Genomic DNA, 55,921 nt, shown 5'->3' on the forward strand with positions numbered 1-55,921 from the left:
CGTGACAACCATTTCACTTTCAAACCCAGACGGGTCAGGCCAATGGCAACATTACTGTCGGCACCCGCGATACGTTTGCCGAAATGCTCGACGTCGGCCAGGTCACCGGGTTCTTCAGCCACGAACATTGTCATCGTCTCGCCAAAGGCCAGCACGTCGTAATCAGGCATGGTGCATCTCCTGCTGAGTGGTACCAAGACGGCCCAATGCCTCGACATGACGTTGGGTCTCGCGAACCACGTCGCCCTGCAGGGGAAATTCGATGGCGCGTGGCAGTCCTGTCTTGAAATGAGTAAATAGCCGCGCCCAGCGTTTCAGGTCCTCGGCTTCAGGGGGCATCGCATGAAGATGGCCGTTGCGCTCGCGAACAGCCTTGCAGTGGATGTACTCCACGTAGCACCCTAGTAATAGTGCGGCCGTTTCTGGTTGCTCGTTCTGCCAGTGCCAGTTGCCGACATCGAAGGTCATGCCGATAGGCAGTTTCATTCGCTGCACAACATCAAAAAACGTTTGTAAGGCCTTGAGTCGACCCCCTTGCGGAGTCTGGTCATTTTCAATCAGCAGGCGCACAGAGCTGGCTTCCAGCATGTGACCCAATGCTTCCATGTCACAGTAGGGTGTGAAGTGGCCAAGGGAGATCTTGAGCGTATGCGCTCCAAGGCGGGCGGCGCGTACCATCGCAGGCTGTAACTCACGGGTGGGTTGATGCTCGCCTTGTGACCATAGCTCGATGGGGACCGAGTAGACGCATTCCAGTCCCTGTGCAGCTATGCTGTTACCCAGGGCAGATAGCTCAGGTCGCATGTCATCGAACAGTTCGTCACGTATCTCGACGGTACTGGCGCCGGCTCCTGCTATCAGCGGAAGGAAATTTTCCTGACCGCGAGCGCGTACGGCATCAGCACCAAAGGCAGAAGTAGTCACTACGACATCAGGTTTCATAACGCCTCCTGAAACCGGTTTCATTGAAGGTCGAGCACAGTGTGCCGCCCCCACATTGTTGTTTTAACGTCGCGCCGGGGTAGAGCCGCGTACCACCAGTTCGGCCGGTAATGCCAGCGTCCGTGAGCTCGACACATCGCCTCGCAGGCGTTCCAGCAGATACTCCAATGCGGCTACGCCCAGCGCATGGGTTGGTTGAGCAATGGCGGTAATGCCGTCGCCTACCAATGGATACCAGTCAAGATCGTCCAGGGCGATTAGTCCAACCGATTCAAACGTTCTGTAACCTAATTCCCTGAGGCCTTTTGTCACAGCGAGCGCGGCAATGCCGTTCGCCGCCATGATGGCTTTGGGACCATGATTGGTATCGGAGAGAAAATGCGCGAGCTGCTCAAGTAGCGCAGCGCTGAAACCGGCGGAGGAGCTGACGCGCCCTCGCACACCCGCGCGGGGCGACAGGTAGTGAATGAAGGTTCGGGCGCGCTCTTCTCGTGAACTGGTTCCGTCCAGATCTTCGGTCACCATGAGCAGGTCGCGGTAGCCCCGCTCAAGCAAATGCTCAAGACCCAACCGAATGGCCTGTGTGTTATCCAGCCCAACGAGATCAGCATCCAGACCATCCAGCTTGCGATCAAGCAATACCATGGGCAGTTCTCGATGCAGTTGCTGAAGCTCTCGGGGATGGTGACCCAGCGTGTTGACGATCAAGCCTTCCACGTTATAGGACTGAAGCGCATTCAGGTGGCGCTCTTCCTGGAGGTCATCTCGATCAGTGTTACATACGATGAGAGAATAGCCATGCCGACGGCAGGCCGTCTCGACGCCATGCATGACGGCAACGGAATAGGGATTGAGCATGTCGGCTACCAGCATACCGATAAGCCGGCTGCGGCCGCGCTTGAGACCTCGCGCCATTTGATTAGGCTGAAAGCCAAGCTTTTCGATCGCCCGTTCGATGCGCAAGGCCAGCGCATCCGATAATAGCTGCCGATCCCCGCTGATGTAGCGAGAAACGCTCGCCTTGGAAACGCCTGCTTCCTGAGCGACCTGATTGATAGTGGCACGCGGCGGACGCATGCTTTGAAGAGGCATATCCAATGGGCCTGCTCCCTAATATTGTGGAGTTCTTGTCTATGGAACGACAGGCTTTGAAACCGGTTTCAGAAAACCATTTGTCCTTTGGCTTGGCAAGAGTACGCCTGGCTTGAACCGACGAGCGGCAGTCCTCATATAGAAAGCTCATAACCTTGTACAATAAAGGTTTCGCCTCGCCATCTTCTCAGGGCCACACAATGACTATCGATGAGTTATCAGCTGAGCTGGGCAAACGGTTATCGGCATTGAAGGCACAGGTCGTAACTGCCGAGTCCTGCACCGGCGGCGGTATTGCCGAAGCCATTACCCGCGTAGCGGGCAGCTCTGCCTGGTTCGAAGCGGGATTTGTGACGTATTCCAATGCTCAGAAGACGGCCCAGCTGGATGTGCCGGATCACTTGTTCATGGAGGTGGGCGCTGTCAGTCAGGCGGTTGTCGAGGCCATGGTACGTGGAGCGCAGGCACGCAGCGGGGCCCGGTTCGCTGTTGCGGTCAGTGGTATCGCAGGCCCGGGTGGCGGCTCCCTGGAAAAGCCTGTGGGAACGGTCTGGCTGGCGTGGGGAAACGGCTCTGACATCTACAGCGAGAAACGTCTTTTTCCTGGCGACAGAGCTGCTGTCAGGGCTCAAACCGTTGTGGCTGCACTGGAAGGATTATTGCGAATTTCGACATGAGAAAATCGCATCGAAAGGTAGCCAGCGAGCCCTACTTATGCTTTAATACTGTTCACATATACAGTGCTTTCCACGGCCGTCTGGCCTACCTTCTTGCGAGAGGATTTTAATGGACGACAACAAAAAGCGCGCCCTGGCCGCGGCCCTGGGTCAAATTGAGCGTCAGTTTGGCAAAGGCGCAGTCATGCGCATGGGTGATCATGAGCGTCAGGCAATTCCGGCCATTTCCACCGGTTCGCTCGGCCTCGATATCGCCCTGGGGATCGGCGGTCTGCCCAAGGGCCGTATCGTAGAAATCTACGGTCCGGAATCGTCGGGTAAAACTACGCTGACTCTGTCCGTCATTGCTGAGGCGCAAAAGCAGGGCGCAACCTGTGCCTTCGTTGACGCAGAGCATGCGCTGGATCCGGATTATGCCAGCAAGCTGGGCGTCAATGTTGACGACCTGCTGGTTTCCCAGCCGGATACCGGTGAACAGGCGCTGGAAATCACCGACATGCTGGTGCGCTCCAATGCTGTAGACGTGATCATCGTCGACTCCGTAGCTGCCCTGGTGCCCAAGGCGGAAATCGAAGGCGAAATGGGTGACATGCACGTAGGTCTGCAGGCGCGTCTGATGTCTCAGGCGCTGCGCAAGATCACCGGCAATATCAAGACCGCCAACTGCCTGGTTATTTTCATCAACCAGATCCGTATGAAGATCGGGGTGATGTTTGGCAACCCGGAAACTACAACTGGCGGTAACGCGTTGAAGTTCTACTCCTCGGTCCGTCTGGATATCCGCCGTACCGGTGCGGTGAAGGAAGGGGACGAGGTGGTAGGTAGCGAGACCCGCGTTAAAGTCGTCAAGAACAAGGTGTCTCCACCATTCCGTCAGGCTGAATTCCAGATCCTGTACGGCAAGGGCATCTACCGTAACGGTGAGATTATTGACCTGGGCGTACAGCTGGGTCTGGTTGAAAAGTCAGGTGCCTGGTATAGCTACCAAGGAACCAAGATTGGCCAGGGTAAGGCTAACGCGGCCAAGTTCCTGGAAGAGAACCTTGAAGTACGTAATGCGCTCGACAAGAGCATTCGCGAAAAGCTTCTAAGCCAGGCCCCCGTTAAAGGGGCGGCCACTGAAGAAGCCGAAGCGGGCGCTGACGCTGACTTCTAAGGTTCTGCCTGATAAAAGCCCTCGCTGTGCGAGGGCTTTTTTATTTCAGCCTGATAATTTTACGGGGCGTTTGAATGCCTATTGAACTCGATACCCCAGCGGCTGTTCGCTTGGCAGCCATGGATCTACTGGCCCGCCGAGAGCATGGCCGACAAGAGCTGGTTCGCAAGTTGCGTAAGCGGGGGGCACCGGATGAACTGATCAACGCAGCCCTGGATCGCCTGGCCGAAGAGGGGCTGCTGAGCGAGACACGTTATCTGGGTAGCTATATCGCAAGTCGTGCCCGGGCGGGTTATGGACCTGTTCGTATCCGTGAGGAATTGGCCCAGCGCGGTCTTGCCCGTGCTGATATCGAACAGGCGTTATCGGAGTGTGAGGAAGACTGGTCAGCTCATTTACGTGATGTCTGGCAACGCAAATTCAAAGGCAAGCGCCCCGCTGACGCTAAGGAACGCGCACAGCAGGGACGTTTCTTGAGCTACCGCGGTTTCTCCATCGACAGCGTCAGCCGATTGCTGCGTGGCGCGCCAGATGACTGATAGGTCGGGCCCGGCTAACGCCTCTCGATCAGCGTAGCCAATGTTGTGGATCGTTCAGTGAATCCACCAACTCGCGCAGGCGCCCATAATCGCGGCCATTGAAGTTGAAGGAAAGCTGGCTCAGGTGAGCAAATTCCGGTTCGTCGATGTTGGTTTTGCCCGAGGCTTGCTGAGTGAAGTGCCCGCTCTTGCACAGGTCCGCAAAGTGCGTATCGATATGCGCCAGCGCTTCGGATGTTAGGGCATGGTTCAGACGCATCACGAATTGACCGTTCAGCCAGCGTGTCGAATGAAAGTTGCTGTAGAACCGGCTGATGATCTCTGCTGCCTCTTCCGCAGTATGCACCAGCGTTGCCAGTTTCAGGTCTTTGGGCAGGATATAACGCTCATCCGCCAGGTTCTTTTTCAGAAAACTGACCGCATCCTTCCAGAACGTACCCTCAGGTGTATCCAGTAGCACGACGGGTACGAGAGGGCTTTTACCGGTTTGTATCAGCGTAAGGACTTCAAAGGTTTCGTCCAGGGTGCCAAATCCGCCAGGGCAGAGTACAAGTGCATCGGCTTCCTTGAGAAAAAACAGTTTACGTACGTAGAAGAAGTGAAAGGACAGCAGGTGATCGGTGCCGTCCATGGTTTGGTTGGCCCGTTGTTCAAAAGGCAGGGTAATGTTGAAGCCCAGGCTATTGTCCAAGCCGGCACCTTCGTGAGCTGCCGCCATGATGCCGCCACCTGCTCCAGTGATGACCATCATGTCCCGCTGAGCGAGGGCTGAGCCGAGTGTGCGGGCCAACACATAGAGTTCATGATCCACGGCCGTACGGGCTGATCCGAAAACCGTTACCTTGCGGCGCCGCTTGTATTGCTCAAGATGGCGAAAGGCATTTTCCATCTCCCGCATGGTTTGCATCATGATCTTGGCATCCCAGCGGTTGCGGTCTGCCTGGGCCATGCGAACCACGGTCAACAGCATGTCGCGATACAGAGACAGATTGGGACTGTTGGCCGGAACGGTATGAGCCAGCAGCTCATCGAGCTTTTGGGAAAGGTCTTCGGCACTGACCTGTACATGACGAGACAGATAGTCGTCTTGTGCGTCTGGGTTCATCTGCATACTCCTGGTAGCCACTGCTGTGTAATCAAGCTGCCATTTTAGGCAGCGATTACCTTGCCTTTAGCATAGTCGTGGCGCGGAGTAAGAAAGGCAAATGCCTGTCTTGAATGGCCATGCCAGGCGCGGCATGGCAAAGGAAGCTTACTTGCTCAGACCGCAATCGGCTGCTTCGAAGCGCTCGTTCGCAACCGGGCGATTGCTCTGGTATTCGGTAAAGCTGTACACCAACATGGCGCCACGGGCTAACAACTGGCGGTAGCCGGTGTTGCGGCAGACACTGGCGGCCAGCTGGGTGCGTACCGTCGCCGGGTTGGCTTCCATCTGATGCGCATGGCTGGCACGTACACTCAAATGATTGATGAGCTGGCGCCCTTCAACGGTATAGCCACGGTCAAGAATGTCTTCATTGATAGCGCGCGGAGTCCCCACGCTGCTTTCTTTCGCGACCTTTTGCAGCATCTGCGACAGTTCTTGTTCTTTCAGCGAGGCCGCCTGGGCCGCTGCAGGAAGGATGAAGCAAAGGGCGAGGGCAGTATAACGCAGCATTGAACTCTCCAACGTAGATCAGGCTCGCTTCGACCGCAGGGCAGCCGTGATGTTCGCAAGCAAAGGCTAATTGCGGTACGCAAAGGGTACTCCTGTGGTCGGCGCTTTCAAAATGCCAGATGTGTTCTGGACAGCCTTTGTTAAACTTGCCCACGTAAATCACGCAGTACTTCTTATGCCTTATATCCGCTCTGCCAATTCTTCTTCCAATCCGCCAAATGCCGTAGCCCGGCTGCGTCATGATCGTCTGGCGCGCAGCAGCAAACCTTTTGTTGCCCGTGGATCCCGCGTTCAACGCTGTGAGGGTTGTCGCCTTGCGTTGCCTCACTGTTTCTGCGAGTGGCGACCTGCGGTCGAATGCGCGGCAGGCACGTGCCTGATCATGCACGATGTAGAGCCGCTCAAGCCAAGCAATACCGGATGGCTGATTGCCGATGTGGTCAGTGACAGTTTTGCCTTTGGCTGGTCGAGAACGGATGTAGATGACGCACTACTGGCCGTGCTGAGCGATCCTCAATGGCAACCCTATCTTGTATTTCCGGCCGAATATTCAGCGCCTGAACGAGTCGTGCAAACGGTAGAGCCAGTCCAGGGCAAGCGACCCTTATTCGTCCTGCTGGATGCTACCTGGACTGAAGCACGAAAGATGTTTCGTAAGAGCCCTTATCTGGATAGCCTGCCGGTGCTAAGTCTGAGCCCTGAAGAGCTTTCCCGCTATCGCCTGCGACGCTCCACACGAGGCGAGCACCTCTGTACGGCAGAAGTGGCTGCGCTTTGTCTGGAGCTGGCGGGTGAGAATAGGGCGGCGGCGGCGCTTGATGCGTATCTGGATGTGTTCAGCGAGCGTTATCTCAATGCCAAACAGAATCGCCAGACGGATCCGCTCAGCCTGGCTCATCAACGGTTGCAGCCCTTCGTTGCCGCATTCTCCTGATTAGTTGGTCACCTTGGGCTCGACCACCGCCTTTCTGGGCCAGAGCTGCGCAACCAGCATGCCGGTAAACATGAGCGCGCAGCCCAGATAACCGCGGGCGGTAAGCGACTCGTCCAGCAGCCAGGCGCCAAAAAAGGCCGCAAAGACGGCTTCGAGTGAAAAAATGATTGCCGCATGGGAGGCAATGGCGTCGCGCTGTGCAACGACCTGCAACGTATAACCGATGCCGGCGGCAATGATACCGCCATACAGCAGCGCGGGAGCGGCCTGAATAATGTTCTGAGCTTGAATCGGCTCAAACAGCAATGCCAGCGTCAGGCTGACCGCTGCACAGAATGCGAACTGAAGGATGGACAGTAGCATCGGATCATGGCGGCTCGCAAAATGCCCTACCACCAGCACATGCGCTCCCCAGGCAAAGGCGCCGGCCAGTTGCAGCCAATCGCCGGAAGCTACCTTAAAATTCTCGCCTATGCTAAGCAGGCACATGCCTGCCACCGCCAGGCAGGCACCTAGCCAGGTGCCTCTGCCGGTGCGCTCGCCAAACAGCAAACCCAGAATGGGGACTACAATCACATAGAGTCCGGTGATGAAACCGGAGTTGGTCACGGATGTGAATAGCAGGCCCACTTGCTGGAAGTTGATGCCAATGGAAAGCAGCAGACCCATCAGGCAGCCGCCGACCACTACGCGACGGTCGAGGCTAATCGGTGTTCTGGCGCGGCGATGCAGCACCAGCAGGACTGGAATCAGTGTCAGTGCACCCAATGCAAAGCGAAGTCCCGTAAAGAGGAACGGACCGATGGAGTCCATGCCGGTGCGCTGTGCAATAAAGGCGCTCCCCCAGATCATGGCTGTGATCAGCATGAGAACATCGGCACGCAGGGCTTGGGTACGCATGACAGGCTCGCTTGGCAAAAGCCGCCACTCTGCCGGATGGCTGTGACTTTGGGAACCCTGTGATTATGGTCGCAAAGTGCCTTGACCCGTCGTCGGACGCTCGGCATTCTGAACCGCTGAAATTACAGAATCATAATAAGGACCAATTTACCGATGGCCGCCTATCAGATCCTCATCGCGGATGATCATCCGCTGTTCCGTAGCGCCCTGCAGCAAGCCTTGACGCTTGGCTTGGGGCAGCAGGCACAGCTGGTGGAAGCGGCAAGTATCGCCGAACTCGAGGCTCAGCTGGCGCACAAGACTGACTGGGATCTGGTCCTGCTCGACCTCAACATGCCGGGCGCCTATGGTTTTTCCGGACTGGTGCTGCTGCGCGGGCAATACCCACAGATTCCTGTTGTCATGGTCTCTGCTCAGGAAGACGCCGCTGTAGTGCAGCGCGCTCGGGAGTTCGGTGCCAGTGGTTTCATACCTAAATCCAGCGATCTGGAAACAATCCAGCAAGCCGTACGCCTTGTGCTGGATGGTGATACCTGGTGGCCGGCCCAAGGAGAGGGCACTGCTAACCTCAGCGAAGAAGCCAAGGCCGCGAAGGCCGGATTATCCAGCCTGACGCCCCAGCAGTTCAGGGTGCTGACCATGGTATGCGATGGTCTTTTGAACAAGCAGATTGCCTATGAACTCAGCGTGTCGGAAGCCACAGTAAAAGCGCATGTAACGGCGATCTTCCGTAAATTGGGTGTGAGAACCCGAACACAGGCTGCCCTGTTGCTGCAACAGCTCGAATCAACTCCAGGCTGATGAGTTTTCACGCTTTTTCGACACGCTACCGGCTAGTCTTCTATTGAGTCGCTGCATGGAGCCTGGTGTGATATCTCCCTATAAAGGCAAGACCGGCCTTAAACGTGTCGTCAAGGCTACGGGCTATTCCCTGGCCGGTCTGAAGGTGGCTTTCAAAGGGGAGGCTGCCTTTCGCTCGCTGGTGCTGATGAGCTGCATCCTGATCCCGCTGGCCTTTTGGCTGGATGTATCGCGAGGCGAGCGGGCAATCATGGTGGGTGTCTGCCTGCTTTCGCTGATTGTTGAGCTGTTCAATGCCGCTATCGAAGCCGTGGTGGACCGGGTCTCGCTGGAATGGCATGAGTTGTCCAAGAACGCCAAGGACTTGGGCAGTGCGGCTCAATTCGTGGCAATGTGGATGATTGCAGCCGTCTGGTCGATCATTCTGCTGGGGTAGCACGCTCCTTAAAGGGGGCCAGCAAGATCTGGTCGCTACGTGCAATACCCTCGGTCAGCTTGCGACACAGTGCCAGGAATTCGGTCATGGCTGCCGTCTGGTATTTCTGGCGGTGCCAGATAAAACAGAACTGACGACGCAAATCCAGGCTGGGAGTTTCGATTGGGACAAGACTGCCGCGCTCGAAGGCATCGCGCAGGGCAAGCCTCGAGATGCAACCGATGCCCAGACCTGATTCCACTGCCCGAATAATGGCCTCTGTATGCTCCAGCTCCAGGCGAATATTCAGGGGCGCTGCATGATGACGCATGGCCTGATCGAACGTCAGGCGAGTACCGGAGCCTTGCTCCCGAAGAATCCAGGCCTGATCAATTAACTCTTCCAGACCTACCGTTGGATGGTTGGCTAAAGGATGTTGCGGAGCACAGAAGATTACCAGCTCATCTTCAATCCAAGGGTGGACTTCAATATCCGCGTCCTGGCAATCCCCCTCAATCAGTCCCAGATCAATGTCATGGTTAGCCACGCGCTGTACGATATGCGCTGTATTATGAACATGCAGGCGCACCCGGCAATCGGGATGACGTTGCATGAAATCACCCAGCAGGAGCGTAGCCAGATAGTTGCCAATAGTGAGCGTGGCGCCGACCTCCAGTGAGCCGAATCCGGTCTTGCCCCGTAGCAGGTTCTCGATCTCGTCGCTGCGGTCGAGCAAGGCAACTGCCTTGGGCAATAACTGGCGGCCCAAGGCATTGAGGGTCAGCCGTTTGCCTGCACGGTCAAAGAGTTTGCAGTCGAACTGACGCTCTAGCTCTCCCAAGGCCGTGCTGGTTGCCGATTGTGAGAGCGCAAGCGTCTCTGCCGCGCGGGAAACACTTTCCAGGCGGGCGACGCCGACGAAAACTTCGAGTTGACGCAACGTGAATCTCATATCTGCTCACTGGATAACCGATATCCGAATTATTCATTTTACGGATATTCTTACGTTATATAAAATGCCGCGCAAATGCGCTTGGTCGCGTCCTTTTTGTCAAACCTGATCCAGAGCGGTCACACGTGCAGGTAGTCCCGCCTCCGCGAGACAGAGCCGGGCATCAGCGTCTTTGGGCAGGTGATTAGGAGTTTTTCATGAGTAATCTGTACACCGAGCGCGTCCTGAGCGTTCACCACTGGAACGATACACTGTTCAGCTTCAAGACGACCCGTAATCCGGGGCTGCGTTTCGAGAACGGCCAGTTCGTCATGATCGGACTGGAAACCGAAGGCGGCCGTCCGCTGATGCGCGCCTACAGTATCGCCAGCCCCAACTATGAAGAGCACCTGGAATTTTTCAGCATCAAGGTTCCGGATGGTCCGCTGACCTCCCGCCTGCAGCACCTGAAGGAAGGCGATAACCTCATGGTTAGTCGCAAGCCTACCGGTACGCTGATTCTGAGCGACCTGAAGCCTGGCAAGCACCTTTATCTGCTATCCACCGGCACCGGCATGGCGCCGTTCCTGAGCACCATTCAGGATCCGGAAACCTATGAGCGTTTCGAGAAGGTGATTCTGGTTCACGGTGTACGTTATGTAAATGAACTGGCCTATGCCGACTTCATCACCAACGTACTGCCTGAGCATGAATACTTTGGCGATATGGTTCGCGAAAAGCTGATCTATTATCCGCTGGTGACGCGTGAAGAATTCCGCAACATGGGTCGTCAGACCGACCTGATGCGCAGCGGCAAGTTGTTTGAAGATATCGGCCTGCCTCCGATCAATCCTCAGGACGACCGTGCGATGATTTGCGGCAGCCCTAGCATGCTGGACGAAACCAGCGAAGTGCTGAACGAGTTTGGTCTGACCATCTCTCCACGTATGGGTGATCCGGGTGACTACCTGATCGAGCGCGCGTTCGTCGAGAAGTAAGCGTTACCCGCGTTATCGAAACCCGCCCTGGAGGCGGGTTTTTTGTGTCTACGGTAAGGGCTGATCAGGCGCAGAAAAGCTGTTTGACCCAGACTCAGTCATTATCTGCACGCTCGATATCCAGAATACGGATGACATTGGGCTCCGGATAATGCCAATGGACGTCTACATCCCATAGGCGTACACCATAACGGCGGTCAGGCGGCGGGATTTGATAGGCCGGGCGAGGGTCCTGAGTCAGGCATTGCTCAATCAGAGCGGCCAATGGCTCGTTCAGACGCTTTCCATGCTGCTCCGCCTGCACGCGGGCCTCGTGCGTCCAGAGGACCGGAATCCCATCGGGAGGTGCACTGGCTATGGTATTAAAGGCAGTTTGAATTGCATCGGCGTAGGGCACGTAAGGCTTGATGTCCAGCACCGGGGTACCGTCCAGTAGATCGATACCTGACAGCATGAGCCGGCCCGGCTCGATAGCGTCCAGTGTTACCACAGATTGCCCAATACCATTGGGACGGTGAGTGGCACGCGTCGCAAAGACACCCAGGGAACGGTTCCCGCCCAGGCGGGGAGGACGTACTTTAAGACGCGGTTTCTCTTCCAATGTCTGGTGAAAGAGGAACAGCAGCCAGACATGACTGACGTGTTCCAGCCCCTGTACAGCATCCGGGTGGTCGAACGGCGGCACAAACTCCAATACACCTCGGGCAGCCGGAGCCAAATGGGGCTGGCGAGGGATGGCGAACTTCTCCTTGAAACAAGAGCGGATATGGCCGATAGGGGAAACGCTATAAGTCATGGGGAGCGTCATAAGGGAGACAGGCTGGCTATTTTAGCCTGTCTGGCTCAAGTATGACTCTCACGCATAGCCTTTGAAGTATTCAGCTGGTTACGGCGAACACCACGGATGTTCATGAATGCCAGCCCCAGTTGCAAAACGATCAAGGCATACGCCTGTGTATGCAGGCCCCAGGTGATCCATAATCCATTGCTGGCAAGAAAGCACCAGAACCCAAGGTTTCGGCGGTTTTCACGTTGGGAAGCAACCAGCCACGCCGCGATCAGGGTCACGGCCATGGCTGGCCATTGCAATAAATCGATGTAATCCATGAAACATTCCTGCTGACAGACCTTATGCAGAGCGCTCTATCGGCAGGTGAGTTCCAACAGCGTGTCGGCGGTCATCCATCAATGGTGTCGAATCAGTCGCAGGCCGTTTGCAACCACAAGCAGGCTGGTACCCATATCGGCGAAGACAGCCATCCAGAGCGTGGCCTCGCCCATGATTGTCAACGCTAAGAATATCGCCTTGATTCCCAAGGCTAGTGCAATATTCTGCATGAGAATGCGGTGCGTGCTACGGGAGAGGCGAATGAAGTCCGGCAGTTTGCGCAGGTCGTCATCCATCAGCGCCACGTCTGCCGTTTCGATAGCCGTATCGGTACCGGCGGCGCCCATTGCAAAACCGATGTTAGCCCGAGCCAGAGCAGGGGCGTCGTTGATGCCATCGCCAACCATACCGATCACAGCACCGCTCCGTTGCTTTTTCTCCAAAACCGCAAGCTTCTCCTCGGGCAGTAACGAGCCATGCGCTTCATCGATACCTACCTGACCGGCAATACGGTCTACGCTGTGAGGATTATCGCCACTGAGCACCAGGGTTTTTATGCCTAACGCATGAAGTGCTGCGACAGCGCTCTGGCTGGTTTCCTTGACTTGATCAGCAATGATGAACAGCGCCAGTACCTCCTGTTGGCTGGCAAGCGCCACCACACTTTGACCTGTCTGCTCGAGCGATTCGATACGGTGCCGTAGATTCTCGGAGGCCAGCCCTTCGCGCTCCAACAGGCGGCGATTACCCAGAAAGTAGAGCTGATCCTCTATACGGCCTTGCACGCCTTGTCCTGCCCGGGCTGAGAAATCCCGTACGTCTTTTAAGGCAATACCTTCTTGCAACAGAGCATGGCTCAAAGCCTGTGAAGCGGGATGGTCTGAGCGCGAGGACAAACTGGCCGCCCATTCCAACGCCTGACTCTTCTGTCCGGTGAGTACGATGCGGTCGACCAACTGCGGCTTACCCTCAGTAAGCGTGCCGGTCTTGTCGAGGGCAATCCACTCAAGCTGGCGGCCTTGCTCAAGAAATGTCCCACCTTTCACCAAGATGCCACGTCGTGCGGCAGCCGAAAGCCCGCTGACAATTGTGACCGGTGTTGAGATGACCAAGGCGCATGGGCAGGCAATAACAAGCAATACCAGCCCTTTATAGAGCCACTCCAGCCAACCTCCCCAACCCAGCAGGGGAGGCAACAGGGCAACCGCAACGGCAATGAGAACAACCGCTGGCGTATACAGGCGGGAAAAGCGATCTACAAATCGTTGGGTAGGTGCGCGGGCGCCTTGAGCCTGCTCTACGGCATGGATAATGCGAGCCAGGGTACTTTCGTTGGCTCGATGGGTAACACTATACTCCAGGCTGCCCTCACCATTGATGGTGCCGGCAAACACGGTATCGCCGGGAGCCTTGTCGACCGGCAGGCTTTCGCCTGTAATAGGCGCCTGGTTGACACCTGACTGACCGGATTCCACCTCTCCATCCAATGCAATTCGCTCCCCCGGTCTTACCCGAATGAGCGCGCCGGGTTGGACCTGTTTGGCTGGCAGTGTTGCCCAAGTACCATCCGCCTGTCGTACGGTCGCGTTTTCTGGTGTCAATGCCAGTAATCCCTGGATGGCATTGCGGGCACGGTCCAGTGAGCGTGCCTCGATCACTTCAGCGATGGCAAACAGTACGCTGACCATGGCCGCTTCAGGCCAGTGGCCAATTAACAGGGCGCCGGTGACCGCAATGCTCATCAATGCATTGATGTTAAGAGTGCGCTGCCTGATAGCGATCCAACCTTTGCGATACGCCGGTAGACCAGCCAGGGCAATGGCGGCTAATGCCAGGAATGCTACAGCGAACTCAGGCACAGTACCCAACCACTCACCGACTTCGGCTGCCAGGGCGGTAGCCAAGCCCAGGCCCAGCGGCCACCAGGGTTTTGCCGCTGGTACTGCAGGGGCTTGCTCATCACCTTTCAGTTCAACAGCCTGCATGCCCAGTCGATTGATCTGGGTTTTTAGCGGTTCTGCATCGGGGTAGCGATGGCGAACGCGTAGGCTGCGCTGAATCAGGTTGAATTCCAGTGCTTCGACCGCCTTCAGCTTGGCGAATGCATCACGGATCAGCTTCTCTTCAGTCGGGCAATCCATGGCATCGATACGCAGGCTTGTCCACTTGGAGTGATCAAGCACCTCGGGCTCGGTAACGCCTGGTAGAGGATTGGACTCAAGCGAAATCTTTGTGTGACTGTCGCAGCAGGTCTTTACCTGAGGCTCACAGCAGGACGATGGTTTGGGTCCGCAACAGGATGAATCATGCGCCATGACAACCTCCATTGACGTTAGGGTTGTCATTGCACACCCTGTAGCTACTACAGGGTCAAGGAGGCGTTATGAAAATAGGTGAATTGGCCAGCCGAACGGGATGTTCCGTGGAAACCATTCGGTATTACGAGCGTGAGGGACTGCTGCCAGCGCCTGTTCGCAGCGCGGGAAACTACCGTCAATACAGCGAGGCCCATCTGGAGCGATTGACCTTTGTTCGGCATTGCCGCTCTTTGGACATGACACAGGACGAGATCCGTTCCCTGTTACAATTGCGGGATCAGCCTGAGCCGGACTGCTGTCGGGTCAATGATCTGATCGAGGACCATATTCATCATGTGGAGGTGCGCATTCGAGAGTTGACCGAACTGCGCAGACAGCTCATGGCGTTGCGTCAGCAATGCTCAGGCAAGGTATCCAGCGATGTATGCGGCATCATTCGGGAGCTGCAACAACCCGCCGGACCTTCAGCGATCGAGGAGGCCTGTAGCCATGCGGGGCATGACCATGTGCCAGGAGTGCACAGACGATAGGGTAGGCCGGTCGGCATAGGGCACCCATAAAAAAGCCCTGCAATCGCAGGGCTTTTCGGGGTTATGGCTGCGTTACAGCGTCTCGGCCCATAGGTCGTATTCGTCTGCGTCGGTTACGCGTACCCATACCTTGTCGCCTGGCTTCAGGTCGTGTTCGCTATTGACGTACACATTGCCGTCGATCTCTGGGGCATCGGCATAGGAGCGGCCAATGGCGCCTTGTTCGTCGACTTCGTCGATCAATACTTCAATATCCTTTCCAACCTTCAATTGCAGGCGAGTCGCAGAAATGGCCTGCTGATGCGCCATGAAGCGTTCCCAGCGATCCTGCTTCACGTCATCCGGTACGGCACCTTCCAACTCATTGGCCGGTGCGCCTTCCACAGGGGAATACTGGAAACAGCCCACACGATCCAACTGAGCTTCAGTCAGCCAATCCAGCAGATACTGAAAATCTTCTTCCGTCTCACCAGGGAAGCCCACAATGAATGTGGAGCGAATGGTCAGTTCCGGGCAGATCTCACGCCACTTCTTGATACGGGCCAGGGTGCGGTCCTCGAAGGCAGGACGCTTCATGGCCTTGAGAACTTTGGGGCTGGCATGCTGGAAGGGGATATCCAGGTAGGGCAGGATCTTGCCCTCGGCCATCAGCGGAATGATGTCGTCCACGTTCGGGTAGGGGTAGACGTAGTGCATACGTACCCAGACGCCCATGCTGCTCAACGCCTCGCATAGTTCCAGCATGCGAGTCTTGACCGGCTGGCCATTCCAAAAGCCGGTACGGTATTTGAGGTCGACGCCATATGCACTGGTGTCCTGGGAGATGACCAACAGCTCCTTGACTCCGGCCTTGACCAAACGCTGAGCCTCATCGAGCACATCGCCGATCGGGCGGCTGACCAAATCGCCACGCATGGACGGGATGATGCAAAAGCTGCAGCGATGGTTGCAGCCTTCGGAAATCTTGAGATAGGCGTAGTGGCGGGGGGTGAGCTTGATGCCCTGCGGCGGTACCAGATCGACCAACGGATTATGCTCGCGCTTTGGCGGCACTACCTCATGGACCGCGGTCACCACCTGCTCATACTGCTGCGGACCCGTTACCGCCAGTACGCTCGGATGTACATCACGAATCGCAGATTCTTCCACCCCCATGCAGCCGGTCACGATGACCCGGCCATTTTCAGCCAGGGCTTCGCCGATCACTTCCAGAGACTCGGCCTTGGCGCTGTCAATGAAACCACAGGTATTGACCACCACCACGTCGGCGTCCTCGTACGTGGGAACAACCTCGTAACCTTCCATGCGAAGCTGGGTCAGGATGCGTTCGGAGTCGACCAGAGCTTTAGGGCAGCCGAGGCTGACAAAGCCGACTTTAGGCGTAGCGGGGGTGGACATGGCTAACCTCAGGAGGTGCGCAGAACGCGCTGATGATCAAAAAACGCGCGATTTTAGCGGTGCGCGCTTGGACTGAGAAGAGGCATTTGGCGCTTTTACTCGGATTAATCTGCGCTTCGTCAGTTATCGGGTTTGGCTTGCCCGAGGCTGAACCGCTAGACAGGCATAACTAGTGATAGGGTATTTATTATGTTATAAAGTAACAATTACGAGGTAATTTATATGTCATCGAATTCTTCCCTTACGTTCAAGCCGTCCTTTCTGACCCAGTCTGCCTGGGCCCGTTTAGGGGTGTCGATCGTGCTGCTTCTACTGCTATGGGCTGCTATCCACTGGGCGGTATCCATCCCATGAGTGCCTGTATTTCATTAAATGACTTAACGGTTGCCTACGAGCGTCATCCCGCCGTACATCATGTGTCGGGTTGCTTTGAAGCGGGCAGCCTGACCGCTATTGTGGGCCCTAATGGCGCAGGCAAGTCGACTCTGATCAAGGCCATGGTCGGCATGCTGCGACCAGTAGGGGGCGGCGTCGACCGAAAGGCCTTGTCTGCCTCGGCCATCGGCTATCTGCCCCAAGCGGCTGAAATTGACCGAACCTTTCCGCTGACGGTTCTCGACACGGTTGCCATGGGCGCCTGGAGACGCATCGGCATATTCGGTGGAATGAGCCGGGGCCAGCTGCAGCAAGCCCATAAGGCGCTGATTGCCGTCGGGCTGGAAGGTTTTGGGCACCGCCTGATCGGTTCCCTGTCGGCAGGCCAGTTCCAGCGCGTACTGTTCGCACGGCTCCTGCTGCAGGATGCGTCAGTCATCCTTCTGGATGAGCCGTTCAATGCCATCGATGCACGCACGACCCGCGATCTGCTTGATCTGGTTCGGCGCTGGTATGGTGAGGGGCGCACCGTCATCGCTGTTCTGCATGATCTTGAGCAGGTAAAGCAGCATTTTCCCAGTACATTACTGTTGGCTCGCGAAACCATTGCCTGGGGGGATACCCGAACGGTGCTGACCCAGGAGAATCTGCGGCGTGCCCGGAATATGGCTGAGGACTGGGATGAACAGGCCGACGTCTGTGATGAGAGGCGCCGCGCATGATGTTGTATCACGCCCTGTTCGAGCCGTTTGTCGAGTTCGGATTCATGCGTCGCGCCTTGGTCGCCTGCATGGCGCTAGGGCTGGGCTCAGGTCCGGTCGGTGTATTGCTCATGCTCAGGCGCATGAGTCTGGTAGGGGACGCCATGAGTCATGCGGTCCTGCCGGGGGCTGCCATCGGCTTTCTGGTCGCTGGGCTTTCCTTGCCAGCCATGGGTCTGGGTGGGTTGGTAGCCGGCTTGGCCGTGGCCCTGTTGTCTGGGTTAGTCAGTCGTTTTACTTCGCAGCGTGAAGATGCCAGTTTTGCGAGTTTCTACCTGACTTCTCTCGCCGCGGGTGTCTTGATCGTCTCGCTAAGAGGCTCGAATATCGACCTGTTGCACGTCCTGTTCGGTACGATCCTGGCAATTGATGATGCAGCGCTCTATCTCGTGGGCGGCATTGCCTCTGTGACGCTTCTCCTGCTGGCCGTTATCTATCGTCCGCTGGTGCTTGAGTGTTTCGATCCTGGATTCCTGCGGGCCGTAGGTGGCAAGGGCTCGCTTTATCACTTCCTGTTTCTGCTGCTGGTCGTGCTCAACCTGGTCGCAGGCTTTCAGGCGCTTGGAACACTTATGGCGGTCGGCCTGATGATGTTGCCTGCCACCGTAGCGCGCTTCTGGGCTCGCTCGTTGCCTGGACTGATGCTGGTAGCGAGTCTGGTTGCCATACTGTCCGGCTTTATCGGCTTGGTTGTTTCGTACCACCTGGGCGTGGCCTCGGGTCCGTCCATTGTTCTGACGGCCAGTACGCTTTACATCTTCTCGTTGATCTTCAGCCCTCTGGGCGTCGTTCGCCGTTTCTTCCCTAAACCCCACCTATCCCGTTGAAAGGAGTCATGTCATGCGTCTCACGTTGTGGAGCGGGGCTGCTGCCTTGCTGTTGTCAGCGCTTTCCACTTTTGCCCAAGCCAAGCCGGTAGAAGCCGTTGCGTCATTCACGATCCTGGCCGATATGGTTCACCAGGTAGGAGGCGAGCGGGTTCATGTCATTTCATTGATCGGGCCCAACGGCGATCCTCATGCGTATGAGCCGACGCCTGACGATGCCAAAGCGCTCAAGACCGCCGATGTGGTATTTATCAATGGACTTCATCTAGAAGGCTGGATGGATCGCCTGATTCAGGCGTCAGGGTATAACGGTACCCCTGTCGAGCTGTCGGACGGTATCAAGACTCGTATGCGGCAGAAGAACGGCAAGACCGTAGTGGATCCCCACAGCTGGAACAGCGCTGCCAGTGGTGTTGTTTATGTTCAAAACATCATCAAGGCCCTCAAGCGCATAGACCCCGAAGGCGCTGATCAATACGAAGCCAATGGTCAGCGCTATATCGATCAGCTAAAGGCGCTGGATGCGTATACCAAGCAGCAGATCGAAGCCGTGCCGAAGGCGCAGCGTAAGGTGCTTACCTCCCATAACGCGTTTGGCTATTTCGGTGATGAATACGGTGTGACATTCCTGTCTCCCCTGGATCTTTCTACCGAATCTGAAGCGTCTGCCCAAAAAGTGGCCAATCTGATCCGTCAGATCAAGGAGGAGCACATCACGGCTTATTTCATTGAGAACTCGAACGATCCGCGTCTGGTGCAGCAGATTGCCCAGGCAACCGGGGCTCGTGCCGGTGGCGAGTTATATGTCGAGTCGCTGTCCAAGGCGGACGGGCCTGCGCCTACCTACCTGAAAATGTTCCGTTACAACGTCGATAAGATGGTTGCAGCCATGAAAGGAGAGTGACTGGTTTCTTTTCATTCAGCCACGTAACAAGGCGTGGCAGATGGAACTCCTGAATCACAAGAACCGTCCTTTTAGGACGGCTCTTGCTTGAATCCGGAGAAAACAATGACGACTCGCCGCCGCTTCATGCAATATTCCCTGTGCGCCTCGTCGGCGCTGCTCTTGGAAGCCATTTTGCCTCGTCTTGTGCTTGCACAGGCTGGCATGCTGAGGCGGCAGATTCCCTCTACCGGCGAGCAACTCCCTGTCATTGGCCTTGGAACCGCCGATTCCTTCAATGTCGAAAGCACTCCACAAGCCTTAAAGCCGTTGGCTGACGTGCTTGACCGTCTATTTCAGGCGGGAGGCACTGTTATCGATACGGCGCCGAGTTACGAGAAATCCCAGGGTGTCATTGGTACGTTGCTGGCGCAGCAGGGACGTGCTGAAAAGGCGTTTCTGGCTACCAAGGTAGAAGGGCGCGAGAGCAGTATCGAAGAGATCCAGCAGGAAATGGCGGACCTCAAGGGCGCTCCTATTGATCTGCTGCAAGTGCATAGCATGATCAATTACAAGACGCTGCTCCCGTTGCTACGAGAGATGAAGCAGCAGAAAATGATTCGATATGTAGGGATTACCCATCACTCAGAAATGGCTCAGGATCAGATGATGGACCTGGTCGCTTCGGAGCCGATGGACTTCATTCAGATCAATCTCAATCCCCAAGATACCAAAGCCGAAGAAAAGCTGTTGCCTCTGTGTCAGGACAAGGGCGTAGCGGTCATGATCAATCGCCCGTTCCTGGACGGCCGTCTATTCAACCAGATAGCAGGCAAGCAGCTTCCGGCATTCGCGTCCGATATCGGATGTACCTCCTGGGCGCAGTTGATGATCAAGTACTCAATTTCGCATCCTGCAGTTACCTGCATCATTCCGGCGACCTCAAACCCGGCCCATATGGCAGAAAACGCACTGGCCGGAACCGGTGAGCTGCCCGATGAGTCCATGCGCAAGCGCATCGCGGAATATTTCCAGTAAAGTGTTAGGTAATCGCTGGACGCTTTTAAGCAGGATCCAATACGCCGGGTAGGGTAATGACCATGCCGTGGTTGCGTTGTGCACACATATTCTTGGCAATCCGTACTTGATCCTGCCGCCACATCGGAGCAGGATGCGCCCGTTTCGATAAACCCGGAGTCTTGCATGAGTCAAGCTGCTTCCCAGGCCCATGGTGAAAAGGGAGCCTCGGCCATAGGTATGGCCATCGCGGCCGCGGGTATCGTCTATGGCGATATTGGTACCAGCCCGCTGTATACCCTCAAGGAGGTGTTTTCTCCTACGTATGGCCTGGTGCCTACCCACGATAGCGTCCTGGGTATCCTGTCCCTGATCTTCTGGTCGTTGATCTGGGTCGTGACGATCAAGTATGTCTTTTTCGTTCTGAGGGCGGATAACCAGGGCGAGGGCGGCATCATGGCCTTGACTGCATTGGCAAGGCGGGCGTCCGCACCGTTTCCAAAATTGCAAATGGTGTTGGTGCTGTTGGGGTTATTTGGTGCCTCGCTGTTTTACGGCGAAAGCATGATTACACCGGCCATTTCGGTACTGTCTGCTGTAGAAGGCCTGGAAGTAGCCTTTTCCGGGCTTGATCATATTGTGGTGCCAGCGGCAATCGTTATCCTGGTCGGACTCTTCATGCTACAGCGGGGCGGTACTGCCAAGATTGGCAAGCTGTTCGGTCCGGTTATGGTCCTCTGGTTCACCGTGCTAGGCGCATTGGGTATTTATGGCATTCTGCAGGCGCCTGAAGTCCTCAAGGCTTTGAACCCATGGTGGGCATTCAACTTTTTCATCGTACACCCCGGACTTGGCATCGCTATTCTGGGCGCTGTTGTGCTGGCGCTGACAGGGGCTGAGGCGCTGTATGCCGACATGGGCCATTTCGGCCGCAAACCTGTCGCGCGCGCCTGGCTCTTCCTGGTGCTGCCCGGATTGGTGCTCAATTACTACGGGCAAGGTGCCCTGGTTCTGATCGACCCAGAATCCGTACGCAATCCTTTCTACCTGCTCGCACCTGAATGGGCGTTGATCCCAATGGTCGTCCTGGCGACTTTTGCCACAGTCATTGCCTCACAGGCAGTCATCTCAGGTGCGTTCTCCATTACCCGTCAGGCAATCCAGCTGGGGTATGTACCGCGTATGCAAATCCTGCATACCTCAAGTCATGAGCAGGGCCAAATTTATATTCCTGCCATGAACTGGGCGCTTCTGACAGGTGTTATCCTGTTGATCATTGGATTCGAGTCCTCTGGCAACCTGGCCGAGGCCTACGGCATTGCCGTCACGGGAACGATGCTGATCACGACCTGCCTGGTGTCTTCAGTAGCGCTGCTGCTATGGAAATGGCCTCGCTGGTTCGCCATTCCGATGCTCATTGGATTCTTCATTGTCGACTCGCTGTATTTTGCAGCCAACGTTCCAAAAATCGTGGCAGGCGGTGCATTTCCTGTCATTGCGGGCATCATCCTGTTCACGTTGATGACCACATGGAAGCGTGGTCGGCAGATTCTGGCTGAGCGGCTGGATGAAGGGGCACTGCCGCTACCGATCTTTATCGGCAGCATCCGTTCCAATCCACCTTTCAGGGCCAAGGGGACAGCCGTCTTTTTAACCGCTCGACAAGACGCTGTTCCACACGCCTTGCTCCATAACATGCTGCACAACCAGGTATTGCATGAGCAGGTAGTGCTGCTGACCGTAATCTATGAGGATACGCCGCGGGTTCCCGTCAGCCGCCGTTTCGAGGTGGACAGTTACGGGGACGGGTTCTACCGTGTTCTCTTGCATTATGGCTTTATGGACGAGCCCGACGTGCCGGCTGCGCTCGCATTGTGCCACCTGGAGGACCTCGACTTCACGCCCATGCGGACGACGTACTTCCTTAGCCGTGAAACGGTCATTGCGTCGAACAATCGCTTGGGAATGGCTCGCTGGCGAGAGAATTTGTTTGCCTTCCTTATGAAGAATGCCAGCGGCAGCCTGCGTTTCTTCAATCTGCCGGTTAACCGGGTAATCGAGCTGGGTACTCAGATCGAGATCTAGCGGCCAAGTCTGCAGATGTAAAAAAGCCGCCTTGGGGCGGCTTTTTTATTGGGATCAGTTGAATACAGGTGGAGGCAGGGCATCCGGGTCGGTAATGAACGGCATCTCCCATGGGTCCAGCGATTGACCCTGCTGGGAAAGCTCTTGCCGAACATTCTCGATAAAGCCTTTAAGCTGCAGCGGATCGCTGTACTGTGCAGCAGTCACTTCAGGGACTGCCAAGACCTCCTCTCCTTCTTGCCCGATTACGCTGAAGCCAAAGCTGTCAGCCTGGGGGTTGGCTGAAATAACACAGCCCAGCGGAGTAAAAGCATCTACAACCAGTTTTTCAGCAGCATCCAGCGAAAGGGGAGTGGTCATGGGCGTCCTCGTTCAAAGGTTGAGAGCCGGTAGACTATTGATCGCACGCGTTCTTTCCAGCCATTCGTCTCCAGCCGCGGAGGTGATCCATCGGCTGGGCGTCCTGGTTACGGTGTGCGTGTACGAGCCTCGATGGCGTTTATCATGTGGCGTGCAAGCTTGTCGTAGTCATTATCGAAATGGTGACCACCGGGTAACTCAAGCTTTTCGAAATTGGCTCCAGGCTGCGTGCAACCGCTCTCGTCCTTTTCTTCCGCACCGTAAATGCAGTAGATCTTGCTGGCAGGCACCTTGACCATCTCCGGTCCGGTTTGCATCTCGTCACCAGCCTTGCCCAGCCAGCCCTCAACCTGGATTTCAAAATCACCGCTACGGGCAAAGGCCAGCAGCACCATGGCCGATACCTGTTCCTGATCTGTTGCAGGTAAACGGTTATAGACCGCCGGAAGCAGATCCGCGCCAAATGAGTAGCCGGCCAGGACGAAGCGTTTCGCGCCCCAACGCTCACGGTATGTCTGCATCAGATGGGACAAGTCTGTCGCCACCTGTTCCGGGCTTTTGTGTTCCCAGAAATAGCGCAAGGTATCGATACCTACAACTGGCCACCCGTTTTCTGCCATGGTCTGTGCCGAATCACGGTCAAGATCACGCCAGCCACCATCGCCGGAATAAAAAAACGTCACTGTATCCTTGTGCGCGGCCGGCTCTTCAGCCGGGACCTCTACAACAGGGACATCGCCACCCTGACCGAGCAGCTGACGTTGAAGCTGGGTACGCAAAAGCGTAACCAGTGGTGTGCCGTAATCACTGATAGTGGTAGCGGCATTATCCTGGCCGCGGACAAAGCGAGCAGTCTCATCGCCTGGGTTATCGTTCCAGGCGAGATGCCATTTACCGTGTTCGGCTTTCTGTGGCAGCGGATCAGAGCAGTCGGGCTCGTCGAGCTTTGTACCGACCGACAGGGCGCTGACCTTGTCATCCTGTTGCCCGGCCAGCCAGCGCCAGGCCAATGATCCACCCGCATCGATGCCTGCCACCATGGTAGGCGCTCCGCCAAGATGGCTGATGGCGTCTTCCAGGCTGGCGCGTTGCGCGGCACATGCCTTGCTCTCGGGCAGCTCATACTGGACCAGCATGGACTTGGTGTTTTTGGCCAGGGTTAGCAGGTCAGCATCGGATAACTGCTGTTCAGCGGGGTTTGCAACAACGACTCGGGTCAGTGGCTTGCCGGCAGGCCTTGCGACGGTTACGACGCTCTGATCATCCTGTACGTGTACCTCAAGGCTGGCGGTACTGGGCCAGCGATGAAACCACCACCACAGTGCCGCTGCGGCAATGACAATTATCAACAGAAGAAAAAGCAACCCGCGTTTACGTCTAGTCATCAACGTTTTACCAGTCCTGTAATACCGCCTGCAATCAACGCAGCGGTGTCAGCCAAGGCGACCAAGGGATCAAGTCCTGCTGGAACGGCCAGATAGCGAGGCTCCCATTCCGGATCGAACTTATCTTTGAACCGTCTCAACCCCTGAAAGTTATAGAACTGCTCGCCACGTCGGAACACCATGGCCCCTAGACGCTGGGTCAGAGGAGCACCACGGCGTGGATGCAGTCCCGCCAATGGCACCATCCCCAAGCTGAAGCGTTCCAGGCCTCGCTCCTTGAAGTGCAGGATAAGGCCGAGCATGAGGAACTCCATGGTCAGTTTGGGCGCATCAGCTGCCACTCGCATCAGGTCGATACTGGCCAGCTCTGGCCGATCGGTTTCCAGAAGATTAGCAAACGCTACCGCTTTTCCCTGAAACCGAACGACAGCAATGCGGAAGTGCTGCAAATACTCCGGGTCGAAACGACCAAGTGAAAAACCCTTCTCGCGGACATGTTTACTCTCCAGCCAGATATCGGAGATAGCTTTTAGCTCTTCGAGAGGTGCCTGACCCGGCTCATGGAACTCGATGAGCAGTCCATCCCGCTGGCCTCGGTTCCAGGTGTAGCGCAGGTCTTTCTTACCCTTGCTGTCCAGATCGAATGTTTTGAGATTGACGCGGGCTTCCTCACCCAACTTCAGTGCGGTGAGACCGATGTCCATGTAGAAAGGCAGATTCTCGGCACGAACCTGATAGAACACAGGTCGTGCATGGTGCATGTCGCACAGATCGCGGAATTTCCAGATCAACTCGGCTCGTGTCTGAGCGGAGCCGATGGGATCAAACAGGGCGATCATGCTACGGCCACGACGGCCATACATCAGGAAAGCATTTTCCGTTTCATGAAACAGCAAGGCCTTGTCGCCTGTCATGGCCAAGCCGCCATCAGGCTGCTCAGATGCTTTGACGGCGTCCAATGCCTTTTGTAGGTCTTCTGTGGTAGGCAGCGTAATTTCTGGCGGTGCAGCCCGCAAGAGCCAGCCGAGTGACAGGGCCAGTAGTAGCACCACGCTGCCCATGGCTGCTCGTGCACCTCGCGGGGCGCCTTCCTCTAGCGTAAATTGCCACCAGAGCTGGTTGTCGTAGGACGCATCCTGGTAAACAAACAGGAGCAACCAGATAGATGCCGCCACGACGCACAGGCTTGCAACGACGTACAGGGGTGAAAAGGGCAGTTCCAGTAAGCGGCTCCGGCGGTAGAAGGAGCGGCGGAACGTAGCCAGGAGGGCAGCCGTAATCGCCAGGATCGATGCCTCCTCCCAATCAAAGCCCTTTAGCAAAGAAAGCAGGGAGCCTACCAGCAACAGCACCAGGGTGAGTACCCAGGCGGCCGAGAGCCGCCGCCGCAGGCCTTGAGCCAAGAGTAGGCACACAACTCCGATCAGACTGGCTCCCAGATGCGAGGCTTCAATAAGACGCTGTGGCAGCAGGAATCCGATACCCTTCAGGCGCGTATCGATCTCTGGCGTAACGCCTGAAAAGAGCAGTACGACCCCTGAGAAAAATACCAGGACTGACAGAACGGGGGCTGCAAGGCCAGAGGCAACGCGGATGGCCGAGCTGCCAGATAGAAAGCGCTTTCCCTCGGTCAGCAGCAGGACAAGGCAAGCGATGACCAGGGGAAGCAATACATAAATGATCCGGTACAGCAGCAGGGCCGCTGCCAGGGGAGCTGTCCCGATCTTGTCCGAAAAAGCGGCTAGCAAAACGGCTTCAAATACCCCAACGCCGCCCGGAACATGGCTAAGCACACCTGCTGCGAGTGCCAGCAGATACACCAGCATGAATGCACCCAGCGGTGGTGCCTCGGGCAGTAATAGATACAGCACTGTGGCGGCAGCCATGACGTCCAGGGCTGTGATCACCAACTGCAGGGCGCTTAGCTTGAAGGTGGGTAAGCGCAGGGTCTTACGGCCCAAGCGGAACAGGCGACTATCAGGCGAAGGCTGCTCGTCCAGGGCTCGCTTGCGAAGGAATACAATGCCTATGGCATAGATCGAGAGAATGGCAATTGCAATGCCAGCTACCAGAGTAGGTGAAAGACGCAGGGCTGTGGAAGCCGAAGGCAAATCACTTAATGCTGCAACCGCAGCCAGAGGGGGCAATGCCGTTCCCAGCGACAGGCTGGCAAAGAAAGTCATCTGCGCCACTTCAATAGCGCTCAGGCCTTGGCGGGCATAGAGACGATAACGAACCGAGCCGCCAGACAGCATGGACAGGCCAACTGCATTACCAATGGCGAAGGCGGTAAGTCCACCCAGCGCCAGGGTCTTGCCTGGTAGATGAACGCCGGCGAAGCGACTGGCAGACCATTCGTAGCCAAGCAGAATGAGAAAGCCCACAGCCGTTGCCGCGACGGCCCCCATAACAACGTGCGAGGGGATACCCAGCAGTGCAGTGTGGAGAGAGGGTAGATCAATACTGCTGACAAGATGCCAGCACACAAGCAGGGCGACGCCAAACAGGAGCAGTGTCAGGCCCAGCTCAAGAGGTTCTTTATAGGCCGTAATGCGCTCTAGCAGGCGCCAGGGCAATGCTTGCGGAGGAGAAGAAGGTGAAGATGAAGACGAAGAATCGGATGAAGAAACAGCAGATTTGTTTACAGGATCATTGGCGCTCATGAAAGCCCCTCAGGGAAACTGCGCGTCAGATTAGTCACATACAGACTTTTGCCAAGCCCTATGTATCAAAAAAATGGAAACTCTTTGAATATTGAAGGCTAAAAGGAATAAAAATTCGACACAAACAAAAAAGCCACTCGATTGAGTGGCTTTTTAAATTTGGTTGCGGGGGCAGGATTTGAACCTACGACCTTCGGGTTATGAGCCCGACGAGCTACCAGACTGCTCCACCCCGCTTCTGATGTGGCCAGTATACGGGTTTAAAAAATGATGTCAACAAAAAATTCAATGCTGACAATGATTTGCTGAAAGCCTTATCACGAGGACTTATGAATGCACCTTTATAGGTAGTGCATTGCCTAAAGAGGGTATCCCTTCATCGGAGTGCCGAAATGAAACCGCAATGGCTGATAAATACCTCCATGGCACTGGCTTTACTGTCACCGCTAGCCATGGCCCAAACGGCTGAATCAGGCCGTACCCCTCAGGACACCGAGCATGATCCACAGCATGTCGAAATTATTTCACCAGAGGCGCAGGAGGCCGAGCAAAGTCAGCGAGGCGTCGAGCTGCCGGAGAACAGGGTTAACCAAGGCGCTATCCGAAGCGATCCACTTGCGCGAGAACGGCAAAAAATCGACAACGATATGGAGCTGGATCGCAAGCAGCCGTTGAACAACTGAAATAAGGCTTGTCTCCCATTGCCTGGACCATGGCGATAAACGGTGAGCCGGTAAGGATTTTTTGCATTGCCAAGGTGGTCATTTGAATAGGCTCTGGTTATTCCAGTGTCTCCCTGGCGGTTTCAACGTCGCTGTCGGCCGCCAGGGCTTACCCTCCCTTTAAAGCGCAGGCGCATCCGGCTCTCTTTTTACCCTTAAAGTTATCACGACAACGGTCGATAAGATTTGGTCATTCATGCCATTTCAATGGCTTGCCAAATATGTTGTCCAGAGGCTGCGCTATGCTCCAACGTTTGAAATTTAGCCATAAGATATTGGCGACGGCCTCTATTGTGCTGATCGCCGCCTTTTCATTATTCATGGTCTATAACGATTACCTGCAGCGAAAGACGATTACGCAGGACCTGTCGTCCCGCCTGGACGAGCTGGGCACCAGTGCATCAGCAAATATCGTTAACTGGCTCAATGGGCGAATCACTCTACTTGAAGGTGAGGCCCAGGCTATCCAGAACAATGCCTCTCCTGAAGGAGTGTTCTCCATCCTTGAGCAGAAGGCTTATCTCTCCAGCTTCGAATTCACCTATCTGGGACACGCCGATGGTCAATTTTCCATCCGTCCTTACGATGAAATGCCTGCCGGTTATGATCCCCGTACCCGTGATTGGTATGTTGCCGCTCAGTCGCAGGGCCGCTCCTTGTTGACGGAGCCTTATGTTGATGTGGGTAATGGAAAGCTGGTCATGACGCTGGCTACGCCTGTCATGAAGAACGGCGCCTTGGCGGGTGTTCTGGCTGGCGATCTGAGTCTGCAGACGATGGTGGGTATCGTCAATTCGCTCGACCTGGGCGGTATCGGTCATGCGATTCTGGTGAATAGCGAAGGCAAGGTACTGGTCAGCCCCAGAAAAGAGGAGGTGATGAAAAACCTCGCTGAGCTGTTTCCCGCCGGTGCGCCTGCACTGGATGGCGCGCTCAAGCGGGTCGAGCTGGACGGCAAGCCTCAGCTTATGGTCTTCAAGCCGGTCACCGGTCTGCCATCGGTCAACTGGTACCTGGGCCTGATGGTTGATGAAGAGAAAGCCTACGCCCCGCTCAAGGAGTTCAGAACCTCGGCCGTGCTGGCCATGGTGATTGGCGTTGTGCTGATCATGCTGCTCCTGGGTGTGCTGATTCGTGTGCTGATGCGTCCGCTCACGACTATGAGCCAGGCGATGCAGGACATCGCACAAGGAGAGGGCGACCTGACCCGGCGTCTGGCCATCAATAGCCAGGACGAGTTTGGTGTGCTGGCCGCTGCCTTCAACCGCTTTGTCGAGCGTATCCATGGCTCGATCAGCGAAGTATCGGCCAGTACCCGCCAGCTCAACGAGGTCTCCCGTCAGGTGTTGGCGGCCTCCAACTCCTCGCTGCACAACTCGGACAATCAGGCCGGACGTACCGGAAGCGTGGCGGCAGCCATCAACCAGTTGGGGGCCGCCACACAGGAGATCGCCCGCAACGCTGCCGATGCGTCCGTACAGGCTACCAGTGCCCGGCAGCAGGCCGAGGAGGGTCGCCGCGTACTGGGCCAGACCCTGACGGCAATGGAAACCCTGTCCGCCAACATCAGCGCCTCCTGCGGCCGTATCGATGAGTTGAACCAAAAGACCACCCGCATCGGACATATCCTGGAAGTGATCCAGGGCATTTCCGAGCAGACCAACCTGCTGGCGCTCAACGCTGCGATCGAAGCTGCACGGGCAGGCGATGCCGGGCGTGGTTTTGCGGTGGTAGCGGACGAGGTGCGTGGTCTGGCACATCGTACCCAGAGTTCGGCCCGAGAGATCCAGAGCATGATTCAGGAGCTGCAAACCGGGGCGAGCGAAGCGGTTTCCACCATGACCGAAAGTCAGCGCTTCAGCGAGGACAGCATGACCATCGCGCAAAAAGCCAACGAGCGGTTGGGCTCGGTAGCCGAGCGCATTACCGATATCGATGGCATGACCCAGTCGGTGGCGGCCGCTACGGAAGAGCAGAGCGCGGTGGTGGAGTCGCTTAATGTCGACATTACCGAGATCAACTCGCTCAACCAGCAGGGCGTGGAAAACCTGAACGCGACCCTGGGCGCTTGCCATGCCCTGGAGCAACAGGCCAATCGCCTCGATCAGCTCGTTTCAAGTTTCAGAATCTAACGATAGAGAGGCGGGCAGGTTTCCTTGCCTGTCTCTCGTTATTGCGACGCCTCGGCTATCGGGGCGCTGCTATTTATATGTGCCGATTCAAACCGTTCATGGTCTTAGCTTTCAAGACGCTCTATGCCGCTACATTCATCTATTCGAGAGGCTGACCATGTACCTGATCCAATTGCTGCTGCCCCTTTATGACAACGATGGCCGCGATCTCCCTAAAACGCTATTTAGTGAGGTGCGCAATGAGCTTGTTGAAAAGTTTGGCGGGTTGACGGCATTCAGCCAGGCTCCGGCGAAAGGACTATGGCAGGAAGACGAAAGCCATACGGTACGGGATGAATTGATCATTTATGAGGTGATGGCCGACGCGCTGGAACAGGTGTGGTGGCAGCAGTACCGGGCCTCGCTCGAGACCCGGCTTCGTCAGGAGACGGTGGTAGTCAGGGCCCACACTATCAGCCTATTGTAAAGTTTATTTATCCAGCTTTTTCTCGACTTCATCCAGCTTACGGTTCAACTCACCGACCTGGCTGTCCAGCTCCTTGTTCGATACCGGAGTGATGACCTTGTCGATGGTATGAGTGCCAGGCTCAGGACTTTCCAGATCGCTTACCGCCTCTTCGGGTAGCTTGCGCTGTGCATGAGCTTCGTCGCGTTTAGCGACCTGATCATGGTCATGGGACTTGTCGAGTTTATCCGTACGATCAGTCATGGCGGCTCCTGGTTATCGTAATGTTCTAGAATTCCGAGTGTCGCGAGGCCGCTAAAGTTTCGGAGAACTGCTGGGTGGGTAAGGGCGTATAGCGCATAATACAGGCGCAGCGGTGTTAGCGAACCTGTCGAGCATGAGGGTATGACGCAGAGAAAAATCATCCATATCGATTGCGACTGTTTTTATGCCGCCGTCGAGATGCGTGACGACCCTCGCCTGGTAGGCCGGCCAATCGCCGTGGGTGGTACTCCCGATCGGCGAGGCGTGGTCGCAACCTGCAATTATGAGGCGCGCGCATACGGGGTGCGTTCGGCAATGGCCTCCCATCAAGCCCAGCGGCTGTGCCCCGACATTATCTTTGTGCGCCCGCGCTTTGATGTCTACAAGGCGGTATCGCGTCAGATCCATACGATATTTCGTGATTTTACCGACTTGATCGAACCGCTTTCCCTGGATGAGGCCTATCTCGATGTTTCGGACAGTCCGCATTTTTCCGGCAGTGCAACCCGAATTGCGCAGGAGATTCGCCGACGTGTGTGGGAAGAACTTCATATCACTGTTTCAGCTGGTGTGGCGCCAAACAAGTTTCTGGCCAAGATTGCGAGCGACTGGCGCAAGCCGAACGGGCTGTTTGTTATTACCCCACCGGAAGTGGCCGCGTTTGTGGCTACTCTGCCTGTTGCCCGGTTGCATGGCGTAGGCAAGGTGACGGCTGAAAAGCTGACGCGCCTGGGAATCGAGCGGTGCGAGCAGTTGCTCGAGTGGGGACGCCTTGCATTGATCAAGGAGTTTGGTCTGTTTGGCGAGCGGCTGTGGAATCTGGCTCAGGGAATTGACGAACGATCGGTCCAGGTGGATAGCCGACGTCAGTCGGTCAGTGTTGAAAACACCTTCGAGTATGACCTGCCTGATCTGGCCGCCTGTACGGCCCAGCTGCCCGCTTTGCTTGAAGAGCTGGCCGGGCGGCTTGGCCGACTGGATACCCATTACCGGCCGGAAAAACCTTTCGTCAAGGTCAAGTTTCACGACTTTACCCAAACCACCCTTGAGCAGGCCGGGGCTGGGCGGGATATCGATAGTTATCGACGGCTTCTGACCCAGGCCTTCATGCGGGGAGGCAAGCCGGTTCGCCTGTTGGGCGTAGGGGTAAGACTGATCGATTTGCGGGAGGGCGCCCGCCAATTGTCACTCTTTGAAGAGTAACCCGGGCGCCAGATACCGCTCGGTCAACGTGGACGCATCGACCGGACGGGAGAACAGGTAACCCTGGTAGAGATCGCATCCCAGGCTATCCAGGAGCGCCAGTTGTTCATTGGTTTCCACCCCTTCGGCAACGACTTTCAGATCCATCAGGCGCGCCAGGGCGATCAAGGTCTTGATCAGCGTTTCCTGGCGCTCGCTGCCAGGAACGTCGGCCAGGAAGGAGCGGTCAATCTTCAAGCTCGAAATAGGCAAGTGGGTCAGGCGGCTGAGTGACGAATAGCCAGTGCCAAAGTCATCCATGGTGAGTCGATAGCCGCTGGTTTCGAGGGTCTTGAGGTTGGTCAGCGTGGTTTCGTTTTCATGAAGCAGGCTGCTTTCAGTTATTTCGATTTCCAGGTCATGAGGGGTCAGCCCGTATCGTTGCAGGCAGCCGGAAAACTTTTCGGCCAGACCTTCCGTTGCGACTTCCTGAGCGGACAGATTGACTGCCACCAGTGGTGCGGTACCCAGGTCGCGTTTCCAGCGTGCAATCTGGGCACATGCCATATCACGAACATAGGCGTCCAGCGTATGGATCAGTCCACTTTCCTCGGCTATGGCGACAAACTGATCGGGTGGAACGGGACGGCCGTTGGGGTCCGTCCAGCGTACCAGTGCTTCCACACTGTGAAGGTTGCCTTGAGCATCGACCCGAGGTTGATAGTGAAGAAAAAGGGCGCGGGTTTCGATGGCCTTTCTCAGTTCCAGCAACAGCTCGGTTCGCTCGAACGTGCGCTGCGCCAGGGTGGAGTCATAGGTGGGTAGCAGCGTATCGCCATGGGGATTCTTGAGCGCATGACTGCTACGCTCGATCAATTGCAGCGCATTGGTCGCATCCTGAGGATAGAACGCGGTTCCAAGATCAGGCGCCACATCAATAACATGTCGGTCGATCTGCAAATGCGGAGGTAGGCTGCTCTTGAGTTCATGTAGCCGATCAAGGCCGATTTCGATGCTGTCCAGCTCGGTGAGAACCACCAGAAACGTGGCGCCCTTGAGGCGAGCTACCAGATTCTTTCGTGGCAAGCGACTCAGGTGGTGCGCAAAGGCTTGCAGGTACTGATCGCCGACGTCCAGGCCATACTTGGTATTGATGTAGGTCAGGTGAGGAAGGCGAATGGTCAGCGCGGCCAGTGGCTTCGAGCCCGCCTGGCCAATTGCCTGCTCCAGTCGCTTGATGGCGCCGCTGCGGTTCAGTACGCCTACCAGCGGGTCCAGAATGCTCAGGCGCTCGGAGTTACGCAGTTCGCTTTGCAAAGCATGCAGATGGGTAATGTCACGCAGTTTTACCAGTACATTCTGATTGGATGTCGGCTGGCTGATACGAAGATTGAGCCAGCGAGGTTTAGTTCTACCCTGGACCTGCCATTCCTGCAGGGAGTCGTCCGGAACCAGTTTGACCGGCTCACCTTGTTCGTTGCGTACTAGATTGCCCAAATAAACCTGACTCTCGATTACCCGCGCTGGTAGCCCCAGCAGGGCAGCCGCTTCGTCATTGAGCTTGAGGATCAGTCCATCGCTTCGGCAGAGCAGAAAGGCACCCAGGTGGGAAAACACCTCATTGTAAAGTTGCTGGCTGTATTGCAGCGCCTGATTGAGCTGATGCTGGCGTCGCTGCGCATTGGCCAAGGTAGTTATGAGACGAGCAATGGCAAGCGGAATACACACGTTGAACAGCATGAACAGAAGCAAATGCAGGTAGTTGCGCGTGTAGCTCAACGACAGGTTGATGCCAAACAGATGAGGTATGGGGGTGTCGCTCAACAAGAGGTAAAGAGGCAGCAGATTGGCGACGCACAGCACCAGATAAACGCGCCAGTTGAAAAAGATCAGCGCCAGCAGCGGTGTGGCATAAATGATGAGGATGCCAGCCTTGGCCTGCTTGTAGTCGACGAAGAACAGGCTACACAGACCGAGTGCATATAGGACGAAGATCAAGACCGTACCGCTAAGCCGATAGGAGCGTGATCTGAAAGCGAAGAGGCTAAAGAAGGCGCCAAGAAAGACGGCTTCTATTATCAGAACGTAAGGGCGACCAGCCTCTAGTGCCTGATAGGCACAGTGGATGAAAATAAGGGCAACCAGCACGATACTGCTGAGCGCCAGTACACGCAGCGTGCTGGTTTTCCAGATAAAGTCAGGTGTTGGGGTTTGTCTGGATTCATCCAACAATAAAAAACGTCGGAGCCGATGAATCACTATAGATAGCCTGTCTGACAGTTAAGCGGCGGCGAATATCGCATACCGTATTTAAGGTGTCACGATAATGGCGCCACGGAATGGACGCCGTTTATCGAAAAGATAGCTGTCTACTATATAGTGTTTACAAGGAAGTGAAACCTTGCACACTGAGTTGGCCTATTGGCATCACTCCGTTAAATAGGTGTTTTGGACATGGTCGAAAGCTGCACGATAGCGGCATCAAGTTCGTCCAGAATGGGCGATGAAGTAGGGGCGCCTTGTTTGAGCAGTGTCTCGCTCTGGTAGCACGCGGCTCGTAACTGAGGAACTCCACAGTAGCGGGTTGCGCCATGCAGGCGGTGGATCCGCTCGATTAGGCCGATGCGGTCACCATTCTCTCGGGCCGAGCGGATGGCTTGCCGGTCAGCTGCCAGCGAGGCGAGCAGCATGGACAACAGGTCACTGGCGAGATCGGCCTTGCCTGCGGCCAGCCGCAGCCCTTCGTCTTCATCCAATATGGCCAGATTGGCAATGTCCGCTCCGGAAGAGGACAGCGGGCTCATCTCCTGAGTATCGTTTTGCTGAAGGCGCAGACCAGTCCATTTGAGCACCACCTGGGCGAGCTGCCGATCACTGATGGGCTTGGTTAAGTAATCATCCATGCCTGCCTGAAGCAGGGCCCGCTTCTCGTTGGACATGGCGTGGGCAGTCAATGCCACGATAGGTACCGGCGGATGTTCGCTTTCCACCTCCCAGGCGCGAATCGCTTCAGTGGCCTGTCGGCCATTCATGCCAGGCATCTGTACGTCCATGAAGATAAGGTCGTAGCGCTCCCTCTGCGCCGCCTCGACAGCGGCATAACCACTGTCGACACCCGTGACCTCAGCGCCAAGGTCGGTAAGAAGCGTTTCGACCAGCAGCAGGTTGGCGGGGTTATCGTCAACACAGAGCAGGCGAGGTGCGCGGTCAATTCGGGTATGGGCAGTATTTTCAGGACGAGTCGGCCGCTGATTGAGCAACTCACCGACGGCGCGTTCCAGTTTACGGCTGCAGGCAGGCTTGGCCTGCAATTGGCAATGCACATCTGGTAAAGCTGCATGGAACACGGACTGATCGGTCGTGGGGCAGAAGATCAACGAATTACAGTCCAGCCGCTCCAGCTGCCAGACGCGCTCAGTCAGTAGATCAGGTGGCAGGATGCTGGAGCTTACCCCTAGCACGGCCAGCGTGATGGCGGCCTCGCTTTTCCGCTGCCTGGAAACGGCTTCCGTCAGCTGCTCAAGCGTCTCGAACTCGACCACCTCCAAACCGCAATCCTCCAGCTGATGGCGTAGCGATTGGCGTGTCAGCTCGTGTGGTTCCACAAGGCCTACGCGGCGGCCGGCAAAGGCCAGTCGGCGATGGGTTTCCAGCGGATTGCGCGATTTGGGCAAGTTTATGGTGATCCAGAACTCGGATCCTTCCTCGGGCTCGCTCTCCAGTCCAATTTCGCCGCCCATTTGCTCGACGAGACGTTTGGAGATGACCAGACCCAGGCCGGTGCCCCCCGCCTGTCGGGAGAGTGAATTGTCTGCCTGGGTAAAGGCCTGGAAAAGCATGTCCCGATCTTGCTCGGAGAGACCAATGCCTGAGTCCTGAACACTGATCCGTAGCTGGGCATGGTCATCGTCTTCATCTTCCACCATGGCGCGGACAGCAATAGTGCCTTCGTGAGTGAACTTGATGGCGTTGCTGACTAGGTTGGTCAACACTTGGCGCAGGCGCTGGGGGTCACCTACCAGATGGACCGGAGTGTCACGGTAGATCAGGCTGACCAGTTCCAGCTGCTTTTCATGTGCAGCTGGCGCCAGAATGGTCATGGTGTCCTGAATCATATCGCGCAGATTGAAGGGAATACTTTCCAGAACCAGCTTGCCGGCTTCGATCTTGGAGAAGTCCAGGATCTCATTGATGATGCCCAGCAGGCTTTCAGCAGAGTTCTGAATAGTGCCGAGATAATCTTGCTGCCGGGGCGTCAGCTCGCTTTTTTGTAGCAGATTGGTAAAGCCGATGATGCCATTGAGGGGCGTTCTGATCTCATGACTCATGTTGGCCAGGAATTCGGACTTGATCCGGCTGGCTTCCAGGGCTTCCTTGCGGGCGAGATCCAGCTCGATGTTCTGAATTTCGATGGTTTCCAGGTTTTGCCGCACATCTTCCGTGGCCTGGTCGATGTTGTTCTGCATTTCCTCCTGGGCGTTCTGCATGGCTTCGGCCATACGGTTGATCCCGTCGGCCAAGGTATCCAGCTCGTAACTGCCAAGGTCTTTGGGCAGGCGGGTTTCCAGCTGACCGTCCTTGAGATGACCCACGCCATCGCTGATGATGCGCAGGGGATGATTGATGCTGCGACCGATACGGACAGCTACCACGGCTGTCAGGCAGAGACCGAAGATGATCAAAAGGAGGCTGATCACCAGATTGCGGTAGCCGCGCAGGAGGGTGGCATGGTGAGACAGCTCGATATCGATCCAGCCCAGCAGGTGCGAGCTGGGCATGTTGACCTCACCGGTAATGAGCTTGAGATGCCGGGCCTGAACGGGTAGATGGAAGTGTGTGACATCCAGACCGCTGCGCAGGCTGGCGGTCTCGCCATCGTCGTTACGAATGGCGATTGTCATACGAGGGCCGGCATGGGCCAGGATTTTCTGGTCGGCACTGATGAACTCAACAGCCCGTACATCGGCCTGATCAAGTACATCCTGGGCAATGCGCTGGAGCAGGACCCGGTCATCCCGAAGCAGGGCAGGCGCGGCCAGCGGTCCAAGCTGTTCGGCGATCAGTTGGCCGCGCTCTTCCAGCACCGTCCGCATGTCGGATAGCTGAACCCAGCTGAAGTAACCGCCCAGCACCATCGCCATGACACACGTCGGTAGCAGGCTCAGCAGCAGGATGCGGCCCTTGATTCCCAACTCGTTCAGCACTTACCCGTCTCCAGAGCAACAATGGGGAAAGTGTAAAACACTTGTTTCGATTGCCGGGACGATTTTGTGGCGGATGGTCGCTAAACGGTTCTCCGCGGGAGTAAACAGGCCGAAAATGCTGGAGTCGTGGTGTCAACTCACGGCCAGAGGCTGCGGAAAAGACGACCTGATATCGCCTTTATTCATCCCGCGCATCATGGGATTAGGGAACGCCCCTCATTTGCCGGTATCATAGAGGCCTATTCAAAGGCAGCGGAACCGAGCGAATTCCATGAGCGTGCAGTATCCGACCATTGCCGACTGCGTCGGCAATACACCGCTGGTGCGTTTGCAGCGCCTGCCCGGTGATACATCCAATACCCTGCTGGTCAAGCTGGAAGGCAACAATCCGGCCGGATCGGTAAAGGATCGGCCAGCCCTTTCGATGATCACGCGTGCCGAGTTGCGCGGTGATATCCAGCCGGGCGATACACTGATCGAGGCGACCTCGGGCAATACGGGCATTGCCCTGGCGATGGCTGCAGCCATCAAGGGTTATCGCATGGTTCTGATCATGCCGGATAACTCCAGCGCTGAGCGCAAGGCGGCCATGACGGCTTATGGCGCCGAGTTGATCCTGGTCAGTCGCGAAGAAGGCATGGAGGGTGCGCGTGATCTGGCGACCCGTATGCAGGCCGAGGGCAAGGGCAAGGTGCTGGATCAGTTCGGCAATGGGGACAACCCTTCTGCCCACTACAGCTCGACCGGCCCTGAAATCTGGCAGCAGACCGGCGGTAGCATCACGCACTTCGTCAGTTCCATGGGTACGACCGGTACCATCATGGGCGTGTCGCGCTACCTGAAGGAGCAGAATCCTGAGGTGCAGATCGTCGGACTGCAGCCGAGCGAAGGTGCCGCTATTCCCGGTATCCGCCGGTGGCCGCAGGAGTACCTGCCAAAGATTTTCGATGCCACGCGTGTGGATCGTATTGTCGACATGAGCCAGGAAGAGGCGGAAGACGTGATGCGCCGTCTGGCTCGGGAAGAGGGTATTTTCTGCGGCGTATCGTCGGGTGGTTCCGTAGCGGCTGCGCTGCGTATTTCCAAAGAAGTTGAGAATGCAGTCATCGTGGCGATCATTTGTGATCGTGGTGACCGTTATCTTTCTACTGGTGTTTATGATCCGCGTTAAACGCGGGTTTGATTCAAGAGAACAGTATGCGTGCAAAAGGGCTGCGTTTTCAGCCGAGCGGCGGTAGCCGGGCCTCGTCGGTTCCGGTCGGCAAGAAACAGCGCCTGACCATTGAGAAGATGGCCAATGATGGCCGGGGTATCGCCTATCTCGAAGGTCGGACCTGGTTCGTTTCGGGTGCCTTGTCATCGGAAACGGTTGAGGCACGTGTGTTGTCTGCCAAAAGCCAGGTGGTTGAGGCGCGTGTGGAGCGGGTGCTTGAGCCTAGTGGCGAACGGCGCCTGCCTTCGTGTGCCATGGCCGGTCGTTGCGGTGGCTGCACCTTGCAGCATATTCCGCATGAGGCTCAACTGGCCCTCAAGCAGCGTACGCTGGCCGAGCAACTACAGCGATTTGCCGGCGTGACGCCCAATGAATGGGCTGCGCCACTGCATGGCCCAGAGTTGGGCTATCGGCGTCGTGCACGCATCGCGGTGCGCTGGGATGCCAAGGCTCGCCGCCTGGATGTTGGATTTCGGGCGCTTGCCAGCCAGGATATCGTTCCGCTGGAGGCCTGTGGTGTGCTGGTTGAGCCATTGCAGCCTATTGCCAGGGCGCTACCGGCTTTACTTGTCGGGTTGGAGCAGCCGCAAGCCATTGGTCACGTCGAGCTGTTTCAAGGGACGGCCTGCGCCATGCTGGTGCGTGTCACGCGTCTGCTCTCGCCGCGTGACAGCGATCATCTGCGGCATTTCTGCACGGAGCACTCGGTTCAGCTCTGGTGGCAGGCCGAAGGTGAGCCGTATCCCGACGAGCCCGAGGCAGCACTTAGCTACCGACTGGAGCCATGGAACCTGACGATTGCTTACCGTCCGGGTGATTTCGTACAGGTCAATGCATCGGTTAACGAGACGATGATTGCACAGGCGCTTGACTGGCTTGCGCCGGAGCCGAATGAGCGGGTGCTCGATCTGTTTTGCGGACTTGGCAATTTCGCCCTGCCATTGGCGCAGCGTGTGCATGCCGTGGTTGGCGTAGAAGGCGTTTCCGTCATGGCGGAGCGCGCGAGTGAAAATGCCTGGGCCAATGGCCTGGATAACGCGCACTTTTTCCAGGCAGACCTGTCGAAGCCGCTTATCGATGCGCCATGGTTTGGCCAGTCCTTTTCATCCGTATTGCTGGACCCGCCACGTGATGGCGCGTTGCCCGTAGTGCAGCAGATGAAGCAACTGGGTGCACAGCGTGTGCTCTATGTGTCCTGTAATCCCGCTACATTGGCACGGGATGCAGGCGAACTGGTTCGTCAGGGGTATGTTCCTGTGCGGGCTGGAATCCTGGACATGTTCCCGCAGACGGCGCATGTCGAGGCGATGGTTTTGTTTGTAGCGAGGTAGGGGCAGGTCTAGCGAAAAGTAATGAATGAGGGTGAGTCCGGTGTGACTGTATTCGGGACTGTAATGGCCTTTTACATTCCGATCACTCGCAGATCACCTGAATACGTGTTTTTTCGTTTAGCCTGAACCTCGCGTAATCGGCCAGTTGATGGCTGGACTTAAACGGCGCAATAAATAGCGCCGAGGAACGTAAGATGGTACAGGTCAGAGCGCATCAACCCGTCAATAATGATGGCAGCATCAACATCGAGGCATGGCTCGATCACGTCCAGAGCATGGACCCGAACTTCGAGCGTCAGGCCTTGCTGGAAGCATGCGAATTCGCTCGTGCGGCCGAAGCAGAGGCCGCACCCTCCGAACACTTGTGGGCTCCGGGTACCTCCAGTTTTCAGACGGGGCTGGAGATGGCGGAGATCCTGGCAGATCTCAAACTGGATCAGGATTCCCTTGTCGCCGCGCTGATCTACCGCGCCGTACGCGAAGGCAAGGCAAGCCTGGAAGAGGCTGGCAAGCGTTTCGGCCCGGTTGTGGCCAAGCTGATTGAAGGCGTGCTGCGCATGGCGGCGATCAGCGCCAGTCTCAATCCGCGGCAATCAATGGTGCTGGGCACCCAGGCCCAGGTGGATAACCTGCGCCGCATGCTGGTAGCCATGGTGGACGATGTCCGCGTGGCTTTGATCAAGCTTTCCGAGCGTACCTGTGCGATCCGGGCGGTCAAAAACGCCACGGATGAACGCCGCAACCGCGTCGCGCGTGAAGTGTTCGATATTTATGCACCGTTGGCGCATCGCCTCGGAATCGGTCACATCAAATGGGAGCTGGAGGATTTGTCCTTCCGCTACCTGGAGCCGATTCAGTACAAGCAGATCGCCACGTTGCTGCACGAGCGCCGGCTCGATCGCGAGCAGTACATTGCCGATGTCATGCAGCAGCTCAAGCAGGAGTTGGCTGCAACGGGCGTCAAGGCGGATATCAGCGGTCGTGCGAAGCATATCTACTCGATCTGGCGAAAAATGCAGAAAAAAGGTCTGGATTTCAGCCAGATCTACGACGTTCGTGCGGTTCGTGTGCTTGTTCCTGAAATCCGCGACTGTTATACCGCCTTGGGGATCGTCCACACCTTGTGGCGCCATATTCCCAAGGAATTTGACGACTATATTGCCAACCCCAAGGAAAACGGCTACCGCTCGTTGCATACGGCGGTTATCGGCCCTGAAGGCAAGGTGCTTGAGGTGCAGATCCGTACTCATGCCATGCATGAAGAGGCGGAGCTGGGGGTGTGCGCTCATTGGCGTTACAAGGGGACGGATGTCAAATCGGCATCCAGCCATTACGAAGAGAAAATCTCCTGGCTCCGGCAGGTGCTGGAATGGCACGAGGAGCTGGGTGATATCGGTGGCCTGGCTGAGCAGCTGCGGGTAGATATCGAACCTGACCGGGTCTATGTGTTTACACCGGATGGGCATGCCATCGATTTGCCCAAGGGCGCTACTCCACTCGATTTCGCCTATCGTGTGCACACTGAAATCGGGCATAACTGTCGCGGCGCCAAGATTAATGGCCGCATCGTGCCGCTCAATTACACGCTGCAGACAGGTGAGCAGGTAGAAATCATTACCGGCAAGCAGGGTTCACCCAGTCGTGACTGGCTCAACCCGAACCTGGGCTATGTAATGACCTCGCGTGCTCGGGCCAAGATCGTTCACTGGTTCAAGTTCCAGGCCCGTGATCAGAATGTGGCTGCCGGGAAGGCCATGATCGATCGAGAGTTGCTTCGTCTGGCGCTACCGCCGGTGGACTACAACACGCTCGCCGAAAAGGTCAATTACAAGAATGCAGAGGATATGCAGGCTGCCCTGGGCGCAGGTGACCTGCGTCTTGCCCATGTCATGCATGCGGCTCAGCAGCTGGTCGAGCCAGAGAAGGAGACCGATCCACTTGATCTCCTGCAGCGCAAGCCGTCTCCGCACAAGTCGGGCAAGCGGGGCGATGTACAGATCAACGGTGTGGGCAATCTGCTGACTCAGATTGCCGGGTGCTGCCAACCGGTGCCGGGTGATCCCATTGTTGGCTACATTACGCTGGGCCGCGGCGTCACCATTCACCGTCAGGATTGCCAGAATGCGCTACAGCTTTCCAGCCGTGAGCCCGAGCGTATCATTCAGGTCAGCTGGGGTCCGGTGCCTGTCCAAACCTATCCGGTGGATATCCTGGTCAAGGCCTACGACCGCCCGGGGCTGCTGCGTGACGTCTCGCAAGTGCTGCTCAACGAGCGCATCAACGTATTGGCAGTCAACACGCGTTCCAACAAGGAAGAGAACACGGCCAACATGTTGCTTACCATCGAGATTCCAGGGCTGGATGCGTTGGGGAGGCTCCTGGGACGTGTCTCCCAGCTACCTAACATCATAGAAGCCCGTCGTAATCGTGCCACCTGAGCCCCGCCGGAGCCGTGTATGACCATGAAAGGGTGAGCGTAAGCTCGCCCTTTTTATTGACCGTATTTCGATTGTAAGGACGACCTATGTATAGCCTCGACGATCTGCTTCATCTCATGGCCCGACTGCGTGATCCGCAGCATGGGTGTCCTTGGGATCTCAAACAGACCTACGCCAGCATCATCCCGCACACGCTCGAGGAGGCTTACGAGGTGGCCGATGCCATCGAGCAGGGCGACTATGCGCAGCTGCGTGATGAGTTGGGAGATCTGCTGTTTCAGATCGTCTACTACAGTCAGCTAGCCAAGGAAGAACACCGGTTCCTGTTTGCAGACGTCGTAGACAGCATTACCCGCAAGCTCGTGCGGCGCCACCCGCATATATTCCCCGACGGCGATCTCTATGGCCCTCTGGATCAGCCCCGTCTGAGTGAGGAAGCCATCAAGCAGCGCTGGGAGGAAATCAAGGCGCAAGAGCGTGCCGAAAAGGCCGAGGCGCCAGAGCAGCTCTCTCTGCTGGATGACGTTCCTGCTGTGCTGCCAGCGCTGTCTCGTGCGGCCAAGCTACAGAAGCGTGCAGCTGGAGCAGGTTTTGACTGGCCGGGCGCAGAGCCCATCATCGACAAGCTGCACGAAGAGCTGAACGAAGTTATCGAGGCCATGGCCGAGCAGGATCATGAGCACATTACCGAGGAGGTTGGTGATCTGCTCTTTGTGGTGACCAACCTGGCCCGCCATCTCAAGGTCGATCCGGAAAATGCCTTGCGTGGTGCCAACAGCAAGTTCGAGCGGCGCTTCCGCTTCATCGAGCAGGCGTTGCGCGAGCAGGGTAAGCGTCCGGAAGCATGTGAGCTGGAAGAGCTGGATGCGTTATGGGATGCTGCCAAGGCGAATGAGCGAGCGGCCAAAGCGCCCCGTTGAGCGCTTTGGCACAAGATAGGTCAGCCGAAGATCCACTTCAGTAGTAGGGCAAAGACCAGAATGGCCAGTACAGGCTTGAGCACCTTGTATGCCTTGGGGTGGCGACGCTTGAAGCTGCGAACCATGCCACCAAAGGCATCACCGAAGCGCTTGCTGAAGGCATAGGCCTGGTTGATACCGCCTACACGTTCTCCATCAACGTTCTGTGGAGCAGTGGCGCTGCCCAGAAAATAGCTGACGCGACGGTTGATGGCAGTCAGTAGACGCGAGCGGAGCGGACGTTCGATATCGCAGAACAGGATGACCCGTGTCTGCTCCGTTTCGTTCTTGACCCAGTGCACGAAGGTCTCGTCGAACATGACGTCCTCACCATCCCGCCAGGCGTAAGGCTCGCCATCTACGTAGATCCGGCAGGCATCCGAATTGGGAGTCGAAAGTCCCAGATGGTAGCGCAGGGAGCCGGCGAAGGGATCACGGTGCGGGTTCAGATGGCTGCCGCCGGGCAGCAGCGCAAACATGGCACCTTTTACATTAGGGATGCGACTGACCAGTTCGACGGTCTTGGGGCAGAGCGTCTGGGCTGAAGGCAGCGGCTCGCCATACCAGGTCAGGTAAAAACGCTTCCAACCCTTCTTGAAGAAAGAGCCAAAGCCCGCATCGTTGTTTTTCTCGGCGGCGCGAATATAGCCTTCGTCGAACAGGTGCATGGCCTCTTCACGAATGACCTCCCAGTTGTCCTTGAGCACATCCAGCTCCGGGAAACGCTCACGATCAAGGTAAGGCTTGGAGGGTACGCTAGAGAACAGATACATCAGGGAATTGTAGGGCGCGAAGACCGCAGAATGATTGACCAGCTGACGCAGGAATGGCAGGCGTGAGCGGCCGCGCAGATGTACGAACAGTACGCTGGCAACGAATAGGGCAAGAATAATAAAGGTAATCATGGGGCTCGGCTTTTCAGGTTGAGCTGGTTAGCAGGCTAAGCATTTCAGTGGCGTAGTGTGCCAATATTAACGCGCTGACTGTATGGTGGTGATTATTTCACTCTATACCCATGCTTGCACTGCGCAAAATCAATGCACAGGATGGTTGGCGAACATTGACGATTCCGATTGTCGGCTGGCCTAGGGGCCGACCGTCCGGGTACTATGCGTCTTTTAACGTAACATGCCCGCCCGACGGGCTTTAGAACGAGTTGCACCCATGAGTATGTCTTTGCGCGACCAGCTCCTGAAGGCGGGTTTGGTCAACGAGAAACAAGCCAAGCAGGCTACCAAGCAAAAGCAGAAGCAAACCCGTATGGAGCACCGCGGGCAGGCTGAGAAGGATGAGTCCCAGAGACTGGCTGCCCAACAGGCCCAGGCTGAAAAGCTTGCCCGGGATCAGGAGCTTAATCGTCAACAGGAAGAAAAGAAGCGGCGCAAGGCTGAGCAGGCTCAGATCAAGCAGTTGATCGAAGGGAGTCGCCTGCCAAAGCTTGAAAGCGACGATTACTATAATTTCGTTGATGAGAAGAAGGTCAAGCGCGTCCCGGTCAATGCCTTGATGCGTGAGAAGTTGAGCAAGGGTAGCCTGGGGATCGTGCGACACGAAGGCCGTTATGATGTAGTACCCCGCGCAACGGCTGAGCGCATCCAGGAGCGTGACCCGCGTCGGGTCGTGTTGCTCAATGTGCAGAATGAAGCGCCAGATGCGGACGATCCATACGCGGCGTATCAGATTCCTGACGATCTGATGTGGTAAGCCAGGATCCGGCCGCTTATGCGGCCGAGTCTCTTTGGGCAGGAAGCCTGGCAAGCACTGTGTAATGTCCGCCTTCGATTTCTTCGAATGCGATCAATTTATCAATCAGAGGCAAGGTCAGCACCTTACCTTCATTCAATAACAGCATGCCGTTATCAGCATGAAGGTTGCTTGCCAGGATCATGCCGGCCCTGAGCTGGTGTGTGCTCAGCGCATGGATATTAGGATCACCAATTCGTACGTGGGGCAGACAGTGTATGCAGGTCTTGATGAAGGGTTCTACGAGTTCAGGATCGTACAGTTTGCCTGCGTATTTACGTATGAATAGCAACGCCTCATCGTGACTCAGGCGTCTATCCATGACCAAGCCCAGCTGTAGCTCGACGAAGTCGATGGCAAGCTTGAGTAACCGAGCGCCTAACGGAATTGCCTCACCCTTGAGGTGATCTGGAAAACCGTTACCGTCCCAGCGCTCCTGATGATGACGAATCAGGTGGGCGCTATCCTGCAGAGGCTCAAGCGCCATCAATAGGGATTCGCTCTTGGCCGGATAATGGCGGTAGGTTTCTCGCTCGTTGGGATGCAGGTGTTCGTAGGGCGTGGTAATCAGCGCATCGCTCCACGGCAGTTTTCCAATGTTGTATAGCGCAGCCGCCATTGACAAGACACGCGTGGTGCTCTCATTGAACGTATATTGCTCGCAGTAGGCACGTATCAAGGCGATAACTTGCGCATTCGCTTGCTTGTCCTTGGGCAGTCGCTGGTTGATAAGTAGGGAGAAGACTTCCGTACTGGTGACATAACTACGATGCAGCTCGGCGAAAGAGAGATCGAGCATGTCTGCCGTTTGCTGAAGCTCGGCAGTACGTGCCTCGACCCGTTTTTCCAGGGTCTCGTTAAGTTGGCGAAGCTGAGCGTTCTGGTCTCGAGTAAGCGCTTCGAGCCGATGCCGCTCATGTCGTGCCTGCTGATAGGCAAGTGCTTTCTGCACATTCAGCCGTAATTCCTCAGGGTGCCATGGCTTGCTGAAATAGTGATAGATCTCGCCTGCATTTATGGCATCGATCAATGTGGCAAGGTCTGGCTGGCTGGTCAGTAGAATACGTAAACAGCCGGGGTTGCGCGCTTGTACGGCAGCCATAAAGGAGGCGCCATCCACACCTGCGATAAGCGCGTCGGAAATAACCAAATCAATAGGGTGTTGATCCAGTAGTGCTAGCGCTTCTGGTCCATTATGGACGGCATAAACCGTACAACTCAGGCTGGCTAGTAAAGCTTCAAGGTGAGAGAGGGTGCTGGGGTCTTCATCAACGAGCAGCACGGTAGGCGATGATACAGGGACAGTCAGGAGCTCGCTCATCGCGACATACTCCGCAAGGCTGATCAGGCGTATTTATTGTTATGGCGGCATCCAGCCCCGCCTGTATGGGAGGACCCGCCTTAAGGGTAGCGGCCGCCTGGCTTGAGACTCGATGGCTTCAAGACGAACGGTCAGCCATCATGAACAGGCGAAATATGGCGATCGAAGAGATGAGCTGGAGCAGACCAGACAGGCTCTGCAAAATGATTTGCAGGGCTGGCGTATCGCCAAATTGACTACTGATCCAGGCATCCAGTAGCCAGGCGGGTAGAAGCGTGATTAGGATCAGTGGCAGCAGGGTCAGGAAATGTCCGCGAGTCTTCTGGAAGCTGGCGCTCATGGCCTCCAGCGGGGCCATGCCACGCAGGACCAGCATGGGCTCGGCAAAGGCAAACTTCACCATTACCAGAAAACCCGGCACGATCATCAGCGAAAAGCCGAGCACGACCAGCGAGGCAACCAGGCCCGCCATGATGGCGAAGCGGGGCCATAGACGAAGGGCATGACCCCACAGCTCGGTAATCGGAGGCATATGGCCGTGGCTACGGGCATTCAGAAACAGGATAAGTGAGCCGGTGTAGATCGGATAGAACATTACACCAACCAGCAGCTCCCAAAGGCCTCCTTCGGTCCCGAAGTGCTGAACCACCTGCCAGCGTGCCACGCTTTCTATGATCAGCCAGGGCAGGCAAAGGATCAGCAGCGAAACCAGGTGGCGGGAGAAAAAATACAGTGCATCGCGCAGGATATTGAAAGGCGTCATGACTCGCTTGTCCGATAAGAGCGGAACGGCTTTTGTCAGCCGTTTTCTGACAGGGTAAAACCGAGGCCTGACAGCAGCTGGGCTGCCGTCATGACGTCGGCATATTCTCGTTGCAGGTTGGACATGGCCATGGCGTGAACCTCTTCGGCGCTTCGGGGAGTGCCATAAAAGTCCGTCTTGGCAAAGGTGTAGCAGGCATCCTCCACTACACGCGTGGCAAACCCCAGGTTGCTGGCCGTCCGGGCAGTTGCTTCCACCGAATTCTCGCTGGCTACGCCGGTAATCACAACCTGCTTGATGCCGCGGGTATGTAGCCAGCGCTCAAGGCCGCTATGGATAAAGGCATCGGTAACGTTCTTCTCAAAGACCATTTCCTGGGGCAACGGGCACAGGCGCGGCTGAAACGCTACGCCTGGCTGGCCCGGTGCGAAAACAGATTGCGGATCACGTGAGATATGACGCACATGAACGATCGGCCAGTGTTGTTCACGCCAGACCATGAGCAGGGCCGCGATCCGCTGCTCAGCTTCGGGGTGGTTACGTGGTCCCAGCGCAGGTGACTGGATACCTTGTTGCTGGTCAATGATCAGTAGGGCAGCGGGCTCTGTGGTCATGAAAGCGCTCTAAGGTGGGGAGCTGGAAACTGTACACGCCCTTGGTCGGTTGTCCATGTCTTGTAACAAACGCGAGGAACTTGCGCGTTTCGCAGGCCTTCTGAACACAAAGCCTACTTTCAGGAGAGCCTTATGAGCAATGCGTCAGATGGTCTGGGCGGACGTCGTAAATTTCTCATATATGCCGGACAGGGTGCGGTAGCAGCCGGTGTGCTTGGTCTGGCCAGCAACAGTGCCTGGGCCCAGAATACGGCTGGCGCTGCCCAGGCGGTGCCTACGGGCGGGGCGGGCCAGCCAGCAGAGCAGTTGCCCAAGCCCATTACACTGCCGCATATGCAGGAAGGCAAAAGCGACAAGACGGACATGCCGGTTCAACTTGGGCGTGATCAGCGTGTCGGGGTTGCAGTTGTGGGCCTGGGAAGGCTGTCGCTTGAGGAGATCCTGCCAGCTTTTGCGTCCTCCAAGCGATGCAAGGTGACCGCGCTGGTCAGCGGAGATCGCGAAAAGGCGATGCGTGTCGCCCAGATGTACAACGTGCCCGAAAGCGGTCTCTACAACTACCAGAGTTTTGATCAGATCCGTGATAACCCGGACGTGCATGTCGTCTATATCGTATTGCCCAACAGCATGCACCATGAGTTCACGCTGCGAGCCGCCAGGGCGGGCAAGCATGTCCTGTGCGAGAAGCCCATGGCCAATTCCGTAAAGGAATGCCAGGAAATGATCGAGGCCTGCGCTCAGGCCAATCGGTTATTGATGGTGGCTTATCGCATTCAGTATGAGCCGCGTAACCGCCAGGTAATGGAGTGGCTGCGCAACGGAACCGGGCTTGGCACTGTGAAGCTGCTGGAGATGGCGAACTGTCAGAATCAGTCCAAGGAAAATGTGGACCAATGGCGGCACAAGAAAGCCTTGGCCGGTGGTGGGGCCTTGCCGGATATAGGCCTGTATTGCCTGAACACCGCGCGCTTTCTGTTGGGCGAAGAGCCGGTCGAGGTGTTCGCCACGCAGTACAGCACGCCGGATGACCCGCGCTTCAAGGAAGTCGAGGAGGCCATGTTCTGGCAGATGCGATTCCCCAGTGGTGTACACGTGCAGTGCATGACCAGCTACTCCACATTCAATTCCAAACGCTATCGGGTCGTAGGGGACAAGGGATGGGTAGAAATGGACCCTGCGTTTTCCTATCGGAACCTTCAGCTTAAGCGCAGTCAGGAGTCGCAGAGCACGACGGAGTTCGTCGCGCCGGTGGTGGAACAGATCAATGCCCCCGACAAGAACCAGTTCGCTATCGAAATGGACCATTTCGCCGAATGCGTCGTAACCGGTAAGAAGCCTTACACCCCCGGTGAGGAGGGTCTACAGGATCAGCGCATCATGGAAGCCTTGTATGAATCGGCGCGAACCGGTCGGCCTGTAAAGCTGGATGAGGTCAAGCAGAAAGATGCCTTCCGCGGCACGCCGCCTAGCAAGGAGGCGTCGAGCTGAATCGATTCTGAATGGCTGCGGGGACAGGATTGAAATATCCGGGGCTGACCGGCATTTATAAAGGGCCGGTCCGCTGGTAGAAACCGATCTGCCAGCGGACCATGAGTCGATATTCACGAACACCTGTGCAGGTCTACGGCGCCTGGGTTTTCGTTTCTTGGCCGTCTTCGGGAGGTCACATGCAATCTGAAGAGAAACAACTGATCGAAGGCCTGTTTACGCGCCTCAAGGATGCGGAGGCTCAAACCGCCAGCCGCGACGCTCAGGCTGAAGCTTATATTCAGGAACGCCTGCATCAACAGCCCGCCGCACCGTACTATATGGCTCAGGTCATCCTGATCCAAGAAGCGGCACTCAAACGTCTGGATCAGCGGGTGCGCGATCTGGAAGCGCAGGTGGCGCAGATGCAGCAGAACAAGCCGAGCAGCGGTGGCTTTCTGTCCAACCTGTTTGGTGGCGGCTCCCAGCAGGAGCAGTCGCGATCGCAGAGTCAGGCACAAGCTCAGGCACCTCGTGGTGGCTGGACCGACCCGGGCCCGCGCCAGGCGCCTTCCTATGGCCAGGCGCCTGGGTATGGTCAGCCTAATCCAGGGTATGGCTACAATGCCGCACCGGCTGCGCCCTCCAGAGCGGGCAGCTTTTTAGGGGGAGCAATGCAGACTGCTGTGGGGGTGGCCGGCGGTGTATTGCTGGCGGAAACTATTTCCAGCATGTTTCACGATTCCCAGCCGCAGGAAATCGTCAACATCATCAATGAAGAACCTGCGGCAGACTTGGCCAGCGATACTGGGGGCCAGGACAGTGGTTTGACGCCAGCCAGCGACGCTGGCGGCTATGATGATGGCTACGGTGACGGCGGCTTCCAGCAAGCCGACTACGGAAGCGACGACAGTGGCTTTTTTGACGATGGCGGGGATGACGATCAGTTCATCTAATCGACCGTTCGAAAGCAAAGGCAGCCCAATTGGCTGCCTTTGTCGTTTCAAGTGACCTATTCTGTAAAAACGGCTTCAGGCCGGTGGTAGAGGAGCGTATCGGGGCGGAGTGACCCGGACAGAAATGACCTTGATGTACGCGACGTTAGTCGATGGGAGTGTTGTGAAGAAGATTGCTGTGTTCGTCGATGTTCAGAATATCTATTACACGGTTCGCCATACGCATGGCTGCCACTTCAATTACGCGAACTTCCTAAAGGAAATCTCGCAACGGGGCGAACTGGTGTTTGCGTCAGCCTATGCCATCGAGCGAGGGGACAGCCGGCAACAACAGTTCCAGCAGATCCTGCGTAATCTGGGTTTTACGGTAAAGCTCAAACCCTATATTCAGCGCAGTGACGGTTCCGCCAAAGGCGATTGGGACGTAGGTATCACAATCGATGTGCTCGATGCTGCGCCCAAGGTCGATGAAATCGTCCTGGCTTCAGGAGACGGTGACTTTGACCTCCTGCTGGAGAAGGTCCGTGAGTGTTACGGCGTTCATACCCGTGTCTATGGGGCTCCTGGTCTCACGGCGCATGCCTTGATCCGGGCAGCGGACGAATACGTCGTCATCGAGGACGGTTTGCTGTTGCGCTGAACATCAGGCGCGGCGGATGGATCGAGCGTCCTCGACTGCCGGATACAGTTTGGCTGGAGTCTGTCTTTCGAAAGGCGTCGATAGAATGATCGACGTCTTGCTCATGCCGTAGCGCATCAGCCGATCGATGAGCGCCTCCAGTTCAGCCATGTCTGCCACGGCTGCCCGCAGCACGATACAGGACTCACCCGTTACGCGATGGCAGGCGATAAGCTGCGGAATCGCGGCCAGCTCATCGAACAGTTTGTCGCTGCTGGTTTTGGTCAGTGTTACTGAAATCAGACATTCGATTGGTTGGCCAAGGGCTTTGAGGTTGACCGACGCGTGATAGCCGGTAATGACACCGCTGGCTTCCAGTTTCGCGACACGTTCTGCTACCGCAGGCGCCGACAGATTAACTCGCCGCGCCAGGTCGGCAAACGAGGCTCTGCCATTTTCCAGTAAGGCATTGATGATCTGTCGGTCATAGTGATCCATACGTCCTCCTGTGACGGTTTGGAAACCTCGCCTGTTTTATCAAAAGACCTTTGAAACGAAGGCGGGGGCGCAGAAAAAACAAGCTTATCGCATTAACGCGCTCGCTTGCTCTTTCTAAACTAATGATCTGGTTCGTAAGCCGCTGATTGACTCTGACCGTATTCAGGATTGCACGCTGCGCCTGGCCGAGAGGGCCGCTTCCTATAGCAAGGAGCCTGCTGCTTGAATACGTTTTCCGGTTCTTGATCACCTGTACGACTCAGCTACCAGGATTTCAATCATAAGAGTTGCCACCATGCCTGCCCGGGATAGCCGTTCGCTGTTGCTTTTGTTGTGTGCTTTTTTCGCGCTCTACGTTATTTGGGGCTCGACCTATCTGGTCATTCGCATCGGTGTTGAGTCGTGGCCGCCCTTGTTGATGGCCGGTTTACGTTTTCTGATTGCTGGCAGCCTGTTGTTTGTCTGGCAACTTTCCCGAGGAGCTCCCATGCCGACACGGCGTGAGTGGGTAGGTGGCGGCTTGGTCGGGTTTCTGCTGCTCAGTTGCGGAAATGGCGGTGTGACCCTGGCCGAACACTCGGGGGTTGCCTCTGGAGTGGCCGCGCTGGCCGTGGCTACGGTACCGCTCTTCACCTTGTGCTTCGGCCTGTTCTGGGGACAGCACAATACCCGGCTCGAATGGGCTGGGATTGGCTTGGGATTCATTGGCATTCTGCTGCTGAACCTGGGCGAGAACATGCAGACGACCCCCCTGGGGGCGGTGATTACCCTATTTGCAGCTGCCAGCTGGGCTTTCGGTTCAGTGTGGAGCCGTCATCTGCCACTGCCGGCAGGGCCGATGGCCAGTGCCGTCGAGATGATTGTGGGCGGAGGCATTCTATTCATTGGCAGCCGTCTCAGCGGTGAGCCGTTGACCACACCGTCGACCATGGACGGCTGGTTGGCGTTGGGGTATCTCATCGTGTTTGGCTCGATCATCGCGTTCAGCTCTTACATGTATCTGCTAAAACATGTACGACCGGCCGCAGCGACCAGTTACGCCTATGTCAATCCGGTCGTGGCGGTGCTACTGGGGATTGTGTTTGCTGGGGAAAGGATAGGTCAGGCGGAATGGATGGCCATGATAGTAATCGTGGCGGCCGTGATACTGGTCGGGCTTCCACAGTGGCGGGCGAGAGGCAAGGCTCGCAAAGCGAACCTTGCCGAGGCGGAAGTCAAGCCGCAGGCTTGAGCACCACTTTGGTCCAGCCATCGTCCCGGGCATCGAAATGCTTATAGGCGTCCGGGGCCTGGTCCAGCTTGAGGCTATGGGAGATGATCTTCGAGGGAGTGGCGCGTCCAGCATGAATCAGGGCGCTTAGACGACGGTTGTAGGCCTTTACGTTGGCCTGACCTGTCCGAATCTGCTGACCCTTGAACCAGAACTGACCGAAGTCAAAGGCCATTTTGCCTTCCTTTGCCAGTTCATTCTGTGCGCCTGGGTCCTGCGGTATGAAAACACCCACTACGCCGATGCCTCCAGTTGCCTTGGTCGAGGCAACCAGATTATTCATGGTGAGGTGATTGGCTTCATGACCATGGCGGTCGCAGCATTGATAGCCCACACACTCGCAGCCGCGGTCCGTACCTCGGCCATTGGTTTTGTTGAGAATCTGTTCGACCGCCTCGCCTTCTGCGCCGTTGATGGCAATTGCCCCCAGACGCTCGGCCAATGCGAGCCGGTCAGGGTGCGTGTCGACCACGAAGACCTGCGAAGCCCCTTTGATCATGGCCGAGTGAGCAGCCATCAGCCCTACAGGACCGGCCCCGTAGATGGCGACTGATTCACCCGGTAAAAGGCCCGCCAGTTCGGTTGCATGCCAGCCGGTGGGAAAGATGTCGGAGAGCATGACGTAATCGTCCTCTTTCTCCTGGGCATCTTCGGGCAGTACCAGGCAGTTGAAGTCGGCGTATGGAACGCGCAGCAGCTCAGCCTGGCCGCCTTCATAAGGGCCCATTTCCGCAAAGCCATATGCCGCACCTGCACTACCGGGGTTGGCGGTCAGACAGAATCCGGTCAGGCCTTTTTCGCAGTTCTCGCAAAAGCCGCAGCCGATGTTGAAGGGCAGGCATACATAATCACCGACCTTGACGCGATCAACACCCGAGCCGATTTCGACTACCTGACCCAGATTTTCGTGGCCCAGGATGCGGCCTTGTTCAAAACTGGTACGGCCTTCATACATGTGAAGGTCAGAGCCGCAGATGTTGGTAGTAGTGATACGCACCAGAGCATCTGTAGGTTTTTCGATCTTGGCATCGGTGACATTCTTGATGCTGACATCACGAGGGCCGATATAAACGACAGCTTTCATGGAGTCTCCTTGCTGGATTGTGCGATATCTGGCTGTGCCAGTCGAATTCATCAGATCCTTGATCGGTAAGGCCATACATGAGGGTTACCGCCTGAGACGTCCAGGGCATCCTTTAAGAGTTGGTCTGCACGAATAGCTGAGCGTTCAAGAAAAGATCCATTAAAGCGGCGTATCCCTCAAAACGGGGTGCAAAAGCGTTCATTCGGCAGGGCAGGAGTCGGCGTTTGTCTACCGCTCCGATGGCCGCGCTCGACGCTACGTTGCTTGGCGCCTACAATTTCGTCCTTTTCTTCATTGCGGTTAGCGTCATGACTTTTGCCGAACTCGGCCTGATCGAGCCTTTGTTGCGTGTGCTCGACGCGCTGGAACACACCACTCCGACTCCGATCCAGGCTCAGGCCATTCCTGCGGTACTCAAAGGCCGCGATCTGCTTGCCGCGGCCCAGACGGGTACAGGCAAGACAGCTGGCTTTGCTTTGCCGACACTGCAGCGCCTCGTTCAGGAGGGCCCGGCAGTCACGGCGAACCGAGTCCGTGCATTGATTCTTGTGCCAACCCGCGAACTCGCCGAGCAGGTTCACACCAGCGTATGTGATTACGCGCAGCATTTGCCGCTGCGTACGGCGGTGGTGTATGGCGGCGTCAGCATCAATCCGCAGATGATGAAGTTGCGTAAAGGGGTGGATGTGCTGGTCGCCACGCCAGGTCGTTTGCTGGATTTGTTCAACCAGAACGCTGTGCGCTTTGATCAGGTACAGACGCTGATCCTCGACGAAGCGGATCGAATGCTGGATCTGGGCTTTTCCCGCGAGCTGGGCGAGATTTTTGTCATGGTGCCCCAGCGTCGGCAGACACTTCTTTTTTCTGCCACGTTCTCTGAAGCCATTCGTGATCTGGCCAAGCCACTGCTGCGCGATCCGTTGACCATCGATATCAGTCCGCGCAACACGACCACCAAGAGCGTCAAGCAGTGGCTGATTCCCGTGGACAAAAAGCGTAAGGCGGAACTGTTCTGCCACCTCTATGCGCAAAAGCGCTGGGAGCAGGTGCTGGTATTTGCCAAGACCCGTAAGGGTGTCGACCAGCTGGTGGAAACGCTGACGCAGGAAGGTATTCGTGCCGAGTCGATTCATGGCGACAAGCCTCAACCGGCTCGTCTGCGTGCGCTGGCTCGGTTCAAGGCGGGTGAAGCGGATGTTCTGGTGGCGACTGACGTGGCCGCACGAGGTCTGGATATTCAGGACTTGCCGCTCGTGGTCAATCTGGATCTACCCATCGTGGCGGAAGATTACGTTCACCGTATTGGACGTACAGGGCGTGCCGGTGCGACCGGTGCGGCCGTTTCTCTGGTAGCTGCCGATGAAGTCGACCACTTGGCAGCCATTGAGACGCTGATTGGACAAACCATTGCGCGACGGGACGAGCCGGATTTCATCCCTGATCACAAGGTGCCGCAAACCGGCCCTGGTGGCGTTGTGATGAAAAAACCGAAGAAGCCAAAGAAACCCAAGGTAGGCTCAGTAAGCGACGCTAAAAGCGGGAAGCCTCTGGGGCGCTGGATCGAGAACGACAAGCCGTTGGTAAAGCCGGTTCGCAAGATGCCGGGGTTCGGCAAGAAGAAGTAGATGATCGTGCAGTCTCTGTAACACCGTCCGGCGTTACAGAGACTGTCAGGGCTCAAGCCGCTTTGCGTGCGTTGAGCTCTTGCTTGAGCGACTTTTTGCGCTCCTGCATTTGTGTGCCCAGCTCGTCCAGCTGGGACGCCAGCAACTCCTGGGCATCCTTGAACATCTCTTCTTCTTCCTCTTCAATGTGATGCTCAAGCAGTTCCTTGACCACTTTCACACGGCCAGAAAACTCCAGGCTATCAGGCGCTGTAGCCTTGATGTGCGGCAACACCAGCGAGTCGACTGCCCGATGCTCTTCAATCGCTTCGTAATACATCTTTGCTTCTTCTTTCTTGCCCGCCGCCTTGAACGCCGGATAGAAAATCTCTTCCTCGATATGCGTATGGAGTGTCAGCTCATGTTCAAGCTTTTGCACCAGATCCTGACGCTTTTTTACGGCGCGCTCGGAGGTGCTGCTCAGCTGCTCAAGAATATCGAGAATGGTTTTATGATCGTTTTTCAGGAGGTCGATAGCATTCATGGTCAGGCTCTCTCATCATAAGGATAAGCACGGTAGTAAGCCTCGTCACGGGCTCTATGAGAGCTGACCATGGGCATGACGAGGCGGTTCGGGGCATCCGACAGGAGGGCTGTGATCAAGGCGCACAATAAGCGATTTACTGCTGCAGCCAGGCTGCAGCACCCAGGCCGGCGGTACGGCCAGTAGCAAAGCAGGCCGTCAGCAGATAGCCTCCCGTAGGCGCTTCCCAATCCAGCATTTCACCGGCACAGAACACGCCCGGCAGGGCGTTGAGCATGAGCTGCTCGTTCAACGCTTCGAACGGTACGCCGCCGGCCGAACTGATGGCTTCCTCGATAGGACGGGGACGGATTACAGTCAGGGGTAACGATTTGATCGCGGCTGCCAGATGCTGCATGTCATCAAACGCCTTGGCGGGAGCCAGCTCCCGCAGCAGGGCAGAGCGAGCGCCTTCCAGTCCGGCATGGGCACGCAGGTGATTGGCCATGGACTTACCTTTGCGCGGCTTGCTTAGCGCCGCGGCAAGCGCGCTCTGTTCCTTGGTAGGCGCAAGGTCCAGGTATAGGGTGGCGGAGCCGGTACGGAGCAGTTCGGTGCGAATTTCAGCCGACAGGGCATAGACCAGACTGCCCTCAATGCCTGTCTCAGTCAGCACGAATTCGCCTTGGCGGCGAGTACCGTCTTTAAGCATCATGGCTACAGGCTTGATAGGCGAGCCGGCAAACTTGCTGCGTAAATGATCGCTCCACTGAGCGACCTCAAAACCGCAGTTGGCTGGTTGTAGCGGGGCAAGGGC

Annotated in this window: 53 protein-coding genes, 1 tRNA gene and 1 pseudogene (2 of these 55 only partly in view); 29 read left to right on the top strand and 26 right to left on the bottom strand. The window is 56.5% G+C overall.

The window, feature by feature from the left end; translation table 11 throughout:
• The 3 genes from AC4LF3_RS05390 to AC4LF3_RS05400 form a co-directional block, all read right to left on the bottom strand.
• Positions 1 to 170, bottom strand: the 5' end (the start) of a protein-coding gene (locus AC4LF3_RS05390; RefSeq protein ID WP_491834900.1) for a sugar kinase. It extends 760 nt beyond the left edge of the window; the window shows 170 of its 930 coding nt (coding positions 1-170); its start codon is at positions 168 to 170; the stop codon falls past the left edge of the window.
• Positions 163 to 942: a sugar phosphate isomerase/epimerase family protein gene (locus AC4LF3_RS05395; RefSeq protein WP_286786957.1), complete on the bottom strand. Its 780-nt coding sequence runs from the start codon at positions 940 to 942 to the stop codon at positions 163 to 165. The genes AC4LF3_RS05390 and AC4LF3_RS05395 overlap by 8 nt, the downstream gene beginning before the upstream one ends.
• Before the next feature lie 63 nt (positions 943 to 1,005).
• Positions 1,006 to 2,034, bottom strand: coding sequence for a LacI family DNA-binding transcriptional regulator (locus AC4LF3_RS05400; RefSeq protein WP_019364466.1), 1,029 nt, complete (start codon positions 2,032 to 2,034; stop codon positions 1,006 to 1,008).
• 200 nt (positions 2,035 to 2,234) lie between these two features.
• Between AC4LF3_RS05400 and AC4LF3_RS05405 the strand changes: the two genes are divergently transcribed.
• The 3 genes from AC4LF3_RS05405 to recX all read left to right on the top strand — a co-directional run bounded on the left by AC4LF3_RS05405 (position 2,235) and on the right by recX (position 4,406).
• Positions 2,235 to 2,711 (top strand): CinA family protein, encoded by a 477-nt coding sequence (locus tag AC4LF3_RS05405; protein ID WP_286786958.1) that lies wholly within the window; start codon positions 2,235 to 2,237, stop codon positions 2,709 to 2,711.
• A 109-nt stretch (positions 2,712 to 2,820) separates the two neighbouring features.
• Positions 2,821 to 3,867 (top strand): recombinase RecA, encoded by a 1,047-nt coding sequence (recA, locus tag AC4LF3_RS05410; protein WP_010797425.1) that lies wholly within the window; start codon positions 2,821 to 2,823, stop codon positions 3,865 to 3,867.
• Between the two features lie 74 nt (positions 3,868 to 3,941).
• Positions 3,942 to 4,406 (top strand): recombination regulator RecX, encoded by a 465-nt coding sequence (recX, locus tag AC4LF3_RS05415; protein WP_010797426.1) that lies wholly within the window; start codon positions 3,942 to 3,944, stop codon positions 4,404 to 4,406.
• A gap of 28 nt (positions 4,407 to 4,434) precedes the next feature.
• Here recX and AC4LF3_RS05420 read toward each other — a convergent pair whose 3' ends face one another.
• Together AC4LF3_RS05420 and AC4LF3_RS05425 are read right to left on the bottom strand one after the other, a co-directional pair.
• Positions 4,435 to 5,511, bottom strand: coding sequence for an LOG family protein (locus AC4LF3_RS05420; protein ID WP_150347868.1), 1,077 nt, complete (start codon positions 5,509 to 5,511; stop codon positions 4,435 to 4,437).
• A gap of 147 nt (positions 5,512 to 5,658) precedes the next feature.
• Positions 5,659 to 6,063, bottom strand: coding sequence for a quorum-sensing-regulated virulence factor family protein (locus AC4LF3_RS05425; protein ID WP_010797428.1), 405 nt, complete (start codon positions 6,061 to 6,063; stop codon positions 5,659 to 5,661).
• A 175-nt stretch (positions 6,064 to 6,238) separates the two neighbouring features.
• Between AC4LF3_RS05425 and AC4LF3_RS05430 the strand changes: the two genes are divergently transcribed.
• Positions 6,239 to 6,997 (top strand): tRNA-uridine aminocarboxypropyltransferase, encoded by a 759-nt coding sequence (locus AC4LF3_RS05430; protein WP_491834901.1) that lies wholly within the window; start codon positions 6,239 to 6,241, stop codon positions 6,995 to 6,997.
• Here the strand turns inward: AC4LF3_RS05430 and AC4LF3_RS05435 are convergent, their stop codons facing one another.
• Positions 6,998 to 7,897 carry a DMT family transporter gene (locus AC4LF3_RS05435; RefSeq protein WP_491834902.1) on the bottom strand — a complete coding sequence of 300 codons (900 nt, stop codon included), beginning with the start codon at positions 7,895 to 7,897 and terminating at the stop codon, positions 6,998 to 7,000.
• Positions 7,898 to 8,050: 153 nt separating this feature from the next.
• On the opposite strand from AC4LF3_RS05435, the gene erdR reads away from it, so the two are divergent.
• Positions 8,051 to 8,698: a response regulator transcription factor ErdR gene (gene erdR / locus AC4LF3_RS05440; RefSeq protein WP_197871919.1), complete on the top strand. Its 648-nt coding sequence runs from the start codon at positions 8,051 to 8,053 to the stop codon at positions 8,696 to 8,698.
• 55 nt (positions 8,699 to 8,753) lie between these two features.
• Positions 8,754 to 9,134 (top strand): diacylglycerol kinase, encoded by a 381-nt coding sequence (locus AC4LF3_RS05445; RefSeq protein ID WP_491834903.1) that lies wholly within the window; start codon positions 8,754 to 8,756, stop codon positions 9,132 to 9,134.
• Here AC4LF3_RS05445 and AC4LF3_RS05450 read toward each other — a convergent pair.
• Positions 9,118 to 10,065, bottom strand: coding sequence for a LysR family transcriptional regulator (locus tag AC4LF3_RS05450; protein ID WP_010797433.1), 948 nt, complete (start codon positions 10,063 to 10,065; stop codon positions 9,118 to 9,120). The genes AC4LF3_RS05445 and AC4LF3_RS05450 overlap by 17 nt on opposite strands.
• Positions 10,066 to 10,262: 197 nt before the next feature.
• On the opposite strand from AC4LF3_RS05450, the gene fpr reads away from it, so the two are divergent.
• A complete protein-coding gene (gene fpr / locus AC4LF3_RS05455; protein WP_019364473.1) occupies positions 10,263 to 11,042 on the top strand; it encodes a ferredoxin-NADP reductase in 780 nt (259 codons plus the stop codon).
• Positions 11,043 to 11,136: 94 nt separating this feature from the next.
• Here the strand turns inward: fpr and tsaA are convergent, their stop codons facing one another.
• The 3 genes from tsaA to AC4LF3_RS05470 form a co-directional block, all read right to left on the bottom strand.
• The gene (gene tsaA / locus AC4LF3_RS05460; RefSeq protein ID WP_491834904.1) at positions 11,137 to 11,838 is read right to left on the bottom strand and encodes a tRNA (N6-threonylcarbamoyladenosine(37)-N6)-methyltransferase TrmO; all 702 of its coding nucleotides are present in this window, start codon (positions 11,836 to 11,838) and stop codon (positions 11,137 to 11,139) included.
• A gap of 47 nt (positions 11,839 to 11,885) precedes the next feature.
• Entirely contained in the window at positions 11,886 to 12,149 is a 264-nt protein-coding gene (locus AC4LF3_RS05465) for a hypothetical protein (protein ID WP_010797436.1), read from the bottom strand.
• A gap of 78 nt (positions 12,150 to 12,227) precedes the next feature.
• On the bottom strand, positions 12,228 to 14,465 hold the full coding sequence (locus tag AC4LF3_RS05470) for a heavy metal translocating P-type ATPase (RefSeq protein WP_491834905.1): 2,238 nt from the start codon (positions 14,463 to 14,465) through the stop codon (positions 12,228 to 12,230).
• 68 nt (positions 14,466 to 14,533) lie between these two features.
• Here AC4LF3_RS05470 and cadR point away from each other — a divergent pair, with 68 nt between their 5' ends.
• Positions 14,534 to 14,998, top strand: coding sequence for a Cd(II)/Pb(II)-responsive transcriptional regulator (gene cadR / locus AC4LF3_RS05475; RefSeq protein ID WP_019364477.1), 465 nt, complete (start codon positions 14,534 to 14,536; stop codon positions 14,996 to 14,998).
• A 72-nt stretch (positions 14,999 to 15,070) separates the two neighbouring features.
• Here cadR and rimO read toward each other — a convergent pair whose 3' ends face one another.
• Positions 15,071 to 16,396, bottom strand: coding sequence for a 30S ribosomal protein S12 methylthiotransferase RimO (rimO, locus tag AC4LF3_RS05480; RefSeq protein WP_404625683.1), 1,326 nt, complete (start codon positions 16,394 to 16,396; stop codon positions 15,071 to 15,073).
• 222 nt (positions 16,397 to 16,618) lie between these two features.
• On the opposite strand from rimO, the gene AC4LF3_RS05485 reads away from it, so the two are divergent.
• The 6 genes from AC4LF3_RS05485 to AC4LF3_RS05510 all read left to right on the top strand — a co-directional run bounded on the left by AC4LF3_RS05485 (position 16,619) and on the right by AC4LF3_RS05510 (position 22,344).
• Positions 16,619 to 16,750 (top strand): hypothetical protein, encoded by a 132-nt coding sequence (locus AC4LF3_RS05485; RefSeq protein ID WP_267888707.1) that lies wholly within the window; start codon positions 16,619 to 16,621, stop codon positions 16,748 to 16,750.
• Positions 16,747 to 17,493, top strand: a complete 747-nt coding sequence (locus tag AC4LF3_RS05490; protein ID WP_491834906.1) for a metal ABC transporter ATP-binding protein — start codon at positions 16,747 to 16,749, stop codon at positions 17,491 to 17,493. Before AC4LF3_RS05485 ends, AC4LF3_RS05490 begins: the two co-directional genes overlap by 4 nt.
• The gene (locus AC4LF3_RS05495; RefSeq protein WP_074828161.1) at positions 17,490 to 18,359 is read left to right on the top strand and encodes a metal ABC transporter permease; all 870 of its coding nucleotides are present in this window, start codon (positions 17,490 to 17,492) and stop codon (positions 18,357 to 18,359) included. The genes AC4LF3_RS05490 and AC4LF3_RS05495 overlap by 4 nt, the downstream gene beginning before the upstream one ends.
• 13 nt (positions 18,360 to 18,372) lie before the next feature.
• Positions 18,373 to 19,263 (top strand): metal ABC transporter substrate-binding protein, encoded by an 891-nt coding sequence (locus AC4LF3_RS05500; protein WP_407362993.1) that lies wholly within the window; start codon positions 18,373 to 18,375, stop codon positions 19,261 to 19,263.
• Positions 19,264 to 19,368: 105 nt separating this feature from the next.
• Positions 19,369 to 20,280, top strand: a complete 912-nt coding sequence (locus AC4LF3_RS05505) for an aldo/keto reductase (protein ID WP_491834907.1) — start codon at positions 19,369 to 19,371, stop codon at positions 20,278 to 20,280.
• Positions 20,281 to 20,445: 165 nt separating this feature from the next.
• On the top strand, positions 20,446 to 22,344 hold the full coding sequence (locus AC4LF3_RS05510) for a potassium transporter Kup (RefSeq protein ID WP_122043222.1): 1,899 nt from the start codon (positions 20,446 to 20,448) through the stop codon (positions 22,342 to 22,344).
• Positions 22,345 to 22,398: 54 nt separating this feature from the next.
• Here AC4LF3_RS05510 and AC4LF3_RS05515 read toward each other — a convergent pair whose 3' ends face one another.
• The 4 genes from AC4LF3_RS05515 to AC4LF3_RS05530 form a co-directional block, all read right to left on the bottom strand.
• Positions 22,399 to 22,704 (bottom strand): hypothetical protein, encoded by a 306-nt coding sequence (locus AC4LF3_RS05515; protein ID WP_122043221.1) that lies wholly within the window; start codon positions 22,702 to 22,704, stop codon positions 22,399 to 22,401.
• Positions 22,705 to 22,811: 107 nt separating this feature from the next.
• Positions 22,812 to 24,089: a virulence factor family protein gene (locus AC4LF3_RS05520; protein WP_010797447.1), complete on the bottom strand. Its 1,278-nt coding sequence runs from the start codon at positions 24,087 to 24,089 to the stop codon at positions 22,812 to 22,814.
• Positions 24,089 to 26,752 (bottom strand): bifunctional lysylphosphatidylglycerol flippase/synthetase MprF, encoded by a 2,664-nt coding sequence (gene mprF, locus AC4LF3_RS05525; RefSeq protein WP_491834908.1) that lies wholly within the window; start codon positions 26,750 to 26,752, stop codon positions 24,089 to 24,091. Before mprF ends, AC4LF3_RS05520 begins: the two co-directional genes overlap by 1 nt.
• A gap of 160 nt (positions 26,753 to 26,912) precedes the next feature.
• Positions 26,913 to 26,989, bottom strand: a tRNA-Met gene (locus AC4LF3_RS05530).
• A gap of 155 nt (positions 26,990 to 27,144) precedes the next feature.
• Between AC4LF3_RS05530 and AC4LF3_RS05535 the strand changes: the two genes are divergently transcribed.
• The 4 genes and pseudogenes from AC4LF3_RS05535 (at position 27,145) to AC4LF3_RS05550 (ending at position 30,072) form a co-directional block, all read left to right on the top strand.
• Positions 27,145 to 27,435 carry a hypothetical protein gene (locus AC4LF3_RS05535; protein ID WP_491834909.1) on the top strand — a complete coding sequence of 97 codons (291 nt, stop codon included), beginning with the start codon at positions 27,145 to 27,147 and terminating at the stop codon, positions 27,433 to 27,435.
• 359 nt (positions 27,436 to 27,794) lie between these two features.
• Positions 27,795 to 28,748, top strand: a pseudogene (locus AC4LF3_RS05540) (HAMP domain-containing protein); the annotation flags it as partial.
• 132 nt (positions 28,749 to 28,880) lie between these two features.
• Complete coding sequence (locus AC4LF3_RS05545; protein WP_371106381.1) at positions 28,881 to 29,606, top strand: methyl-accepting chemotaxis protein; 726 nt, start codon at positions 28,881 to 28,883, stop codon at positions 29,604 to 29,606.
• A 157-nt stretch (positions 29,607 to 29,763) separates the two neighbouring features.
• A complete protein-coding gene (locus tag AC4LF3_RS05550) occupies positions 29,764 to 30,072 on the top strand; it encodes a hypothetical protein (protein ID WP_407362996.1) in 309 nt (102 codons plus the stop codon).
• 3 nt (positions 30,073 to 30,075) lie between these two features.
• Here the strand turns inward: AC4LF3_RS05550 and AC4LF3_RS05555 are convergent, their stop codons facing one another.
• Entirely contained in the window at positions 30,076 to 30,315 is a 240-nt protein-coding gene (locus tag AC4LF3_RS05555; RefSeq protein ID WP_010797452.1) for a hypothetical protein, read from the bottom strand.
• A gap of 141 nt (positions 30,316 to 30,456) precedes the next feature.
• On the opposite strand from AC4LF3_RS05555, the gene dinB reads away from it, so the two are divergent.
• Positions 30,457 to 31,518 carry a DNA polymerase IV gene (gene dinB / locus AC4LF3_RS05560; RefSeq protein WP_491834910.1) on the top strand — a complete coding sequence of 354 codons (1,062 nt, stop codon included), beginning with the start codon at positions 30,457 to 30,459 and terminating at the stop codon, positions 31,516 to 31,518.
• Here dinB and AC4LF3_RS05565 read toward each other — a convergent pair.
• Together AC4LF3_RS05565 and AC4LF3_RS05570 are read right to left on the bottom strand one after the other, a co-directional pair.
• Positions 31,501 to 33,756, bottom strand: coding sequence for a putative bifunctional diguanylate cyclase/phosphodiesterase (locus AC4LF3_RS05565; protein WP_491834911.1), 2,256 nt, complete (start codon positions 33,754 to 33,756; stop codon positions 31,501 to 31,503). The genes dinB and AC4LF3_RS05565 overlap by 18 nt on opposite strands.
• 176 nt (positions 33,757 to 33,932) lie before the next feature.
• Complete coding sequence (locus AC4LF3_RS05570; RefSeq protein ID WP_074827806.1) at positions 33,933 to 36,701, bottom strand: ATP-binding protein; 2,769 nt, start codon at positions 36,699 to 36,701, stop codon at positions 33,933 to 33,935.
• Positions 36,702 to 36,972: 271 nt separating this feature from the next.
• Here AC4LF3_RS05570 and cysM point away from each other — a divergent pair, with 271 nt between their 5' ends.
• From cysM to mazG, 4 genes are all read left to right on the top strand, one after another.
• Complete coding sequence (gene cysM / locus AC4LF3_RS05575; protein WP_219652856.1) at positions 36,973 to 37,872, top strand: cysteine synthase CysM; 900 nt, start codon at positions 36,973 to 36,975, stop codon at positions 37,870 to 37,872.
• A 26-nt stretch (positions 37,873 to 37,898) separates the two neighbouring features.
• Complete coding sequence (rlmD, locus tag AC4LF3_RS05580; protein ID WP_491834912.1) at positions 37,899 to 39,245, top strand: 23S rRNA (uracil(1939)-C(5))-methyltransferase RlmD; 1,347 nt, start codon at positions 37,899 to 37,901, stop codon at positions 39,243 to 39,245.
• Between the two features lie 194 nt (positions 39,246 to 39,439).
• Positions 39,440 to 41,683, top strand: coding sequence for a GTP diphosphokinase (gene relA, locus AC4LF3_RS05585; protein ID WP_010797458.1), 2,244 nt, complete (start codon positions 39,440 to 39,442; stop codon positions 41,681 to 41,683).
• Positions 41,684 to 41,769: 86 nt separating this feature from the next.
• On the top strand, positions 41,770 to 42,603 hold the full coding sequence (gene mazG / locus AC4LF3_RS05590; RefSeq protein ID WP_239382935.1) for a nucleoside triphosphate pyrophosphohydrolase: 834 nt from the start codon (positions 41,770 to 41,772) through the stop codon (positions 42,601 to 42,603).
• Between the two features lie 20 nt (positions 42,604 to 42,623).
• On the opposite strand, the gene AC4LF3_RS05595 is transcribed toward mazG, so the two are convergent.
• Positions 42,624 to 43,547, bottom strand: coding sequence for an aspartyl/asparaginyl beta-hydroxylase domain-containing protein (locus AC4LF3_RS05595; RefSeq protein ID WP_239382934.1), 924 nt, complete (start codon positions 43,545 to 43,547; stop codon positions 42,624 to 42,626).
• A 259-nt stretch (positions 43,548 to 43,806) separates the two neighbouring features.
• Here AC4LF3_RS05595 and AC4LF3_RS05600 point away from each other — a divergent pair, with 259 nt between their 5' ends.
• Positions 43,807 to 44,346 carry a DUF2058 domain-containing protein gene (locus tag AC4LF3_RS05600; RefSeq protein WP_010797461.1) on the top strand — a complete coding sequence of 180 codons (540 nt, stop codon included), beginning with the start codon at positions 43,807 to 43,809 and terminating at the stop codon, positions 44,344 to 44,346.
• Between the two features lie 16 nt (positions 44,347 to 44,362).
• Here the strand turns inward: AC4LF3_RS05600 and nosR are convergent, their stop codons facing one another.
• The 3 genes from nosR to AC4LF3_RS05615 form a co-directional block, all read right to left on the bottom strand.
• Positions 44,363 to 45,706 carry a response regulator c-di-GMP phosphodiesterase, NosR family gene (gene nosR, locus AC4LF3_RS05605; protein WP_491834913.1) on the bottom strand — a complete coding sequence of 448 codons (1,344 nt, stop codon included), beginning with the start codon at positions 45,704 to 45,706 and terminating at the stop codon, positions 44,363 to 44,365.
• A gap of 118 nt (positions 45,707 to 45,824) precedes the next feature.
• Positions 45,825 to 46,469: a YciC family protein gene (locus tag AC4LF3_RS05610; RefSeq protein ID WP_219652852.1), complete on the bottom strand. Its 645-nt coding sequence runs from the start codon at positions 46,467 to 46,469 to the stop codon at positions 45,825 to 45,827.
• A 35-nt stretch (positions 46,470 to 46,504) separates the two neighbouring features.
• Positions 46,505 to 47,083: a cysteine hydrolase family protein gene (locus AC4LF3_RS05615; protein ID WP_219652851.1), complete on the bottom strand. Its 579-nt coding sequence runs from the start codon at positions 47,081 to 47,083 to the stop codon at positions 46,505 to 46,507.
• Between the two features lie 132 nt (positions 47,084 to 47,215).
• On the opposite strand from AC4LF3_RS05615, the gene AC4LF3_RS05620 reads away from it, so the two are divergent.
• The 3 genes from AC4LF3_RS05620 (at position 47,216) to AC4LF3_RS05630 (ending at position 50,146) form a co-directional block, all read left to right on the top strand.
• Entirely contained in the window at positions 47,216 to 48,571 is a 1,356-nt protein-coding gene (locus AC4LF3_RS05620; RefSeq protein WP_491834914.1) for a Gfo/Idh/MocA family protein, read from the top strand.
• A gap of 179 nt (positions 48,572 to 48,750) precedes the next feature.
• Positions 48,751 to 49,506, top strand: coding sequence for a DUF2076 domain-containing protein (locus tag AC4LF3_RS05625; RefSeq protein ID WP_010797466.1), 756 nt, complete (start codon positions 48,751 to 48,753; stop codon positions 49,504 to 49,506).
• A 133-nt stretch (positions 49,507 to 49,639) separates the two neighbouring features.
• Positions 49,640 to 50,146: a LabA-like NYN domain-containing protein gene (locus AC4LF3_RS05630; RefSeq protein ID WP_112297893.1), complete on the top strand. Its 507-nt coding sequence runs from the start codon at positions 49,640 to 49,642 to the stop codon at positions 50,144 to 50,146.
• Positions 50,147 to 50,149: 3 nt separating this feature from the next.
• On the opposite strand, the gene AC4LF3_RS05635 is transcribed toward AC4LF3_RS05630, so the two are convergent.
• The gene (locus tag AC4LF3_RS05635; RefSeq protein ID WP_074827783.1) at positions 50,150 to 50,623 is read right to left on the bottom strand and encodes an Lrp/AsnC family transcriptional regulator; all 474 of its coding nucleotides are present in this window, start codon (positions 50,621 to 50,623) and stop codon (positions 50,150 to 50,152) included.
• A 295-nt stretch (positions 50,624 to 50,918) separates the two neighbouring features.
• Between AC4LF3_RS05635 and yedA the strand changes: the two genes are divergently transcribed.
• Positions 50,919 to 51,854, top strand: coding sequence for a drug/metabolite exporter YedA (gene yedA, locus AC4LF3_RS05640; RefSeq protein WP_073450362.1), 936 nt, complete (start codon positions 50,919 to 50,921; stop codon positions 51,852 to 51,854).
• On the opposite strand, the gene AC4LF3_RS05645 is transcribed toward yedA, so the two are convergent.
• A complete protein-coding gene (locus AC4LF3_RS05645; RefSeq protein ID WP_491834915.1) occupies positions 51,838 to 52,977 on the bottom strand; it encodes a glutathione-independent formaldehyde dehydrogenase in 1,140 nt (379 codons plus the stop codon). The two genes, yedA and AC4LF3_RS05645, sit on opposite strands and share 17 nt — an antisense overlap.
• Before the next feature lie 308 nt (positions 52,978 to 53,285).
• On the opposite strand from AC4LF3_RS05645, the gene rhlE1 reads away from it, so the two are divergent.
• On the top strand, positions 53,286 to 54,602 hold the full coding sequence (gene rhlE1, locus AC4LF3_RS05650; RefSeq protein ID WP_491836251.1) for an RNA helicase RhlE1: 1,317 nt from the start codon (positions 53,286 to 53,288) through the stop codon (positions 54,600 to 54,602).
• 52 nt (positions 54,603 to 54,654) lie between these two features.
• On the opposite strand, the gene AC4LF3_RS05655 is transcribed toward rhlE1, so the two are convergent.
• Both AC4LF3_RS05655 and AC4LF3_RS05660 read right to left on the bottom strand, forming a co-directional pair.
• Entirely contained in the window at positions 54,655 to 55,125 is a 471-nt protein-coding gene (locus AC4LF3_RS05655; RefSeq protein ID WP_010797473.1) for a PA2171 family ribosome-binding persister protein, read from the bottom strand.
• A gap of 136 nt (positions 55,126 to 55,261) precedes the next feature.
• Positions 55,262 to 55,921, bottom strand: partial view of a TIGR03862 family flavoprotein gene (locus AC4LF3_RS05660; RefSeq protein ID WP_491834916.1) — the 3' portion only. 576 nt of this gene lie beyond the right edge of the window; the window shows 660 of its 1,236 coding nt (coding positions 577-1,236); the start codon falls outside the window, past its right edge; the stop codon is at positions 55,262 to 55,264.

This window comes from Pseudomonas sp. C2.3V, assembly GCF_058536325.1.

Bases quoted from the DNA above. Each gene is read 5' to 3' on its own strand.
- AC4LF3_RS05400 (WP_019364466.1), bottom strand. From the start codon at position 2,034: ATGCCTCTTCAAAGCATGCGTCCGCCGCGTGCCACTATCAATCAGGTC.
- fpr (WP_019364473.1), top strand. From the start codon at position 10,263: ATGAGTAATCTGTACACCGAGCGCGTCCTGAGCGTTCACCACTGGAAC.
- AC4LF3_RS05425 (WP_010797428.1), bottom strand. From the start codon at position 6,063: ATGCTGCGTTATACTGCCCTCGCCCTTTGCTTCATCCTTCCTGCAGCG.
- AC4LF3_RS05430 (WP_491834901.1), top strand. From the start codon at position 6,239: ATGCCTTATATCCGCTCTGCCAATTCTTCTTCCAATCCGCCAAATGCC.
- dinB (WP_491834910.1), top strand. From the start codon at position 30,457: ATGACGCAGAGAAAAATCATCCATATCGATTGCGACTGTTTTTATGCC.
- AC4LF3_RS05465 (WP_010797436.1), bottom strand. From the start codon at position 12,149: ATGGATTACATCGATTTATTGCAATGGCCAGCCATGGCCGTGACCCTG.
- AC4LF3_RS05505 (WP_491834907.1), top strand. From the start codon at position 19,369: ATGACGACTCGCCGCCGCTTCATGCAATATTCCCTGTGCGCCTCGTCG.
- AC4LF3_RS05450 (WP_010797433.1), bottom strand. From the start codon at position 10,065: ATGAGATTCACGTTGCGTCAACTCGAAGTTTTCGTCGGCGTCGCCCGC.
- AC4LF3_RS05610 (WP_219652852.1), bottom strand. From the start codon at position 46,469: ATGACGCCTTTCAATATCCTGCGCGATGCACTGTATTTTTTCTCCCGC.
- rlmD (WP_491834912.1), top strand. From the start codon at position 37,899: ATGCGTGCAAAAGGGCTGCGTTTTCAGCCGAGCGGCGGTAGCCGGGCC.
- cysM (WP_219652856.1), top strand. From the start codon at position 36,973: ATGAGCGTGCAGTATCCGACCATTGCCGACTGCGTCGGCAATACACCG.
- AC4LF3_RS05595 (WP_239382934.1), bottom strand. From the start codon at position 43,547: ATGATTACCTTTATTATTCTTGCCCTATTCGTTGCCAGCGTACTGTTC.
- AC4LF3_RS05615 (WP_219652851.1), bottom strand. From the start codon at position 47,083: ATGACCACAGAGCCCGCTGCCCTACTGATCATTGACCAGCAACAAGGT.
- mazG (WP_239382935.1), top strand. From the start codon at position 41,770: ATGTATAGCCTCGACGATCTGCTTCATCTCATGGCCCGACTGCGTGAT.
- tsaA (WP_491834904.1), bottom strand. From the start codon at position 11,838: ATGACTTATAGCGTTTCCCCTATCGGCCATATCCGCTCTTGTTTCAAG.
- AC4LF3_RS05395 (WP_286786957.1), bottom strand. From the start codon at position 942: ATGAAACCTGATGTCGTAGTGACTACTTCTGCCTTTGGTGCTGATGCC.
- AC4LF3_RS05555 (WP_010797452.1), bottom strand. From the start codon at position 30,315: ATGACTGATCGTACGGATAAACTCGACAAGTCCCATGACCATGATCAG.
- AC4LF3_RS05485 (WP_267888707.1), top strand. From the start codon at position 16,619: ATGTCATCGAATTCTTCCCTTACGTTCAAGCCGTCCTTTCTGACCCAG.
- cadR (WP_019364477.1), top strand. From the start codon at position 14,534: ATGAAAATAGGTGAATTGGCCAGCCGAACGGGATGTTCCGTGGAAACC.
- AC4LF3_RS05420 (WP_150347868.1), bottom strand. From the start codon at position 5,511: ATGAACCCAGACGCACAAGACGACTATCTGTCTCGTCATGTACAGGTC.
- AC4LF3_RS05510 (WP_122043222.1), top strand. From the start codon at position 20,446: ATGAGTCAAGCTGCTTCCCAGGCCCATGGTGAAAAGGGAGCCTCGGCC.
- AC4LF3_RS05535 (WP_491834909.1), top strand. From the start codon at position 27,145: ATGAAACCGCAATGGCTGATAAATACCTCCATGGCACTGGCTTTACTG.
- AC4LF3_RS05490 (WP_491834906.1), top strand. From the start codon at position 16,747: ATGAGTGCCTGTATTTCATTAAATGACTTAACGGTTGCCTACGAGCGT.
- AC4LF3_RS05620 (WP_491834914.1), top strand. From the start codon at position 47,216: ATGAGCAATGCGTCAGATGGTCTGGGCGGACGTCGTAAATTTCTCATA.
- yedA (WP_073450362.1), top strand. From the start codon at position 50,919: ATGCCTGCCCGGGATAGCCGTTCGCTGTTGCTTTTGTTGTGTGCTTTT.
- AC4LF3_RS05500 (WP_407362993.1), top strand. From the start codon at position 18,373: ATGCGTCTCACGTTGTGGAGCGGGGCTGCTGCCTTGCTGTTGTCAGCG.
- AC4LF3_RS05550 (WP_407362996.1), top strand. From the start codon at position 29,764: ATGTACCTGATCCAATTGCTGCTGCCCCTTTATGACAACGATGGCCGC.
- erdR (WP_197871919.1), top strand. From the start codon at position 8,051: ATGGCCGCCTATCAGATCCTCATCGCGGATGATCATCCGCTGTTCCGT.
- relA (WP_010797458.1), top strand. From the start codon at position 39,440: ATGGTACAGGTCAGAGCGCATCAACCCGTCAATAATGATGGCAGCATC.
- mprF (WP_491834908.1), bottom strand. From the start codon at position 26,752: ATGAGCGCCAATGATCCTGTAAACAAATCTGCTGTTTCTTCATCCGAT.
- AC4LF3_RS05520 (WP_010797447.1), bottom strand. From the start codon at position 24,089: ATGACTAGACGTAAACGCGGGTTGCTTTTTCTTCTGTTGATAATTGTC.
- AC4LF3_RS05470 (WP_491834905.1), bottom strand. From the start codon at position 14,465: ATGGCGCATGATTCATCCTGTTGCGGACCCAAACCATCGTCCTGCTGT.
- AC4LF3_RS05445 (WP_491834903.1), top strand. From the start codon at position 8,754: ATGGAGCCTGGTGTGATATCTCCCTATAAAGGCAAGACCGGCCTTAAA.
- recA (WP_010797425.1), top strand. From the start codon at position 2,821: ATGGACGACAACAAAAAGCGCGCCCTGGCCGCGGCCCTGGGTCAAATT.
- AC4LF3_RS05435 (WP_491834902.1), bottom strand. From the start codon at position 7,897: ATGCGTACCCAAGCCCTGCGTGCCGATGTTCTCATGCTGATCACAGCC.
- AC4LF3_RS05405 (WP_286786958.1), top strand. From the start codon at position 2,235: ATGACTATCGATGAGTTATCAGCTGAGCTGGGCAAACGGTTATCGGCA.
- AC4LF3_RS05495 (WP_074828161.1), top strand. From the start codon at position 17,490: ATGATGTTGTATCACGCCCTGTTCGAGCCGTTTGTCGAGTTCGGATTC.
- AC4LF3_RS05635 (WP_074827783.1), bottom strand. From the start codon at position 50,623: ATGGATCACTATGACCGACAGATCATCAATGCCTTACTGGAAAATGGC.
- AC4LF3_RS05645 (WP_491834915.1), bottom strand. From the start codon at position 52,977: ATGAAAGCTGTCGTTTATATCGGCCCTCGTGATGTCAGCATCAAGAAT.
- AC4LF3_RS05655 (WP_010797473.1), bottom strand. From the start codon at position 55,125: ATGAATGCTATCGACCTCCTGAAAAACGATCATAAAACCATTCTCGAT.
- nosR (WP_491834913.1), bottom strand. From the start codon at position 45,706: ATGAGCGAGCTCCTGACTGTCCCTGTATCATCGCCTACCGTGCTGCTC.
- rhlE1 (WP_491836251.1), top strand. From the start codon at position 53,286: ATGACTTTTGCCGAACTCGGCCTGATCGAGCCTTTGTTGCGTGTGCTC.
- AC4LF3_RS05600 (WP_010797461.1), top strand. From the start codon at position 43,807: ATGAGTATGTCTTTGCGCGACCAGCTCCTGAAGGCGGGTTTGGTCAAC.
- AC4LF3_RS05630 (WP_112297893.1), top strand. From the start codon at position 49,640: ATGTACGCGACGTTAGTCGATGGGAGTGTTGTGAAGAAGATTGCTGTG.
- AC4LF3_RS05625 (WP_010797466.1), top strand. From the start codon at position 48,751: ATGCAATCTGAAGAGAAACAACTGATCGAAGGCCTGTTTACGCGCCTC.
- AC4LF3_RS05515 (WP_122043221.1), bottom strand. From the start codon at position 22,704: ATGACCACTCCCCTTTCGCTGGATGCTGCTGAAAAACTGGTTGTAGAT.
- recX (WP_010797426.1), top strand. From the start codon at position 3,942: ATGCCTATTGAACTCGATACCCCAGCGGCTGTTCGCTTGGCAGCCATG.
- rimO (WP_404625683.1), bottom strand. From the start codon at position 16,396: ATGTCCACCCCCGCTACGCCTAAAGTCGGCTTTGTCAGCCTCGGCTGC.